Origin of the sequence: Faecalibacillus sp. (assembly GCF_047023275.1) — a bacterium.
In the GTDB taxonomy this organism is placed as follows: Bacteria; Bacillota_I; Bacilli_A; order Erysipelotrichales; family Coprobacillaceae; genus Faecalibacillus.
In genome coordinates, this window is record NZ_JBKYAR010000004.1 from 4,801 (window position 1) to 62,471 (window position 57,671).

At 28.9% G+C, this 57,671-nt stretch carries 55 protein-coding genes (1 of these 55 running past the window's edge); 14 read left to right on the forward strand and 41 right to left on the reverse strand.

Features of this window, described 5'->3' with window-relative positions; genetic code table 11:
- The 8 genes from ACLVEP_RS02200 to ACLVEP_RS02235 form a co-directional block, all read left to right on the forward strand.
- Positions 1–461, forward strand: a 461-nt coding sequence (locus ACLVEP_RS02200) for a GTP-binding protein (RefSeq protein WP_412582529.1), incomplete at its 5' end; no start/stop codon positions are given.
- A gap of 4 nt (positions 462–465) precedes the next feature.
- The gene (locus tag ACLVEP_RS02205; protein ID WP_117850801.1) at positions 466–1,410 is read left to right on the forward strand and encodes a GTP-binding protein; all 945 of its coding nucleotides are present in this window, start codon (positions 466–468) and stop codon (positions 1,408–1,410) included.
- Positions 1,411–1,484: 74 nt separating this feature from the next.
- Positions 1,485–2,618 (forward strand): tRNA guanosine(34) transglycosylase Tgt, encoded by a 1,134-nt coding sequence (tgt, locus tag ACLVEP_RS02210; protein ID WP_412582531.1) that lies wholly within the window; start codon positions 1,485–1,487, stop codon positions 2,616–2,618.
- Positions 2,619–3,644 carry a tRNA preQ1(34) S-adenosylmethionine ribosyltransferase-isomerase QueA gene (gene queA, locus ACLVEP_RS02215; RefSeq protein WP_412582533.1) on the forward strand — a complete coding sequence of 342 codons (1,026 nt, stop codon included), beginning with the start codon at positions 2,619–2,621 and terminating at the stop codon, positions 3,642–3,644.
- The gene (locus tag ACLVEP_RS02220; protein WP_412582534.1) at positions 3,644–4,285 is read left to right on the forward strand and encodes an epoxyqueuosine reductase QueH; all 642 of its coding nucleotides are present in this window, start codon (positions 3,644–3,646) and stop codon (positions 4,283–4,285) included. Before queA ends, ACLVEP_RS02220 begins: the two co-directional genes overlap by 1 nt.
- A gap of 156 nt (positions 4,286–4,441) precedes the next feature.
- The gene (locus ACLVEP_RS02225; protein ID WP_318000336.1) at positions 4,442–4,996 is read left to right on the forward strand and encodes a hypothetical protein; all 555 of its coding nucleotides are present in this window, start codon (positions 4,442–4,444) and stop codon (positions 4,994–4,996) included.
- A gap of 344 nt (positions 4,997–5,340) precedes the next feature.
- The gene (locus ACLVEP_RS02230; protein ID WP_318000337.1) at positions 5,341–5,931 is read left to right on the forward strand and encodes a hypothetical protein; all 591 of its coding nucleotides are present in this window, start codon (positions 5,341–5,343) and stop codon (positions 5,929–5,931) included.
- The gene (locus ACLVEP_RS02235; protein WP_412582535.1) at positions 5,924–6,556 is read left to right on the forward strand and encodes a LytR/AlgR family response regulator transcription factor; all 633 of its coding nucleotides are present in this window, start codon (positions 5,924–5,926) and stop codon (positions 6,554–6,556) included. Before ACLVEP_RS02230 ends, ACLVEP_RS02235 begins: the two co-directional genes overlap by 8 nt.
- A gap of 54 nt (positions 6,557–6,610) precedes the next feature.
- Here the strand turns inward: ACLVEP_RS02235 and ACLVEP_RS02240 are convergent, their stop codons facing one another.
- The 3 genes from ACLVEP_RS02240 to ACLVEP_RS02250 are packed head-to-tail and all read right to left on the reverse strand — an operon-like array spanning position 6,611 to position 8,849.
- The gene (locus ACLVEP_RS02240; RefSeq protein WP_412582537.1) at positions 6,611–7,201 is read right to left on the reverse strand and encodes a nitroreductase; all 591 of its coding nucleotides are present in this window, start codon (positions 7,199–7,201) and stop codon (positions 6,611–6,613) included.
- A 12-nt stretch (positions 7,202–7,213) separates the two neighbouring features.
- Positions 7,214–8,179, reverse strand: coding sequence for a YHYH domain-containing protein (locus ACLVEP_RS02245; protein WP_412582538.1), 966 nt, complete (start codon positions 8,177–8,179; stop codon positions 7,214–7,216).
- A gap of 19 nt (positions 8,180–8,198) precedes the next feature.
- The gene (locus tag ACLVEP_RS02250; RefSeq protein ID WP_317990952.1) at positions 8,199–8,849 is read right to left on the reverse strand and encodes a GDSL-type esterase/lipase family protein; all 651 of its coding nucleotides are present in this window, start codon (positions 8,847–8,849) and stop codon (positions 8,199–8,201) included.
- A gap of 128 nt (positions 8,850–8,977) precedes the next feature.
- Here ACLVEP_RS02250 and ACLVEP_RS02255 point away from each other — a divergent pair, with 128 nt between their 5' ends.
- On the forward strand, positions 8,978–10,297 hold the full coding sequence (locus ACLVEP_RS02255; protein WP_318001362.1) for an aspartate kinase: 1,320 nt from the start codon (positions 8,978–8,980) through the stop codon (positions 10,295–10,297).
- A 90-nt stretch (positions 10,298–10,387) separates the two neighbouring features.
- Positions 10,388–10,819, forward strand: coding sequence for an RrF2 family transcriptional regulator (locus ACLVEP_RS02260; protein WP_412582540.1), 432 nt, complete (start codon positions 10,388–10,390; stop codon positions 10,817–10,819).
- 53 nt (positions 10,820–10,872) lie between these two features.
- Here ACLVEP_RS02260 and ACLVEP_RS02265 read toward each other — a convergent pair whose 3' ends face one another.
- Positions 10,873–11,712 (reverse strand): tRNA 2-thiocytidine biosynthesis TtcA family protein, encoded by an 840-nt coding sequence (locus tag ACLVEP_RS02265; RefSeq protein ID WP_318001283.1) that lies wholly within the window; start codon positions 11,710–11,712, stop codon positions 10,873–10,875.
- A 129-nt stretch (positions 11,713–11,841) separates the two neighbouring features.
- Here ACLVEP_RS02265 and ACLVEP_RS02270 point away from each other — a divergent pair, with 129 nt between their 5' ends.
- Positions 11,842–12,378, forward strand: a complete 537-nt coding sequence (locus ACLVEP_RS02270) for a hypothetical protein (RefSeq protein WP_412582542.1) — start codon at positions 11,842–11,844, stop codon at positions 12,376–12,378.
- A 24-nt stretch (positions 12,379–12,402) separates the two neighbouring features.
- Here ACLVEP_RS02270 and ACLVEP_RS02275 read toward each other — a convergent pair whose 3' ends face one another.
- A complete protein-coding gene (locus tag ACLVEP_RS02275) occupies positions 12,403–13,704 on the reverse strand; it encodes an O-acetylhomoserine aminocarboxypropyltransferase/cysteine synthase family protein (protein WP_227359947.1) in 1,302 nt (433 codons plus the stop codon).
- Between the two features lie 125 nt (positions 13,705–13,829).
- Positions 13,830–14,762: a cysteine synthase A gene (cysK, locus tag ACLVEP_RS02280; RefSeq protein ID WP_412582544.1), complete on the reverse strand. Its 933-nt coding sequence runs from the start codon at positions 14,760–14,762 to the stop codon at positions 13,830–13,832.
- A gap of 163 nt (positions 14,763–14,925) precedes the next feature.
- Between cysK and ACLVEP_RS02285 the strand changes: the two genes are divergently transcribed.
- Positions 14,926–15,831, forward strand: coding sequence for a serine O-acetyltransferase (locus ACLVEP_RS02285; protein ID WP_032089919.1), 906 nt, complete (start codon positions 14,926–14,928; stop codon positions 15,829–15,831).
- 27 nt (positions 15,832–15,858) lie between these two features.
- Here ACLVEP_RS02285 and ACLVEP_RS02290 read toward each other — a convergent pair whose 3' ends face one another.
- From ACLVEP_RS02290 to ACLVEP_RS02425, 28 genes are all read right to left on the reverse strand, one after another.
- Positions 15,859–16,368, reverse strand: coding sequence for a GNAT family N-acetyltransferase (locus tag ACLVEP_RS02290; protein ID WP_412582546.1), 510 nt, complete (start codon positions 16,366–16,368; stop codon positions 15,859–15,861).
- A 178-nt stretch (positions 16,369–16,546) separates the two neighbouring features.
- Entirely contained in the window at positions 16,547–17,353 is an 807-nt protein-coding gene (locus tag ACLVEP_RS02295; RefSeq protein WP_412582547.1) for a hypothetical protein, read from the reverse strand.
- A gap of 241 nt (positions 17,354–17,594) precedes the next feature.
- Positions 17,595–23,174 carry an MBG domain-containing protein gene (locus ACLVEP_RS02300; RefSeq protein ID WP_412582548.1) on the reverse strand — a complete coding sequence of 1,860 codons (5,580 nt, stop codon included), beginning with the start codon at positions 23,172–23,174 and terminating at the stop codon, positions 17,595–17,597.
- Between the two features lie 327 nt (positions 23,175–23,501).
- A complete protein-coding gene (locus ACLVEP_RS02305; RefSeq protein ID WP_412582549.1) occupies positions 23,502–23,672 on the reverse strand; it encodes a hypothetical protein in 171 nt (56 codons plus the stop codon).
- A 94-nt stretch (positions 23,673–23,766) separates the two neighbouring features.
- Positions 23,767–23,910: a hypothetical protein gene (locus ACLVEP_RS02310; RefSeq protein WP_412582551.1), complete on the reverse strand. Its 144-nt coding sequence runs from the start codon at positions 23,908–23,910 to the stop codon at positions 23,767–23,769.
- Between the two features lie 474 nt (positions 23,911–24,384).
- On the reverse strand, positions 24,385–24,894 hold the full coding sequence (locus ACLVEP_RS02315) for an N-acetyltransferase family protein (protein WP_412582553.1): 510 nt from the start codon (positions 24,892–24,894) through the stop codon (positions 24,385–24,387).
- A 12-nt stretch (positions 24,895–24,906) separates the two neighbouring features.
- A complete protein-coding gene (locus tag ACLVEP_RS02320) occupies positions 24,907–26,265 on the reverse strand; it encodes a sodium-dependent transporter (RefSeq protein WP_412582555.1) in 1,359 nt (452 codons plus the stop codon).
- 84 nt (positions 26,266–26,349) lie between these two features.
- Positions 26,350–27,714 carry an aminopeptidase gene (locus ACLVEP_RS02325; protein ID WP_412582556.1) on the reverse strand — a complete coding sequence of 455 codons (1,365 nt, stop codon included), beginning with the start codon at positions 27,712–27,714 and terminating at the stop codon, positions 26,350–26,352.
- Positions 27,715–27,757: 43 nt separating this feature from the next.
- Positions 27,758–28,912, reverse strand: coding sequence for a hypothetical protein (locus ACLVEP_RS02330; RefSeq protein ID WP_412582558.1), 1,155 nt, complete (start codon positions 28,910–28,912; stop codon positions 27,758–27,760).
- 51 nt (positions 28,913–28,963) lie between these two features.
- Positions 28,964–30,649: a phospho-sugar mutase gene (locus tag ACLVEP_RS02335; RefSeq protein WP_412582560.1), complete on the reverse strand. Its 1,686-nt coding sequence runs from the start codon at positions 30,647–30,649 to the stop codon at positions 28,964–28,966.
- Between the two features lie 74 nt (positions 30,650–30,723).
- On the reverse strand, positions 30,724–31,206 hold the full coding sequence (gene ybaK, locus ACLVEP_RS02340) for a Cys-tRNA(Pro) deacylase (protein WP_412582561.1): 483 nt from the start codon (positions 31,204–31,206) through the stop codon (positions 30,724–30,726).
- 70 nt (positions 31,207–31,276) lie between these two features.
- The gene (locus tag ACLVEP_RS02345) at positions 31,277–31,546 is read right to left on the reverse strand and encodes a phosphocarrier protein HPr (RefSeq protein WP_022001400.1); all 270 of its coding nucleotides are present in this window, start codon (positions 31,544–31,546) and stop codon (positions 31,277–31,279) included.
- 176 nt (positions 31,547–31,722) lie between these two features.
- Positions 31,723–32,772: a hypothetical protein gene (locus ACLVEP_RS02350; protein WP_412582563.1), complete on the reverse strand. Its 1,050-nt coding sequence runs from the start codon at positions 32,770–32,772 to the stop codon at positions 31,723–31,725.
- Positions 32,773–32,775: 3 nt separating this feature from the next.
- Positions 32,776–34,215 carry a hypothetical protein gene (locus ACLVEP_RS02355; RefSeq protein WP_412582565.1) on the reverse strand — a complete coding sequence of 480 codons (1,440 nt, stop codon included), beginning with the start codon at positions 34,213–34,215 and terminating at the stop codon, positions 32,776–32,778.
- Between the two features lie 96 nt (positions 34,216–34,311).
- Positions 34,312–35,499 (reverse strand): ATP-grasp domain-containing protein, encoded by a 1,188-nt coding sequence (locus ACLVEP_RS02360; protein ID WP_412582566.1) that lies wholly within the window; start codon positions 35,497–35,499, stop codon positions 34,312–34,314.
- A gap of 15 nt (positions 35,500–35,514) precedes the next feature.
- Positions 35,515–36,252, reverse strand: a complete 738-nt coding sequence (locus ACLVEP_RS02365) for an esterase family protein (RefSeq protein ID WP_318001305.1) — start codon at positions 36,250–36,252, stop codon at positions 35,515–35,517.
- Positions 36,253–36,301: 49 nt separating this feature from the next.
- Entirely contained in the window at positions 36,302–37,312 is a 1,011-nt protein-coding gene (locus ACLVEP_RS02370) for an IS1595 family transposase (protein WP_412582248.1), read from the reverse strand.
- Positions 37,313–37,479: 167 nt separating this feature from the next.
- On the reverse strand, positions 37,480–38,628 hold the full coding sequence (locus ACLVEP_RS02375) for a hypothetical protein (protein WP_412582568.1): 1,149 nt from the start codon (positions 38,626–38,628) through the stop codon (positions 37,480–37,482).
- Positions 38,629–38,713: 85 nt separating this feature from the next.
- Entirely contained in the window at positions 38,714–39,202 is a 489-nt protein-coding gene (locus ACLVEP_RS02380) for a GNAT family N-acetyltransferase (protein WP_412582569.1), read from the reverse strand.
- 9 nt (positions 39,203–39,211) lie between these two features.
- Complete coding sequence (locus ACLVEP_RS02385) at positions 39,212–39,910, reverse strand: DUF554 domain-containing protein (protein ID WP_412582571.1); 699 nt, start codon at positions 39,908–39,910, stop codon at positions 39,212–39,214.
- A gap of 91 nt (positions 39,911–40,001) precedes the next feature.
- The gene (locus ACLVEP_RS02390; RefSeq protein ID WP_022000839.1) at positions 40,002–40,592 is read right to left on the reverse strand and encodes a rubredoxin-like domain-containing protein; all 591 of its coding nucleotides are present in this window, start codon (positions 40,590–40,592) and stop codon (positions 40,002–40,004) included.
- A 155-nt stretch (positions 40,593–40,747) separates the two neighbouring features.
- Complete coding sequence (locus ACLVEP_RS02395; protein ID WP_412582573.1) at positions 40,748–41,608, reverse strand: YitT family protein; 861 nt, start codon at positions 41,606–41,608, stop codon at positions 40,748–40,750.
- Positions 41,596–42,492, reverse strand: coding sequence for an AEC family transporter (locus ACLVEP_RS02400; RefSeq protein WP_412582575.1), 897 nt, complete (start codon positions 42,490–42,492; stop codon positions 41,596–41,598). Before ACLVEP_RS02400 ends, ACLVEP_RS02395 begins: the two co-directional genes overlap by 13 nt.
- Before the next feature lies 1 nt (position 42,493).
- The gene (locus ACLVEP_RS02405) at positions 42,494–43,609 is read right to left on the reverse strand and encodes a M20/M25/M40 family metallo-hydrolase (RefSeq protein ID WP_412582576.1); all 1,116 of its coding nucleotides are present in this window, start codon (positions 43,607–43,609) and stop codon (positions 42,494–42,496) included.
- 30 nt (positions 43,610–43,639) lie between these two features.
- On the reverse strand, positions 43,640–44,926 hold the full coding sequence (locus ACLVEP_RS02410; RefSeq protein ID WP_412582578.1) for a PTS sugar transporter subunit IIC: 1,287 nt from the start codon (positions 44,924–44,926) through the stop codon (positions 43,640–43,642).
- A 9-nt stretch (positions 44,927–44,935) separates the two neighbouring features.
- Entirely contained in the window at positions 44,936–46,342 is a 1,407-nt protein-coding gene (locus tag ACLVEP_RS02415) for a 6-phospho-beta-glucosidase (RefSeq protein ID WP_412582580.1), read from the reverse strand.
- A gap of 113 nt (positions 46,343–46,455) precedes the next feature.
- Positions 46,456–47,349 (reverse strand): MurR/RpiR family transcriptional regulator, encoded by an 894-nt coding sequence (locus ACLVEP_RS02420; RefSeq protein ID WP_412582582.1) that lies wholly within the window; start codon positions 47,347–47,349, stop codon positions 46,456–46,458.
- 170 nt (positions 47,350–47,519) lie between these two features.
- The gene (locus ACLVEP_RS02425; RefSeq protein ID WP_412582583.1) at positions 47,520–47,966 is read right to left on the reverse strand and encodes a hypothetical protein; all 447 of its coding nucleotides are present in this window, start codon (positions 47,964–47,966) and stop codon (positions 47,520–47,522) included.
- 515 nt (positions 47,967–48,481) lie between these two features.
- Between ACLVEP_RS02425 and ACLVEP_RS02430 the strand changes: the two genes are divergently transcribed.
- Both ACLVEP_RS02430 and ACLVEP_RS02435 read left to right on the forward strand, forming a co-directional pair.
- Positions 48,482–50,329 carry an IS1634 family transposase gene (locus tag ACLVEP_RS02430; protein WP_412582585.1) on the forward strand — a complete coding sequence of 616 codons (1,848 nt, stop codon included), beginning with the start codon at positions 48,482–48,484 and terminating at the stop codon, positions 50,327–50,329.
- Positions 50,330–50,551: 222 nt separating this feature from the next.
- Positions 50,552–51,766 carry an ISL3 family transposase gene (locus ACLVEP_RS02435; protein ID WP_412582639.1) on the forward strand — a complete coding sequence of 405 codons (1,215 nt, stop codon included), beginning with the start codon at positions 50,552–50,554 and terminating at the stop codon, positions 51,764–51,766.
- Between the two features lie 20 nt (positions 51,767–51,786).
- Here the strand turns inward: ACLVEP_RS02435 and ACLVEP_RS02440 are convergent, their stop codons facing one another.
- The 7 genes in view from ACLVEP_RS02440 to rsmB are tightly spaced (at most 3 nt apart) and all read right to left on the reverse strand, a layout consistent with a single transcriptional unit that may run on beyond the window.
- Positions 51,787–52,416: a thiamine diphosphokinase gene (locus ACLVEP_RS02440; RefSeq protein ID WP_412582586.1), complete on the reverse strand. Its 630-nt coding sequence runs from the start codon at positions 52,414–52,416 to the stop codon at positions 51,787–51,789.
- Complete coding sequence (rpe, locus tag ACLVEP_RS02445) at positions 52,413–53,063, reverse strand: ribulose-phosphate 3-epimerase (RefSeq protein WP_412582587.1); 651 nt, start codon at positions 53,061–53,063, stop codon at positions 52,413–52,415. Before rpe ends, ACLVEP_RS02440 begins: the two co-directional genes overlap by 4 nt.
- Positions 53,056–53,943, reverse strand: a complete 888-nt coding sequence (gene rsgA / locus ACLVEP_RS02450; RefSeq protein WP_412582640.1) for a ribosome small subunit-dependent GTPase A — start codon at positions 53,941–53,943, stop codon at positions 53,056–53,058. The genes rpe and rsgA overlap by 8 nt, the downstream gene beginning before the upstream one ends.
- Complete coding sequence (gene pknB / locus ACLVEP_RS02455) at positions 53,933–55,825, reverse strand: Stk1 family PASTA domain-containing Ser/Thr kinase (protein WP_412582588.1); 1,893 nt, start codon at positions 55,823–55,825, stop codon at positions 53,933–53,935. Before pknB ends, rsgA begins: the two co-directional genes overlap by 11 nt.
- A gap of 3 nt (positions 55,826–55,828) precedes the next feature.
- Positions 55,829–56,560 carry a Stp1/IreP family PP2C-type Ser/Thr phosphatase gene (locus tag ACLVEP_RS02460; protein ID WP_412582590.1) on the reverse strand — a complete coding sequence of 244 codons (732 nt, stop codon included), beginning with the start codon at positions 56,558–56,560 and terminating at the stop codon, positions 55,829–55,831.
- On the reverse strand, positions 56,560–57,582 hold the full coding sequence (gene rlmN / locus ACLVEP_RS02465; protein WP_412582591.1) for a 23S rRNA (adenine(2503)-C(2))-methyltransferase RlmN: 1,023 nt from the start codon (positions 57,580–57,582) through the stop codon (positions 56,560–56,562). The genes ACLVEP_RS02460 and rlmN overlap by 1 nt, the downstream gene beginning before the upstream one ends.
- Before the next feature lie 3 nt (positions 57,583–57,585).
- A protein-coding gene (rsmB, locus tag ACLVEP_RS02470) for a 16S rRNA (cytosine(967)-C(5))-methyltransferase RsmB (protein WP_412582593.1) crosses the window boundary here: on the reverse strand, positions 57,586–57,671 show its final stretch. 1,165 nt of this gene lie beyond the right edge of the window; the window shows 86 of its 1,251 coding nt (coding positions 1,166–1,251); its start codon lies beyond the right edge, outside the window — the gene reads right to left on this strand; the stop codon is at positions 57,586–57,588.

Below are 57,671 nucleotides of genomic sequence, written 5' to 3' on the forward strand. Positions count from 1 at the left end.
AATGTTGTGGACACGATCACCATGAACACGATCATGACCATGAATGTTGTGGACACGATCACCATGAACACGATCATGACCATGAATGTTGTGGACATGATCATCATGAACACGATCATGACCATGAATGTTGTGGACATGATCATCATCACCATGATCATGAATGTGGTTGTGGACATCATCACCATCATGCTGATGAAGTTTTCAATAGTATTGGATTTGATACTGTTAAAAAATACAATGAAGTTGAATTAAGTGATATCTTAAATAAATTATGTAATGATGATAATGTTTTAAGAGCTAAAGGTTTTGTAGATAGTGGAAATGAAGACTGGTGGTATTTTGATTTAGTACCAGGTGAATTTGAAATTCGTTTAGGTAAACCTATTTATACAGGTCAAGTTTGTGTAATTGGTAAAGACTTAGATGAAAATACAATTAAGGAGTTATTTTTAGGATAAGCGTATGAATAAAACAAGAGTTTATTTATTTACTGGATTTTTAGAAAGTGGGAAATCTTCATTTATTCAAGATACTCTTCTTGAACAAGGTTTTGGTGAAGATGAAAAAACACTTATTATTGCCTGTGAAGAAGGTGAAGTTGCTTTCGATATTCCAGCTTTAGAAAAAGAAAATGCTTCTGTTGAATTTATTGAAAATGAAGAAGATTTAAATTATGAAACTCTTCTTCATCTACATCAAAAATATCAACCAACACAAGTTATGATTGAATATAATGGTATGTGGGATAATACAAAATTCGTTGATGAAATTTGTATTGATCAATGGCAAGTTGTTCAAATCTTAACAACTATTTCTGCTGAAACATTTGATCTTTATTACAACAATATGCGAGGTCAATTTGTTTATCATATTACTGGTAGTGATTTAGTTATTGTTAATCGTTGTGATGAAAATACAAAGAAATATCCTATTAGAGGAAGTATTAAATCTTTAAATCCAATGTGTCAAATTGTTTATGAAAACAAAAATAGACAAATTGAAGATTTAACTGTTAATGATTTACCTTATAATTTAAATGATGATTATATTGAAGTAAATGATATGGATTATGGTATTTTCTGTATGCATATTATGGAAAATCCACAAATTTATGAAAATAAAACAATTAAAATCAAAGGTAAAGTTATTGGCCGTGATAAATTAATTGAAAATGGTTTTGTATTAGGTAGACAAGCCATGGTATGTTGTAGTGACGATATGCAACTTTTAGGTTTAGTATGTATTAGTAAATACGCTAAAGATTTAATTAAAGATGAATGGTTAGTCGTTGATGGAACAATTAGCTTAGAATATGATGAATCTATTCAAAGTAATATTCCTATTTTACATGTTGATCATTTAGAAGGTGCTAAACCTTTAGAAAATGAATATGTTACATTTGATTAAGAGCTTTTAGCTCTTTTTCTATTTTATTTATAAATACTTTCATGTATAATGAATAGGCAAAAAGAGGTGGAAAAATGAAAGATTTTTGGTATGAATTAAAACATGTTTGTAAACAAAGTGGTGCTAGATATGGTATTTTACATACTCCTCATGGAGATGTAGAAACACCTATGTTTATGCCAGTAGGAACATTAGCTACAGTTAAAGGAATTGCCCCTGAAATGTTAAAAGAAATGGGATCACAAGTTATCCTTTCTAATACATATCACTTATGGTTAAGACCTGGAGAAGATATTGTAGCTAAAGCTGGTGGGCTTCATAAATTTATGAACTATGATGGTCCTATGCTTACAGATAGTGGAGGATTTCAAGTTTTTTCTTTAGGAAAAACAAGAAAAATAAAAGAAGAAGGCGTTTATTTTAAAAGTATTATTGATGGTAAGTCTTTATTCTTATCTCCAGAAAAAGCTATCGATATTCAAAATAAATTAGGAGCAGATATGATTATGTCTTTAGATGAATGTGCTCCTTATCCAGCAACTTATGATTATATGAAACATAGTGTTGAAAGAACAATTCGTTGGGCTAAAAGAGGTAAAGAAGCGCATCATAATGAAAAACAAGCGTTATTTGGAATTGTTCAAGGTGGAGAATATCCTGATTTAAGAGAAAAATGTGCAAAAGCACTTGTAGAAATGGATTTTCCTGGTTATTCAATTGGTGGAACAAGCGTTGGTGAACCAAAAGATGTCATGTATAAAATGGTTGAAGATGCTGTTCAATGGTTACCTGAAGATAAACCTCGTTATTTAATGGGAGTAGGTAATCCAATTGATTTAATTGAAGCAGCTATTCGTGGTATTGATATGTATGATTGTGTTTTACCAACACGTGTTGCTAGACATGGTGCTTTAATGACACATCATGGACGTATGAATATTAATAATGAAAAGTTTAAAGAAGATTTTACACCAATTGATCCTGAATGTGATTGTTATACTTGTAGAAATTATACAAGAGCTTATTTAAGACATCTTCATAAATCAGATGAATTATTTGGGAAAACATTGTTATCTATTCATAATGTTAGATTTTTATTACAACTTTCTGAAGATATTCGTAAAGCAATTCAAGAAGATTGTTTATTAGATTTTAAAGAAGAATTTTTAGATAAATATGGTAGAGATGTTTATAAGAGGGCTTTTTAGATGAAATTAAGTGAATTTGATTTTGAACTACCTGAAGAACTCATTGCTCAACATCCTGTTGAAAAAAGAGATACTTCTAGATTAATGGTAGTAAATAGAGAAAATGGAAATATTGAACACAGACATTTTTATGACATTCTTGATTATTTAAAACCAGGCGATGTTTTAGTAAGAAATAATACAAAAGTTATTCCTGCGCGTTTATTTGGAATTAAAGAAGAAACAAATGGACATGTAGAAGTTCTTTTGTTAAAAGAATTAAAGAAAGATACTTGGGAATGTTTATGTGGAAATGCTCGTATTGTTAAAATGAATACGGTGATTACTTTTGGTGAAGGGCTATTAAAAGCAAAATGTATTGAAATCAAAGATGAAGGTATTCGTGTTTTTGAAATGATATATGATGGGATTTTCTATGAAATCTTAGATCAATTAGGAACAATGCCTTTACCTCCTTATATTAAAGAAAAACTTGAAGATAAAAATAGATATCAAACAGTTTATGCTAAAATTGAAGGAAGTGCCGCAGCTCCTACGGCTGGTTTACATTTTACAGAAGAAATCAATCAAAAAATAAAAGATAAAGGTATTGAAATCCTTGATGTTTGTTTACATGTTGGTCTTGGAACATTTAGACCTGTTAAAGAAGAAAACGTTTTAGATCATCATATGCATAGCGAATTCTATATGATCAGCGAAGAAGTCGCTGATAAATTAAACAAAGCAAAAGCAAATGGTCAAAGAATCATCGCTGTAGGAACAACATCAACACGTACTTTAGAAGCTAATATGAAAAAATATGGTAAATTTACAGCAACAAGTGAGAATACAGATATCTTTATTTATCCTGGATATAAATTCGAAGCAATTGATTGTTTAATTACAAACTTTCATTTACCTAAATCAACATTATTAATGTTAATCAGTGCCTTTGCTTCAAAAGATCTTATTTTCAAAGCTTACAAAGAAGCTGTCAAAGAAAAATATCGTTTCTTTAGCTTTGGAGATAGTATGATGATTTTATAATGAAAGTTAATTACGATTTAAAATTCAAAGAAGAATTAGAAAAAATAAAAGGAACAAAACCTTCCCTACTTCTTCATGTTTGTTGTGGACCATGTAGTGGAAATGTTTTAAAAGAAATATCTGAATTTTTCGATATTACTATTTATTATTCTAATTCTAACATATATCCAGATACCGAGTATTTTCGTCGGTTTCATGAATTAGAAGATTTTATTCAACAATTTAATCAAGATTTCAATCAAAATATTCAAGTTATTGAAAAAGAATACCAACCCAAAGAATATTTACAAGATATATCTCAATATAAAGATGAACCTGAGGGTGGAAAACGTTGTTATCTTTGTTATTCAAAAAGAATGAAAGATGCATATGATTATGCTTCAACTCATCATTTTGATTATTGGACAACAGTTTTAAGTGTTTCTCCACATAAAAACAGCCAATGGATCAATGAAATTGGAGCAAGCTTTAATCAAGAAAAAACACAATTTCTTTTTAGTGATTTTAAAAAGAACAATGGTTATTTAAAATCAGTTAAATTTGCCGCATTATATAACCTTTATAGACAAAATTATTGTGGATGTGTGTATTCTTACCAAGATATGTTAATTAGAGAAAAAAATAAAGAACTACAAAAGTAATTCTTAAAACTATATGGTGCAAATTTGCACCATTTTTTATTTTAAATAATCATTATACTTGTTTAACATTATTCAAATTTTTATAATAATAAAAAAGACACTAGAATTGACTATAAAATCATTATTTATGTGTCGAAATGGGAGAGGATATTTATTATGATTGAAACGTTAATTTCTACTATGACTTATGGATTTTTAGGAAATTGGATGTTTGGCTTAATCATGACAAGTAATGGTGAATGGACTGCCTGGCCAGCATATGCTGTTTTACTAGGTGGTAGTGCAATAGCATATACCTTAATAAGTAGCTTTAAAGAAAAAAGACAATACTTTGCATCTTTAGTAGTTCTATTAGCTTATATTTTTATTTTAGGTTTGATTGCACTTGCAGCAATGCTTCTTGTATGGATATTTTTTAAAGCAATTGCATCATTTAATAATAACTATGATAGTCGAAAACCACAAACATCAAAACAAATTAAACAAGATCGTAAAGATGCATTAGATTTAGAAGTAATCTATTCTGATGAATTATTACGTTGTTTGGATTACCAATCTCAACTAGCTTATAAAAACGATCTTGAAAACTTAATTTATGATGAAACAGCAACAAGAAAAGACATTGAAAGAGTTATGAGTCGTTGGGATTATTATCGTAGATATCCTATGATAGGAAGCGAAAAATATAAACAAGAACATAGAGATGACTAAAATTCATATAATGTATTGAAAAAAGGTAGAAAATATTTAATATAACTTTCTACCTTTTATACTCAAAACCATATTACTTCATTATCTTCTATAAGTAATGGTTTTTATCTTTGATATAAAATAGAAAACATTATTACTTTTGTTATTCAAAAAATATTTACGATTGATTATTGAACAACTACCTTAAGTGTATCCCCCCCCATATAAAAACAGTCAATGGTGCATACTACACCATTTTTTATTTATTATTATGATTTTGTCCCACAGAAAAACTATTCATCCCCAAAATATAGTCGCAATCTATTTTTTCGAATATAGTATAGATAGAAAGAGGAGGAATTTATATGAAATATAAATTTGAAATAAAAAAAGAAAATAGATCTATCATTTGGAAAATCTTGTTTTTATTAATTTATTTTTCCTTTTATGCAATTAGTATTCGATTATTCATGACCTATTTCCCATTTATAAATAAAGGGCTTATAATAATCGTTGGTATCATTGTTTATCTCATTATTATTTTACCAATGGTATTTACACCCAGATGGTATTTAAATAACGATTCTATTTTAATAATCCAACCATCGGGTTTAATAGAAACTTGGGAGTATTTCATTTTAAAAAAAGGTATACAAGAAATAAAATACTCTGTAATCGAAAATATTTCTATTACTTATGAAAAAATATCAACACAATATATTTATAATGAAGGATATAATATTCTTTTTAAAGTATGTTTAAAATCAGGTGATGAAATCATATTTGATTCATTATTAGGAATTGATAAGTCTGATTATCTTCGTGGAATAGAAATGATAAAAAAAGAAGGTATTACTTTTATAGATAAGTATCATATACTATCTGTTTTAGAAAATGATAACATTAATCTATGGGAACATTTAAAAAAAGTGGAAGAAGGTATTTTAGATGATTAAAATTCTATGGTTATTGGAAAGCAAAATAAATTCAGATTTCATAAATAAAATTTCTAATGAACTTGAATTAAAAATGCAAATATCTTCTTCGTTCGAAAATGGATTAATTTATGATGTTATCATTCTTGAAAACTTATCAATCATATCTCATTTAAGTGAAATTCAAAAAAATTCCATTCTTATTTATGTTTTAGATGAAAAAAATAATATTTTTGATCATCAAAATATATATGTTAATTACTATATTCGTCATTTATCCTTATATGAAGACTTGTATCAAGCATTTCTTAAAAGCAAAGATTTTTTATTAAAAAAGATAAATACAATTTCTTTAAAGAGTGGAAAAATAAATTATCATATAATCAAAAATAACATTCTTTACATAGAATCATTTAGAAATTATATTGTTATTCATACATCTATCTCAAATTATACCTTAAGATATACCTTAAAGAAAATTCATAAAAAATTAGGCAATGAATTTATTCAATGTCATAAATCTTATCTAGTTAATTTAAATAATGTCATTTGTATAAAAGAAAATACCATTAAGTTAAAAAACGAAGTAACACTTCCTATTGGAAATAAATATAAACAAAATCTTTATAATTTAATTTGTAAATAAAATGTATTTAAAAAGATGATAACATCAAATATAAGTTATCATCTTTATTATTTTCTAAAGCCATGTTACTTCATTACCTTTTCTAGGCAATGCTTTTCTTAAAGGCTTTCCATCATTTGTATCAGGATAACCAACAATTAAAGAACCATAGACTCTTTCATCTTCTTTCATACCTAAACTTTGTAAATAAGATAAAATTTCTTGATCTTCATTGAGCCATTTTAGTTGATTAATATAACAACTTCCTAAATCTAATTCATTAGCTTCTAGCATCATATTTTCAAGAGCAAGGGCACAATCCGCTTGATTATTTCCATAATCTTTTTTATTGGCAACAATAATCAAAACAGGTGCATTATAACAAAATACATATCCACCCTTTTTAGAAAGATTGATTGAATTTTGTAAACTTCTATACATATTCTCATTAATCTCCATTTTAGAAAAAGTCTTTTCAACCATTTTAACTAAATGATCAATTATTTGTTTATTTTGAACAACTAGAAAATGATTACTTTGACTATTTCCTCCACTTGGAGCATATCTCCCTGTTTCTATGATTTTTTCAAGTAATTCTTGACTTACGGATTGATCTAAATATTTTCTCGTACTTCTTCTTGTCATTATATTTTCAAAAGTATTCATTTTCTTCTCCTGTTATTTTCTTTTTCTTTTATAAAAAATATATCCAATAATTCCTAAAGCTATTATACCTGCTCCACCTACAGCAACAATTTTATCTTCTTGCTCTTGTTCTTTTTCTTTTTTATATTTGTTATATTCTTTTTTATATTTTTTGTCTAAAACATCATAGACTTTATAATTTTTATATTTATGATAATATTCATCACTTTGTTTTTCATTATCAAAATCTTCTTGAGCATATTTAGAAAGCTTCTTTTTTAATGAATTGATTTCTTTTTCTTCTTGATCATAAGCACTTTGATAACTCTCCTTATAAACATTCTTTTCTTTTTCTAAAGTGTAATCACTTGTTATATCTTTTGCTTTTAAGTTTCTTACATTTTCGATTGCTTTTTTATTTGCATCTTGTCTTATTTTAGAAAAATCATCACTTTCACTTTGATTATAAGCTTCTTTATATGCTGTTAAATAGACTTCACTCATTAACCCTACTGGAACGTCTAAATTATAAGTTTCTGTTGTCGTTCCATCTGTTGTTCCATTTTGCGTTCCTTGATCCTTTGATACTGTTGTTAATTCATTTTCAGCATTACTAAACCCAGTATTATACCCATTTACATAAGTTTGATCTTTTCCCGTAAGATCTTCTTTACTAGCATCAGGATTAGCTTTTTTATAATTGTATCCTGCTGTTTCTCCTTGCTTTGTATAATCTATCACTTTAGGTGCACTGGGTGTTTTTGAGGATGAACTACTTGATTTAGATGAAGATTTACTACCCGAACTTGATGAAGAACTACTTGATCCTCCACCATTGTGATAATGGTATTCCCCATCTCTAAGTCCCCATTTTGCACAATTTGTTCGACAATAATGGCCTCCATTAGCATCCGTTCTACCAGGATGGGCACTTATTGGTGTGATTGCCATAAGTAAAACAATAATAATAGATGCCATCTTTGATATTCTTTTTTTCATATTCCCTATTCCTTTTTAATTATAAAATATATTCTTTTAAACAATTTGTATAACGTAAATATCCTTCATGATTGATATGAAGTCCATCTTCATAGTAAGCTTCAACAGGTTCACCTTTTTTATTGCATAATATTGGATAAGCATTAATAAAAGTTACATATTCATAAGGAATTGTCTTTTTAAATTCCTTATAAATCATTTTTAATAAATCATTACTTCTCAATACACCAAGTGTATGTTTATAATCATGCATTGGTAAACATGGTAGTGGTGATACCACATAAATTTCGCATTCAGGTAAATTATAATGTACTGTTTCTACAAGTTCTTTGACATTAATAGCAATATCTTTAGGTGATTGCATAACTGTTTTTCCTAAATCATTAGTACCAATCATGTAAACAAGTTGTCTAGGTTTAAATTTTAAAACCCCTTCATCTATAAAATGAAGAAGCATTGTGGAAGTGATTCCTCCAATACCACAATTATATTTATTTTCTATTTCCGGAAAATATTTTTCTATATCCATAAATTGAGTAATAGAATCTCCAAAAAAGACAGTACCTCCTGCTTTAGAATTTTTATTTTGATCAATAATTTCTTTCATTCTATCAATTGTCATTTCTCTTATTTGATAGTAGTTTGTAAGAAATGTCATATTTTCTCTCATAATGTCGACCTCTTTTCTATATAATATTATTATATTTTTATTGTTTTGTTTTTTCAATATTGAAAAAATATTGAATATACTTGAAAAAAGTGATATTTTATTATCATTAATATGAGGGGAGAATTATTATGGTGAAAATCGTCAAATTTGGTGGTTCATCTCTTGCAGATGCTCATCAATTTAAAAAAGTTGGAAACATTATCAAAAGTGACCCAGATCGTCGTTTTGTTGTACCTTCAGCGCCTGGTAAACGTTTTAAAGATGATATTAAAGTTACTGACTTATTATATAAAGCATATAACGCTGAAAGCGAACAAGAATTTGAATGTACTTTTGATACAATCAAAGATCGTTATCAAAGTATTATCGATGAACTTAATTTAACAGTTGATCTTACTGAAGAATTTGAAGTTATTAAGAAAAATTTCCAAGATCAAATCAGTGAAGAATACGCAGCAAGTCGTGGGGAATATTTAAATGGTATCTTACTTGCGAATTATTTAGGATTCGAATTTGTTGATCCTGCAACATGTATCTTTATTGATGAACATGGAAATTACGATGATAAAAAAACAGATCCTGTTTTATCTAAAAAATTAAGTGAAGTAGAAAATTGTGTTATTCCTGGATTCTATGGTTCATGTAGCGAAGATCCTACAAAAATTAGAACTTTCTCTCGTGGAGGAAGTGATGTTACTGGTTCAATCGTAGCCAAATGTGGACAAGTAAAACTTTATGAAAACTGGACAGATGTTTCAGGTTTCTTAGTTGCTGATCCACGTATCGTTAAAAATCCAGAAGTAATTGGAACAATCACTTATAAAGAATTACGTGAACTTTCTTACATGGGAGCAAGTGTTTTACACGAAAATGCTGTTTTCCCTATTCGTTCTCAAGGGATTCCTATTGTAATCAAAAATACAAATAAACCTGAAGATGCTGGAACTTTAATCGTTGAAAGTACTGTGCATAAACCAGATCATATTATTACTGGTATTTCTGGTAAACAAGGTTTTGCGACAATTATGATTGAAAAAGATATGATGAATGATGAAATTGGTTTTGGTAGAAAAGTTTTACAAGTTATTGAAGAAGCTGGTCTATCTTATGAACATACACCTTCTGGTATTGATACAATGAACGTAATTGTTGAATTAAATTCATTCATTGAACATGAACAAGAAATTTTAGCTAACTTACATCGTGCCGTTGAACCTGATTCAATTGAACTTGAGTCTGACCTTGCTTTAATTGCTATCGTTGGTCGTGGTATGAAAGATGGTCGTGGAGTTGCAGCAAAAGTTTTTACAGCTTTAGCTAATAAAAAAATCAATGTTAAAATGATTGATCAAGGTTCTTCAGAATTAAATATCATTGTTGGTGTTAAAAACATTCACTTTAATGAAGCAATTCGTGCTATCTACAATACATTTATTGAACAAGAATAAAGACTTTGGTCTTTTTTCTTTTTATTTAATTCATATAATTTCTCTAGGAATTATCTAAAAAAGATGTTATAATAGACAAGAGGTGGTCATATGAAAATATCAACAAGAGGGCGTTATGCTCTAAGATTAATGATTGATTTAGCCCAAAATAAAGAACAAGGAAATATATCACTTAAAGATGTTGCTAAAAGACAAGAGATTTCTATCAAATATCTTGAACAAATAGCTACTCCTTTAATTCGTGCAGGACTTATTAAAAGCGTTAGAGGTGCCCAAGGTGGATATTCTCTTACAAGAGATATGGATAAATATACAGCAAAAGACATTTTAGTTGCTGTTGAAGGTCCAATCGCTTGTGTTGCCTGTTTAGAAACTGAACCTAATCAATGTCCTCGTTATAGTGAATGTTTAACTCTTCCTTTTTATAAAGGACTAAATAAAGTTATTACTGATTATTTAGAATCCTATACTTTAGAAGATCTTGCTGATTTACATGGATATCAAATTGAATATATTATCTAATAAACATATCATTGATATGTTTTTTTATTTAAAAATCGTGTATTTCTACACGATTAATCATCATAATGTTCTAAAAACAGATGTTTTCCTTCATCATCCTTATAAGCAATAATTGTTTTTAAGTTTACATTTTCTACACTTTTAAAAATATTTCCTTCAACAAAAGGATTTACTTTCTTTAAATCCTTAATTAATTGTTTAATTTCTAAACGTTTAGAAGCATTTTCTTCATCATGAGCATCTTGATTTTCTTCAGTAAATTTACATGCACATTGTAAAAATGTTAATTCATGTTCATCTCTCCATGCTTTAATATCATCTTCACGAATAAGATACATCGGTCTAATAAGTTCCATTCCTTCAAAATTCAAACTATGAAGTTTAGGCATCATTGTTTGAATTTGTGCTCCATAAAGCATACCCATTAAAATAGTTTCAATAACATCATCATAGTGATGTCCCAAAGCAATCTTATTACATCCTAATTCCTTTGCCTTAGCATATAAATGTCCCCTTCTCATTCTCGCACATAAATAACAAGGAGATTTTTCTATATTAAAAACAGAATCAAATATTTGTGAATCAAATATTTGAATTGGAATATTTAATTTTTTTGAATTATCTATGATCATTTGTCTATTTACTTTATTATATCCAGGATCCATCACCATAAAAACAAGTTCAAATTCAAATTTATTATGTCTTTTTAATTCTTGAAAGAGTTTAGCCATCAACATAGAATCTTTTCCACCAGAAATACATACAGCAATTTTATCTCCAGGTTTTACTAATTCATATTGATTAATTGCCTTGCAAAAAGGTCTCCATAATTTTTTCTTATATTTTTTTTGAATACTCTTCTCTACTTCTTTTAAATATTCCAAATTATCCATCTTTTTTCCTCACTTTCTCTATTTATAAAAACAAAATTCATATCTAAAGTCAAATATTTTCGAATAATTCACATAAAAAGTTCAAATTCAATTCATATTGATATATAAAATGATAGCGAGGTGATAAATATGGCTGAAAGATTTAAATTCAATGATGAAGAAGAAAATATAGATGAAAACGATGATCAACAAGATGATTTAGAAAAAGAATACTATGATAATACTGATTATTCCTATACAAAAAGCAAAAATAAAAAAAGACCTAAAACAAAAAAGGTAACAAGAAAAAAGACAAAAACGAAAGTAAAAAAGAAAAAAAATGGACGTTCTAAAGTTTCTACTTTCTTTATCACGTTACTTATTTTACTTTTAATTGCTGGTGCAGGAGTTGGTGGGTATTTTGCATATGAACATTATCAAGATCAACAAAAACAAATTAATCAATTAGAAAAACAAGTAGATCAACAAAATAAAACAAAGACGGATGAATCAACATCTACAAAAAAGGAAACCCAACAAGAAGAATCTTCTTCATCTAAAAATGAAGAAAGTACATCAAGTGATAATACAACAAATAGTGATGAAAGTGATTCATCACAAAATACAACTGATGATTCTTCATCAAATGAAAATACAAATTCAGATTCAACAACTGAAACAGAATAAAAAAACTTGGCAAATGCCAAGTTTTTAAATTTGATCTAAAGCTTCTTTTAAATCAAATAAGATATCATCAATATGTTCTGTACCAATTGATAAACGAATTGTATTAGGTTGAATTCCAACATCAGCTAATTCTTCTTCTGTTAATTGTGAATGTGTAGTTGTTGCTGGATGAATAACTAATGATTTAACATCAGCGACATTAGCAAGTAATGAGAAGACTTGTAAATTATCAATAAATTTATGAGCTTCTTCTACGCCACCTTTAATATTGAAAGTAAAGATTGACCCTCCACCATTTGGGAAATATTTTTCATATAAAGCATGATCTGGATGATCTGGTAATGAAGGATGATTTACTTTTTCTACTGCTGGATGTTGTTGTAAGAATTCAACAACCTTTTTAGTATTTTCATTATGACGATCAATTCTTAAAGATAATGTTTCTGTACCTTGTAATAATAAGAATGCATTGAATGGAGAAATTGTAGCTCCTGTATCTCTTAATAAGATTGCTCTAATATAAGTAACGAAAGCAGCTGGTCCTGCAGCTTCAGTAAATTTCACTCCATGATAACTTGGGTTAGGTTCACTGATCCATGGATAACGTCCACTCTTAGCCCAATCATAAGTACCACCATCAACGATGACACCACCTAAACTTGTACCATGACCACCAATAAATTTAGTAGCACTATGAACAACGATATCAGCACCATGTTCAATTGGTCTAAATAGATATGGTGTACCAAATGTGTTATCAACAACAACTGGTAATCCATGTTTTTTAGCGATTGCGCTAATTGCATCAATATCAGGAATATCACTATTAGGATTTCCTAAAGTTTCTAAATAAATAGCTTTTGTATTTTCTTGAATTGCATCTTCAACTTCTTGTAAATTATGAGCATCTACGAAAGTAGTTGTAATTCCATATTGAGTAAATGTATGTGCTAATAAGTTAGAAGTTCCCCCATAAATTGTTTTTTGAGCAACGATATGTTCACCTTGTCCTGCTAAAGCTTGAATAGTATAAGCGATTGCAGCTGCTCCAGAAGCAACAGCTAAACCTGCTACCCCACCTTCTAAAGCGGCAATACGATCTTCAAATACACCTTGTGTAGAGTTTGTTAAACGTCCATAGATGTTCCCTGCATCTGCTAATCCAAAACGTGCTGCAGCATGTGCACTATTTTTAAATACATAAGATGTTGTTTGGTAAATAGGTACTGCTCTTGCATCTGTTGCTGGATCTGGTTGTTCTTGTCCTACATGTAATTGTAATGTTTCAAATTTAAATTTTCTATCTTCTCTTTTAGTTACTGCCATTTTAATTTCCTCTTCTTTCTTTTGTATAAATATTATATATTGTTTTATGAATAAATGAAACTATTTACACATTCGTCCGTTACGGAAATTATGTCTTAATTCTTCAATCATTTAAATTCCCCTATCTAATCTTGAATTAAAGGTGTTGATAAATAACGATCTCCACCATCTGGTAATAAGACTACAATTGTCTTCCCTACATTTTCTTCTCTCTTGGCTAGTTCTTTAGCTGCATATAATGCTGCCCCTGATGATATCCCTACTAGAATTCCTTCTGTCTTTGCCATTTCTTTCCCTGTCGCAAATGCATCTTCATTTTCTACTGTAATGATTTCATCATAGATCTTTGTATCCAATGTCTCTGGTACAAATCCTGCCCCGATTCCTTGTATCTTATGTGCTCCTCCTTTTCCTGTTGATAGTACTGGTGAGCTTGCTGGTTCTACTGCAACTACTTTTACTTCTGGTTTCTTTTCTTTCAAGTATTTCCCTATCCCTGAAATTGTTCCTCCTGTTCCTACTCCGGCTACGAAGATATCTACTTTCCCTTCTGTTTGTTCATAGATTTCTGGACCTGTTGTTTTATAGTGTGCTGTTGGATTCGCTGGATTTTCAAACTGTCCTGGAATGAAGCTGTTTTCGATTTGTGAGGCCAATTCTTTTGCTTTGGCGATTGCTCCCTTCATTCCTTCACTTCCTGGTGTAAGAACCAATTCAGCTCCATATGCTTTCATAAGATTTCTTCTTTCTACTGACATTGTTTCTGGCATTGTAATAATGATCTTTAGATTCAATGCTGTCGCTACGGCTGATAGTCCAATCCCTGTATTTCCACTTGTTGGTTCAATCAATGTTGTATTTTCATTGATCAATCCTTTTTCTAGTGCATCTAGGATCATTTCTTTTGCAATTCTGTCTTTGACTGATCCTGCGGGATTGAAATATTCTAGTTTTGCTAGAACATCTGCTTTCAATTCATCTTTCTTGATTAAGTTGTTTACTCTTACTAGTGGTGTATTTCCTACTAGGTCTAAAAAACTGTTTTTTACTTTGCTCATATTTACTTCTCCTTATTCCTATGGATTTAGTATGATTTAACTATATACTATCATTTCTTCTTTGTCAATAAAGATTGTATACATTTTTATATTTTATTATTCAATAATTTGAACATAATCCTTTTTTTTGATACTATATTTATAATAAAAATGGAGGTTAATTATGAAGTTAGATACTGTTATTGATGATATTGTTGAAAGTTATCAAAAGCATAATGATATTTCTAAGGTTGATACAATTAGACAACCTGATAAAACAATTATCATTGATATTCTTGAACGTTTACAAGATATTATTTTTCCTGGCTTTTTTGGAAGAAAAGGACTTAAAAGTGATTATGTTAAATATTATCTAGGTGATCAAATTCAAATTATTTATAATGATTTAAAAAATCAAATATTACTTGCTTTTGATTATTGTGAAAATTGCAAGGATGCTTGTAAAGAAGAGGAAGCAAGAGATAAAACATTAGCTTTTTTAAAAACAATTCCTCAAATAAGAGAATATCTTGCAACTGATGCACAAGCAACATTTGATGGCGATCCAGCAGCTATTTCTATTTCTGAAATTGTACTTTCTTACCCAGGATATTATGCAATTATGGTCAATCGTATTGCCCATGAATTATATAAATTAAATATTCCTTTAATTCCTCGTATTATGACAGAACATGCTCACAGTTTAACAGGAATTGATATTCATCCAGGAGCAACACTTGGTAAATATTTAATGATTGATCATGGTACAGGTATTGTTATTGGTGAAACTACAGTGATTGGCGAACATGTTCAAATTTATCAAGGGGTGACATTAGGTGCACTTTCTACTCATGGAGGACAAAGCTTAAAGAATGTTAAAAGACACCCTACTATAGAAGATAATGTTACAATTTATTCTAATGCTAGTGTATTAGGCGGAGATACTGTTGTTGGTGAAGGCTCTGTTATTGGTGGTAATACTTTTATTATTAAATCTGTACCAAGTGGTACAATTGTCAATAATAAAGCAGTTATGAGATTTAAGTATTCAAAAACATCTGAAGATTTTAATCAAAATGAATTCGAATAAAAAACAGGTTGTCAATTGACAACCTTTTTATATAAGTCTTTCATAAAGACCTGCAACAACAGGTTTCCCATAATCCATTGTTTGATATCCTTGTAATAAAAAACCACATTTTTCATAAAGATAAATTGCTGGCTTATTTGTACATAATACATCTAAACGAATCGCTTTTTGATTTAAGAATTTTGCTATTTCAATAGCTTGTTTAATAAGAAATTTTCCACATCCCCGATATTGAGGATGTATACATAAACGATGCAAAATTAAGACTTCATCATCATCCGCAAATATTTGCCATGATAGCTTGTTATAGCATTCATCACATTCATGATTTAATACCATTGCCCCAATAATTTTATTATCCTTTTCTAAAACATACAATTTATGATGACGAATATCTTTGACGATTTCTTTTTTTGAAGGATAAATATCCCTTCTCCACATAATATCATAAATAGTACCTGCCATTTCATCACTGACAATCCCGTATAAATCTTGAACTCTTTTTAAATCTTTAATGATTGCACGTCTTACTTTCATTTTAAACTCCTATATAATTCCATTTATAAATACAAAAATAACAACAATTGGCAAAATAATTGTAACATAAAATTTCATCCAATGTGGAACTTTCATTCCTTGACCAATATTTGCTTCTTTTTGATAATTTTCAAATCCCCAACCATATTTTGAAGTACAGAATAATAAATAAGTGAGCCTAATGGCAACAATAACTGACTAACAAATAATCTTCTAAATCTAAAATTGTAGAACCCGCTCCTAAGGGTTGAATATGACTTAAAACATTAAATCCTAATGCACAAGGTAATGAAAGTACTGTAATTAAAATAAAATTAATGATTACAGCCTTTTTTCTTTCAATATTTAATAACTCCATTGTACAAGCAATAATATTTTCAAAAACAGCAATAACTGTAGAAAGTGATGCATTTGTAAGTTGTTCTTCTAAACGACTTGAAACAGCTCCTAATTTAATGATTAATTGTTCTTTTAATGTATTTTTCTTTTCTTCTAGTTTTCCTTCTTTTCTACCTTCTGTTCGCCCTTCACTTCTAAATCTTTCTGCCATTCTTTCCATTCCTTCACACATATCGATTTCATCGCCTTCTGGTAAGTCTTTGATTAAATCTAAACTTCCTGTAATAATTGCTGCATAAATAAAGTTATTTCTATTCATCTTTATTCTTCGGTGTAATCCTTCATAGTTTCCACAGCGAATCACCATTTCTACATCAATCGTACTTTGATGTTCGATGCCAAAAAGACAATAGATTCCATTGACATCGGTTTTGACGACAATATCCCTCCTTCTTTTTTTATCTTCTACACTTTTTGTATCATTGATAATAAATGAGGTATCAAATTCAAACCGGACAAATCTTTCAGGAGGAATGAGTTGTTTTCCATCAAATAAAACAGCATTAGAAAAAGATGCAAAATGAATGTCATTACTGAAGAAGGTACGACAAGCACTGTCAGGTGTTAAGTTATTTACTATTATCAAATTCATTACCTACTTTCTTTTTTATTTGAGGTAACTTATCTAGATCTGTTACAAGTAAATTGTATCATGGTTCTTCTTTCTTTTTGTCTCAAGTTTGTGTCAAATTTGCGAGTTTCCTAACCAAAACGACTTGACTTTTATAAAATATTTGTTCTTTTTCTACCGTTATTTTATCTTTCTTCAATGGACGTTTAGTCCAAAGAAAAAAGAAGTCTCCATTTACAGAGACTTCTTAAAAGAATTATCTATCCTCTCTTTTTCTTAAATAAATTAATCCAATTAAAGACATAACTAATAAATATACAAATCCAACAATAAATGCTTCATCCCCTGTTTTAACCTTCTTCACTTCTTTCTTGTTTTCAGCTTTTACAGTTTCTTTATTTGTTGTTTCAACTTTTACTGTTGGTGTTACTGCTTCTTTTTCTTTCGTATCTTTATAGAGAATTGCATAGTCACTGAACTTATCTGTTCCAAATGTTAAGCTGTTTGTCTTTTCATTATAGCTTGTTTCTAAGATATCTACTTTTCCATTATGACTTCTTGCGATAAAGTATTCTCTCTTAGTTTTACTATCTTTATTGATTAGTTCTTCTGGAACTTTGATTGTTACTTTCATAACTTTTGTAAGTTCATGTATACTTTCATTTGTTCCATCTATATTCTTATATAATGTGATATCTAAGTATTTTCCTACTTTATATCCTTTTGTATTTGTTTCAATAAGTTCATTTGCTTGTGCTTCTTTTACTTCTAATACGATTTCTACTTTCTTACCTTCTGCTACTTCACTTAATTCATTTGCTGTTATTTCTTTGTTTTCAATAAGGAGATCTATAACTTCATCTCTACTTATTTCTACATCTCCTGTTGTTTTAACAGTAAATGATCCTGTTCCTATCTTATCATTTTCTTTTGGTAAGATTACATAGCTATATTCAAAGGATCCTGTATGGTTATTTCCTTTAGCTTTGATTGTTAGAACATGTTTTCCTTCTTTTGTTGCTTGATTATCTAATACTTCATAATCTTCTTTATTTAATGCTTTTCCATTGACTAAAACTTGTTCTACTTCTTGTGTTTGTTTTTCTCCTGTATATTTTAAAACATTTCCTAATACAACTGTTCCTTTATCAATCGATAATGGATTAATTGTATATGTTCCATCTTTAAAAGTAATATCATAATTTGGATTTGATCCTTCTTTTTGACTTACTTTTATCTTATATGTTCCTACATCTTCTCCTTCTTGTCTTGTAAAAATGATACTTGTTAATTTATCATTACCAATAAGTTTATCATTTACATATGTAAATTCAGAGTCTTCATCTCCATATGTCTTTGATGCATCATTTGCAGTAACTGTAATCTTTTTAGCTTTAACAGTAAGATTTATTTCTTTAGATACTTTTTTATAATTCTTACTTTCTTTTTGAATTACTGTAATGTTGACTTTACCTGCTCCTTTGATAACTACATTACCTTCACTATCTACAGTAGCTACTTTTTCATCGCTACTTGCATATTCAATAGCTGATTCATTATCTTTACTTTGAGCATGAATTGTAAATGCTTCATCACCATAAATCTTTTCAACATCTTTTTGATCAACTGTTAATTCATGATTGATTTTATGAACCGTTAATGTTACTTCTTTACTATCACTATCATAGTTATAATCAACTCCTAATGTAACTTTTAATTTTGTTGTACCAGCATTATGAATTGTTACATTACCTTGATCATCTACTGTTGCTACATCCTCATTACTGCTTGTATAAGATAATTTTCCATTACCTTTATGAGATACTTCTAATTTAAATCCTTGATCACCATATTTTTTATCATTCATTTCTTTTACTTCTAATCCAGCATCTGCACCTTTTACTACAAATTCAGCTGTATTTGTACCAGTTAATTTATAATTTTCATCAGTAATACTTGCTGTAACAGTATATTTACCAGCATGACTAGGAACTTCTGTTCCATTAACTATTGTTCCATCATACCCTGTTCCTGTGTAAGTTAATGTTACTTTTGGATGATCACCATTTTCTATATCATTTAACTTAGCTGTAGCACCTGTAATCTTTTCACCATAAGTACCACCATTAGGTGTAATTGTAACAGTGATATCTTTTGGTTTAATTGTATAACTTGTTGTTACATTTTCAGGTAACATATAATTTGTATTACTTACTTTTGTTATTTCCGCTTTATAAGTACCTACATTTTTATGTTTATCTCCATCAACTGTAATTTCACATTTATCACCATTTACTAAGTTATTAACTGTAGCTGTTGGTAATTGTTCTTTACCGTTGTAAGTTAATTCTTTATTCCATTTTAAATCAATTGTTCTAGGATTGATTTTATTTGTGATTTCTTGTACATCTACATCTTTAAAGTTTTTATTTCCTTCTACTTTGTAGTAAACTGTATATTCTTTGGCATCTTTTCCTGTTGGAATTGATGTTGACCAGTTTTGGTTGTCTAAAGAATATTTTACTGTTCCTCCATTAGTAGATGCTGCATTTACTAATTCTTGTTCACTTCCATTATATGTTAGTGTTTTTGTTGTTGGTTTCGTAACAACTGGTGTTGCTTTGGTAATATTGAATTTTACTGTTGTATCAACAGTACCGTCTTCCCATCTATAATTTGTAGGATCTTTTAAAGTCAATTGAACATCATATTCACCTACATTTATACCACCTTTATTTTCTTTAACTGTGTATAGATCATTTTCTGAAATATTTGCAGTTAATGTTTGTCCTGTATATACTTTGCTTTCTACTGTTGGTTTTTTAACTTTTTCCCAGTTAACTGTAATATTATTTAATGTTGTTTTATTTCCTGATTTATCTGTTACTTCGATTTTATATGTTCCTTTTTTTGGAACTAATGTATAAGATGTTACAACTTTGTCATCTACTTTTACTGTATCTAAATTGTTATCAGTTACTGTAAATGTTTGTGTTTTCGTATATGTTTGATTACTTTCTACACCTGATACTTGTGGTGCAATCGTATCAATTACGATACCATCTGTTGAAACATATTTAATATTTCCTGCTTTGTCTGTTACCTTGGCATAAATAACATAATTACTATCTTCACTAAATGTAACAGATGTTCCTTCTTTCCAATCTACTGATTGTAATTGTTTCTTTGATAGTGATTCTTCACTACCTGATTTATCAACATAATAATAGTATTTATTAACTCCACTACCTTCATCAGTAGCTGTAATTTCTGCTTTTTGTGTTTCTTTAAAGAATAAACCGAATGTAATTGTATTTAAAATACTTTTCCATGTTTTATTGGATACCTTTATTTCTGTATCAGGTGCTGTTATATCAGCTACTCCTTCAACTGTAATATTTGTATCTTTTTGAATATTTTTAATTTTGTATTGGTTATTGTTATCTAATTGAATTGTTTCACCATTGACCTTAACAGCGAAATCTTTTGTTTTTGAATAGCCTTTATTCAAGGCAAATGTAAGAGTACTTGATTCATTATAATCAACAACTGTATTACTAACACTTAAAGTATATCCAACTTGACTAGCTGGAACTTTTACTTTGATTTCTTGTCCATTGGCTACATATACTTCTTTTTCAGGTGAAGCATAATAATTTTGACAATCCTTATATCTTACATAGTACTTACCGGTAGATAATCCTTCTACAGTATCTCCAGAAATACTATGCCATTCATTTTCACCATCTTTTCTATATTCCATTGATGAATCAACATTATTTAATTTACCATCTGTTCCACCTTTATATGTTGTTCCTGTGGCTGTTACAGATGTTGGTGCTTCTCTATGTGCTTTGACAATTTCGAATGTAACTGTATTTTGTACAGGTAATTTATAATTTGAATCACTCAATTCAGTTGCAGTTGCAGTATATGTACCTACTTCAGTTTGTTCACCAGAAACAGTCACGTTACATTTGTCATCTCCAACTGTATTAGTAACAGTTGCTGTTGGAACATGTGGTTTACCATCATATGGAATTTTAAATGTATTTGTTCCATCTAGTTTCCATGATAAAGTTGCTGTTCTTTGGGTAATAGTAATAAATTTTTGAGGAGACGATCCAGACTTATAAAGATCCGATCCCGAATTATATATACTTAAATAATATTTTCCTACGTCTGGATATTCTTTATTGACCTTAACATTTGTATCACGATCATAATATTTATATGAATATTGACAATTATCTAACATACTTTCAGGGACAAGTTCTGGTTGTTCTCCATATTCCCATGTGTATTTAACAATGCTAGGTGGAGTAGGTTCTGCTTTTAATACGGTAAATTTAAGTGATTTTGTTGTTAAACTTAAATAATGATTATTTTCAGAAACTACTCCTCTAATACAATAAGTACCAGGTTTTAGACTATTTAGCTCATCTAAACTTATTGATTTATATGCACTGTCGTCATCATCATATTTCTTATATTCATAAGAAACGCGTGCATCTGTCGGAACATAGTAATGACCATTTCCTGTATTCACTTCTACACGTGGACCAAATTTTGATTGATATCCTTGATAAGTATATTCACAATTATCTTGTTTATTCCAATTCTTATCGTAAAAATATATTTTATTTGTCCAATATTCTGCTTTCGTAATTGTGAATTCTCCAGAAACTGAAACTTGATCCATTGTTAGAGTTACTGAATAATCTCCTGGTTCTGTTGGTCTTTTTGATAATTGTTGACCATTTTGATAATATGTTAATTTGTATGAATCTCCTGATATTGGAAAACTATTGGTATTCTTACCATTGGCATTTTCAACCCAAGCAGTGGTTTCTCTGTTATACTCTCCGTTTTGTGTTTTTAATACTATTTTTGCTGTTGTAGTATCTGGATCCTGATAATCACATTCATTATTTCTTTCTTCTTCACTACAATAACCTTTTATTGTTTTTCCACTTTCATCACTGTTATCAAGTACATAGTTCCATTTGTGAACATGTTTTGCTAAATAAATATATTGACCTTCTTCGTCATATTTAAGATCAACTTTGTATAAATTATCACTATTTTTTACAAATTTGATTTTACTCAAATCATTTCTACTTACTCCTCTTGGAGATATTCTGTGTTTTTTTCCATCGTTTATTTTATAATCAATATCAATTGTAATAGGATCTCCATTATATTCTGAAAGATCAATTGTACCATTCTCACCAAGTTGAACATCTACTCCACAACTTTCATCAAACTTTACATTTTTTAGTTTAAGTACTGTCGCTTTATTGTAAATACCAATACGATTTGCTTTAATTGTGACATCATTAACATTCAAAACTCCCTCTTTAGAGTTAAGTCCAACTTTATCAGATACAATCGTTCCACCACTACCATTGATTGTCATTGTTCCTAAATTTCCAACAAATCCACATAGACAGTAAACATCACTCCCACTATAAGTGAATGTATGACCATTCATATTAATAGTTACATCTGTATTCCTGTCAGTCGTAATAAAATCAAACCTTCCATTTTTATCAGGATCATTAATAACATCGCCTAATATATTTAAAGCTATCGTTCCTATTTTAGAGCTATTATATTGTACACGAACTTTTGTACCAGCATTTTCCCATGTAGAATACTTCTTAGTATAATACGTACCTCCTGATAAATAATATGTTCCTGGTGTACTTGTATAATACGTACTTCCATCACTTGAAATATAAGTATCTGCCGCAAATACATTTACAGGTACTTGTGTAAAAATCATCATGAATGTAAGTATACTTGCTATTATTTTCTTTATTTTTATCTTCATAACTTTCTTTTCCTCCCCTTATTTAAAATTATTATGTTTAAAAGTACTTATTTATTTGCTAATAAAAAAACCTCCCTTGTCTATTCATATTTTACTATTTATGATACTTTACTTTTTCATTTGTCGTGAAATGTCGTTTTTAGGGTGTGAAATGCAAATAATAAGAAATAATTATTATATTTTTGTAAATAAAAAAGGCTATATGAATATACGTATAACCTAATTAATAATTCTTAAAACATCTTCCTCATTTGTTACATTAAATATATTTAATGTAAGAACATTTAATTTTTCTAGCGATGTATTTGTAATTTGTTTTTCTAAAGGTCATGATAAGGTTCCTAGTTTTACTTTAAGTTGTTCTTTTAAAGTGTCTGATTTTCCTTTTTCAATTCCTTGATTTTCAAATCTTTGAAATAATTGATCCATTGCCTTACACATATTGATTTCATCTCCTTCTGGTAAGTCTTCTTGCATCCATTGTTTTAAGGTCGACAATAGGTAGTCTCCAATCATTGATATAAGGTTCCATCTCTGATGGTATACTTTTCAATGTTTCTTTTAATGTTTCTGGCAACTTCCATTCTTCATCTCACGTATAGAACACAAAGCTTCCTACTGGATAGACTTCTTTTTTACTTTCAACTTGATTGATATAAGTCGTCGCATCATAGTTGAGTATGCAAAAAATCATATTTTTATCAAAAGTGTTTTGGTGTTCAATTCCAATAATCACATAATCTCCACGGATACCTGCTTTTCTTACGACATCCCGATATCTTTTGATCTCTGTTGGATCATCTACATTTCCTATAAAGGTCGACAGATCATTTTCTCTTGAAACAAGTTCTTCTGGTTTAATGACCTGTCTTCCTTGAAAAAAAGCATAATTACAGAGATCTGCAAAACATCCTTCATCTCTAAGTAGCTTTTTACAAGTACTGTCATTTGCATCCGCTTTCCTCTTTATATAATTTTTTATATTAAGGTTTTATACATCACTTTTGGTTTATATTGTTTATCATATTTATAAGGAGTAGCTTTTCTGATGTTATTGTACCATGTTATCAAAGACAATTTGTCTCAAATTTATGCATTTTCTAACCATGGAGACTTAATTCTTATCTATCATTATTTTATCTTTCCTCTTTTTCTTCTTCAATGGACGTTTAGTCAAAAAAAAAGTGCTATGAAATTATTTCACAACACTTTAAATAAGTTTTTCATATAAATGTGCTATAACAGTTTTACCATAATCCATCATTTGTTTTCCCTGCAATAAGAAACCGCATTTTTCATAAAGGCGAATAGCTGGTAAATTAGAAGATAAAACATCCAAACGCATGACCCTTTGGTTTTGTTTTTGGGCAATTTTCAAAGCTTGTTTTAGAAAATACTTACCACATCCATGATAATCTGAATGAATACAAAAACGATGCAAAATGATTGCTTCTGTATCATCAACATTTATTTGCCAATAAACATTTTGATAACAAGGGTCACTTTCATGATTTAATACCATTGCCCCTATAATCTTTTCTTCTTTTTGTAAGATATATAAAGTTTGTTGTTTGATATCTGATTGAATCATTTCTTTTGATGGGTAGAGATTTTTTCGCCAGCCAATATCAAAAGCACTCTCTTTCATGGCATCACTAACAGCATCATAAAGTTCTATAATTTCCTCTAAATCATCCATAAGAGCACATCTTACATTCATTTATGTTTCCTCCTAGATAATTCCACTAATAAAAACAAAAATAACTATAATCGGTAAAATAACTGTTACATAAAATTGCATTTTGTCAGGTACTTTTAAACCTTTTCCAATATTTGCTTCTTTTTGATAGTTTTTAAATCCCCAACCATATTTAGAAGTGCAGAATAATAAATAAACAAGTGATCCTAATGGAAGTAATAAATTACTTACGATAAAATCTTCTAAATCTAGAATGGTAGAACCTGCACCTAATGGTTGAATGTTACTTAAAACATTAAAACCTAAAGCACATGGCAATGATAAAACTGTAATGATTACAAAATTGATCATCACTGCTTTTTTACGATCAATATTTAGTAATTCCATTGTACAAGCAATGATGTTTTCAAAAACAGCAATAACCGTCGATAAAGAAGCAAATGACATAAATAAGAAGAAAAGTGAACCCCAAATTCTTCCACCTGTCATTGAAACAAAAACATTGGGTAACGTAATAAAAATCAAACTAGGACCGCTATCAGGACTAATTCCAAAAGAAAAACATGCTGGAAAAATAATCAATCCTGCCATAATAGCGACAAAAGTATCTAACAGCGCTACATTCAACGATTCTTTTAATAAAGTTTGTTCCTTATTTAAATAACTTCCAAAGATTGCCATTGAACCGATACCAATACTCAAAGTAAAGAAAGCTTGATTCATGGCAGAAACAATTACCTTAACAAGTCCTATTTCAGAAATCTTATGAAAATCAGGATATAAATAAAACTTCACACCTGCCATACCACCATCCAATAACAAACCATGAATAGCAAGAATCATAATAAGCCCTAAGAGTCCTGACATCATTACTTTAGTAATACGTTCTACCCCATTTTGTAGTCCCATCGAACATACAAACATTCCTAAAGCTACTACAACAATCATCCAAAAAACATTTGTAGAAGGACTTGCTAGAACATTTGAAAATATCTGTTGAACACCTTTTGTAGATAAACCTGCAAATTGTCCTGTTAAAAAATTATAAAAATATTTCAACATCCAACCTGAAACAGTTGTATAAAAAATCATTAAGCAGATATTTCCTACTAAAGCCATATAACCATGTAAATGCCATTTTTGTTTTGGCTTTTCTAAAGTTTCAAAGGATTTTATAGCACTTTTTTTACTTGCTCTCCCTACGGAAAATTCCATACTCAATATTGGAACACCAATTAAAAGAAGGAAAAACAAATAGAACAATACAAAGATTCCTCCACCATTTTCTCCTACTACATAAGGAAATCTCCAAACATTTCCTATTCCTATTGCGCATCCTGCAGAAAGCAGAATAAATCCAATTCTTGATTTAAATTGTTCTCTTTCTTTCATAAAAACCTACCTTTTCTAACAATACAATCATATCATATTGATGAAAAAATAGATAATAAAAAATACTTCAAAATGAAGTATTTTTTAAGCATCTTTTAAGAAAGCTTTGTAAGCTTGATATGTTTCATAAACATCTACTTTACTTACAATTTCCATTGGTGCATGCATATTTAAAACCGCAATACCAGCATCAATGACATCCATATTATAATTACCTAAGATATAAGCGATTGTTCCGCCTCCACCTTGGTCAACACGTCCTAATTCTGCTGTTTGATAATGGATATTCGCATGATCCATGACTGCTCGCACTTGTGCTACATATTCTGCAGAAGCATCGTTACTTCCACTTTTACCTCTTGAACCAGTATATTTATTAAAAACAATACCATTTCCAAGATATGCTGCATTTTTCTTATCATTAACATTTACAAATAATGGATCAACACCAGCTGAAACATCACTTGATAACATTTTTGAACGAGACATTGTAAGTCTTGTTTGTACAAAACTATCCATCCCCATTTTTAATAATAATTCTGCAACTGTATTTTCAAAGAATAATGAATGCGCTCCAGTAGCTCCTACTGAACCAATTTCTTCTTTATCTACTAAAATAGCACAACTTGTATATTCACTGACATCACTATCTAAAATAGCTGTAAGTGAAGTATAAGCACAAACACGATCATCATGACCATATCCTGCCACCATTGAACGATCTAAACCATAGTCTCTTGCTTTACCACTTGGTACAACTTCAATTTCAGCAGACACGAAATCTTCTTCTTCAATATCATATTTTTCTTTTAATAATTTTAAAACATTTGCTTTAACAGCATCTTTTTCTTCACCAAATAATGGCATATTTCCTAAAGTAACATCTAAGTTTTCTCCTTCAATTACTTTAGCTGCTTTTTTATCTAATTGATCTGCAGATAAATGAATTAATAAATCACTGATTCCTACAACTGGATCATTTTCATCTTCACCAATGACAACATCAACAACTGTTCCATCTTTTTTACAAACAACACCATATAAAGATAAAGGAATTGTTACCCATTGGTATTTTTTAATTCCACCATAATAATGTGTATCAGCTAAAGCAAAACCTTCTGATTCATATAAAGGATTTTGTTTTAAATCCATTCTTGGTGAATCAATATGAGCCCCTAAAATTCTCATACCTTCAGTAAGAGGTTTTTTACCAATAATAAATAAAGCAATATTTTTTCCTCTATTTGTTACATAAACCTTGTCCCCTGATTTTAAAGTATCAAATGATTCTAATGGTTTAAAACCTTTTTCCTTGGCTAATTTAATAGAATCTTTAACACAGGCACGTTCAGTTTTATTTTTTGAAATATAATGTTTATAACCTTCATTATAATCAAATACTTCATTTAATTGATCTTTATACTTTTCCCAAGTATTTTTAGCGTACATAATCTCCATCCTCTCTTTAATACTCAAAAATTATAACACTTATTTATTCAAAATGTTCAATTATTTTTATTTTTAATAGATGCAGATTTTGATCCGTTATCATTTGATAATGACAATCAAATTCATAATCACGGTTCACAATCTCTTTTACTTGATTTTCATCAATAAAATCATATTCTGCACTTATTTGTATAAGTTTAACAAAACCATCTTCTTTTATTAATAAACTTACATCTTTTGATTCAATCAAATCTAACAATGATAAAACAAATTCAATAAATTGAATATGATTATAAAATTCATCTTTACTAATCATAATACACATATTGACTTTAGATGACATTTGACTCAAATGCGTTGTAAGTGATAAATCAAATAAATCATTTCCTGTATAAATGACAATATTCACATTAGATACGCGTTCAATATACGAATCAATGATTTTATATACTTCATCTTGATTTTGTGTCTCTAAATATTTTTTTATAGATAACATATAATAAGTTAATGAATGTTCTAAACGATAGAGTTCTTCTTTTGTCCTTTTCATCATATCATATGTAATATTTTGATATTTACGTTCTTCTAACTGTTTTGTAACTTTTTCTTTTTCATTATTAGATTCTTCTAAAAAAGCAAAAAATGTTAATGATAAAAAGACGACAAACATACACAAGAAAATAGTCATAATTGTTTTAAATGTATAACTGCCTTCCATGATTATTCTACCCTGTAAATTTAAAATCAATAAACAAGCTGTCAAATTCATCATCACTAAAACCCAATATTTATTAATAAAATAACGATATCTCTTTTGATATCTTATAAAAAGAACAGATAATAATAAATGATAAATTTTAGCCTCTATAGCAGCTAATAATGGATAATAAGGACTTATAAACATCAAGGGTAACAATGCACTCAAAGTAATTAAGAGTTCATTAAATATACACATAAATAAATTATATATATATTCTTTTCGAGTAAAAAACAATAATAAAATATTCCAACATATAATATAAGCAATGGCTAATGGTGCATAATTCGCATCAAAATAGTCACTTATTATTTCTATAGAAAAGGTCATTAATGTATTCAAAACAAAATAGAGTTTTTGTTTTTTAACATGACATAATCGACTTAAAGAATAAGAAACAATAAGTGCTTCTACTAAATTAATTATAAACTTAATTAGCATTTTTTATAAAAAAAGCAATTCATTTTTTATGAATTGCTTTTCTTTCATTTTCTATTCACCAATAATTTCCATCATTGCTTTATGGAATACTTCTGTTTTACTAGCGGCATCATTAGCATCGCTGCCTTTGATTGAGAAATAGAATTTACATTTAGGTTCTGTACCTGATGGTCTTGCTGCAATCCATGAGCCATCTTCTAAGTAATATTTTAATACGTTAGATTTTGGTAATTGAATAGTTGTTCCATCAGAACAAGTACTATTTCCATAGTCTTCAACTTTTACAACTTTAACACCACCAATGTCTTGAGGTGCATCTTTTCTTAAATTATCCATGATTTCTTTAATACGTGCAGCTCCTGCAGCTCCTGCTTTAGATAAAGCAATTTGAGTTTCTTTAAATGTACCATGTTTAGCATATAATTCATTTAAAACATCAACTAAATCTTTACCTTGTTTTTTATAGAAGTTACCTGCTTCTGCAGCAGTTAAAACAGCTTGCACTGCATCTTTATCTCTAACAAAATCTTTAATAACACATCCATAAGATTCTTCATAACCAAATACAAATGTTTTTTCGTGAGTTTGTTCATATTTACGAATCTTATCACCAATAAATTTAAATCCAGTTAATGTTTTTTCTACATCAACACCATAACTTCTGGCTACTAATTCACCTAAATCAGAAGTTACGATTGTATTATACATAACTGCATTATCAGGTAATGTTCCTTTTTCTTTCATTTGGCTTAAAATATATTCCAAATAAACAGCTGCTGATTGGTTACCTGACATTAAAACATATTCACCATTATGTTTAGCAACAACTCCTAAACGGTCACCATCTGGATCTGTAATAACTACAACATCTGCATCTACTTCTTTAGCTTTTTTGATAGCTAATTCATAAGATGCTGGAACTTCTGGGTTTGGAGATTTTGTATTAGAAAAATCTGGATCTGGTGCACATTGAGCTAATACTGGCACAAGATCATATCCAAGTCTTGTTAGACATGTTCTAACTGCAATATTTGATGTTCCATGTTGTGGAGAGAAAACAATTTTAAAATCACTTTTATCCATTCCTGGATTAACTTCAATTGCCATAACTTCTTTATAATAAGCTTCATCTACTTCTTCACCAATCCATGTCATATATGGATAAGCTTCTTCATCAGAGAACACTTTAATATTTAATTCATCTTCTACTTCATTTACATATTGTACAACTTGATCAGCTGCTTCTGGTAATAATTGGCATCCTGTATCATCATATACTTTATATCCATTATGTTCTTTTGGATTATGACTTGCTGTAATCATGATACCACCAGCACATTTTAAATAACGCACTGCAAATGATAATTCAGGTGTTGGACGTAATGATTCAAAGATATATGATTTAATACCATATGTTGCTAATACTTTTGCTGATTCAATCGCAAATTTATAAGACATATGTCTATTATCATATCCAATAGCAACACCTCTTTCTTTACCTTCTGGTAAAGATGCAATGTATTTTGCAAATCCTACATTGGCTTTTTGAATAACATAGATATTTAATCTATTTGTCCCTGCACCTAAGATTCCTCTCATACCTGCTGTTCCAAATTCAACATCTGTATAGAAGGCATCTTCCTTTGCAGTTTCATCCATTGATAATAATTCTGCTTTTAAAGCAGGATCTAAATCTTCTTTACTAACCCATTTTTGATACTTTTCGTTATAATTCATTTTTACCACCTCTTATATATAAGTATATCAAAGCTCTTTGTCAAAAACCATAGAAAAATGTAACCGTTTTCAAATTATTTTCGTATAATATCTCCAGTTTCGACATTTAAGTATGTCAAAATATCTTGAACCTTGACAATCATTTGAAAACCACGTTTTCCTGCCGAAAAAGCAACCTCATTAACTTTTAAAATACTTTCATCCATATACGTTGGAAATTGTTTCTTCATTCCCACTGGAGAACATCCCCCTCGCATATAACCTGTTACAGGTAATAAGTCCTTTTGATGGATCATTTCTACACTTTTTCTTCCTGCTAATTTAGCAAGCTTTTTTAAATCAATTTCTTCTAAAACAGGAACACAACACACAAGATACTCATTATGGTTATCATGTAAAACAAGTGTTTTAAAAATAGCCTCTGGCGCCATATCTATAAGACTTGCCACATGTTTTCCATCTAAATGATCTTCATCATATGCATATTCCTTTATTGAATAAGGAATTTTTGCTTTATCCAACATTCTAAGCGCATTTGTTTTAAACTTCTTAGCCATGATTTACACCTCTGCATTTATTATAACATAAAAAAAGGGAATCATGTTGATTCCCTTTTCATTAATGCTATTATTCAGCAACTTTTTGTTCTTTGATTACTTTAGCGATTGAAGCAATTACATCTTCTTCGTCATCACCTTCAGCTACGATAGTAACAGTAGCTTTAGTAGGAACACCTAAAGACATAACTCCCATAATAGATTTTAAGTTTACTTCTTTATCATTATAAACTAATTTAATATTGCTAGTGAATTTGCTAGCTTGGTTTACTAAGATAGTAGCTGGTCTAGCATGTAATCCAACTGGATCAGATACTACGAAAGATAATTCTTTTGCCATTATATGACTCCTCCTTAAAAATTTCTATGACACAATTATAACATCATATTTTTAGAATTTCTAGGGATTTTCCAAAAAAATAAAGCGTTTACATATTTATCTCAAATTTAGTCGATATTTTCTACATTTTTTTAATTATCAAATTAAAAAAATAGGAAAATTTTTTCATAATTTTCCTATTTCATATCACTTTTTCTTGCTATTACCATAAATTTATGTGTTGTGATTTCATAAAACTGATTCTTTTTTATCTTTTTTAAAACATCTGCATAGAAGTTTACAAATTGTTCATATTTTTCTACCCTTTCAGGAGAAATACTCTTCATAAAAGCAAGAACTGCTGATAAAGAATGAAAGCGAATATGTCCAATATCTTCATAGCTATCAACAATATCAAAACCAATTTCTGTAAGTGTTGATTGACATGTTTCTTTATTCCATTGACCTTTTAACTTAAAAGGAATAAACATATTGATAATTTCTTTATAATTATCACTTCCTAATTGATCAACAACTAAATAACCACCTGGTTTTAAAATACGATACATTTCAAATTTATCATAATTAGATAATTCATTTACAACAACATCTAGTTTTTCATCTTTAAAAGGCATTTTCCCTTGAGAAGTAAAAGTTGTTACTTTTACACCTTTTTCTTCTAAAGTTTCTCTTGCTTTAGTAGGATTTAATTCTACAGAATAAGTAATAGGTGGTAATTTTTCAAATTGTGAAGTAAAATTTCCACCATCTACTGAAATAACAGCTAAATGATTATCTTCGTTAAGATAGCCTTCTATAATTTGATGTGGTTCATAACTTGGAATTGTTTGTTGCATCAATTCTTCACCTTGATTTGAAACAGCATATGCTATTTCATTTTTTAGTTCTTTACTTTCAGTAATATCTTTTTTAAAACGAATGTTGATATAATAATGATAAACAACTTGTGAAAGTGCATCACTAATAACTCCCACTGCAATAAATCCCATGAGTTGTAAAAACCACATTGTAGAAAATGCTTTTTCTACAGAAACAATCATATAACAAAGAAATGCTACAAAAATAATAGAAAACTGACGACGATAAACAAACTTATCTTGATATCTTAAAAAATAACGTACATTAGACATCTTTCTTGCTTGTCTACCTTCTATTTCAGCAAACACCAATCTTAAAAAGATAAGTGTTATTGCATAAAAGACTAATAAAACAATATAATATTCCATAGATTACCCCTTATAAATTAAATTTCCTTCCAAATCATAATATGCTTTATGATTTTTCTTTCTTAAATATCTACCATTATACAATTGATATTCACCTTCTAATGAAAATAATGATTCATTTTCTTCCATATCATACAAATAAGTAGTACCACTTTTATTTAATAAAGCATAAACCTTACCATCAAATTCAAAAGCTTGACTTTCACCCATAAAATAATCATGAATATCTATTTTACCTTCAGTATTAATAATTTCATACTTACTATTTGTTTCATAAGCAGCATAATATCCTTTTCCAATTGATTTAATCTTGACATAATTCTTAGATTGTTTTTCTCCTTTAGAATTCATCAAATAATACTTTTCACCATCTTTAGAAACAATAGCTATACCATATTGATCAAAATCTTGAGCATCTTTATAAATTGTCTTAATAGCTTCTTTACCATTAAAACTATAATATTGATATCCTTTATTTTGAACATATACAGGGAATATTTTACCATGCACAGCAGAAATATTTGGATTTAATTGAATCCCTTTCACTTCTTTTTCTTTACCATTTTCAACAAATTTATGTGGTCCATAAATATAGCTTGCATTTTTCGCCAAATAATTATTAATATTTTTATAATAAGATGTTGCTAGAACATCTTTTGATCCATCTAAAGATAATAATCTTACATCATCTTTATCTTTTAAAATAAGTGAAGAACCATCAAATTCTGCTGTTTCTACTTCAATATCCTTTTTAAACTTAACTTTACCTTTTAAATTTACATAAGCCAAATTCTTTTGTTTTTGATCATATAAAACAAATCCCTTTTTATAATCATTAGCAATAACATCATATTGACCTTTCAATTTAATTGCTAAACCATTTTCATCTATTTGACTACTTGAAGAAGTATCAAATAAAACTGTTTTATTTTTATAAGCAACTGTAATAAAAGATTGATTATAAATTCCTGCATAAGTAATTTGTTGTTTAGATGTTGTTACAACTTCACCTTGGCCATTTAAAACAGAATATTTTTTATTTTGATAAATGACTGGTAAATCATACATATATATTTTTACTTTTTTACTATCTTTATATAATTCTTTTCCTTCTAAATCATAGATTACATATTTATTTTTATCATTTTTAGCAACAATCATATTTTCAACAGCAGTTAATTTTGTTCCTTTTTTATATTCAATCAATTTTTTACCTGTTGTTGAAATATATTCATATTTTTTATCATGAACAACAATATATCCTTCATTTTCTACTTCTTTATAAGAACTATAAATGAATTTTGTTTTTAAATCTCCTTCTGAAGTACATAGAGCATATTTATTATTTTTTTCAACAAATAATGTTTGGGTTGCTGTTTTACTTGAACAGCCAGTTATTGTAAGCATCATGACAAGTATACATGCTAAAAAGCTTTTTTTCATAATGACTACCTCCTTGGTATGATTATTATAACATAATAATGATTTTATGAAATATTTATTAATTGTTCATGAACTAAAAAAAGGATTCAGTGAATCCTATTTTTCTAATACATATTTAATCATTTCTTGAATATCTTCTTCATTTTTTGCTCTTAATAAATAAACTTGATTACCCATTGCTGCTGCTAATGCATCAGGTACAATTTCATGTGAAATCAATTGTTCTTTAAATTTCATACGAATTTGTTGACTATGATGTTTATATTTTAAACCATCTCTTCTTCCAGCATATCCAATACAATATTGTTGTTTAGGTTCAATAAAACAACGATCATAAATCAACATATCTGCAAAAATATCATAAACATTAGCGTTATAAGCATAATTCATCATATCTGGAATATAGGCACCTGGAGCTCTCATATTAACTTCTAACCCAACAAGATCTCCTTTTTTCCCTAAACCTTCTTTATCTTTACTAAGTCTAAAGAATTCAAAATGGAAGAATTTTTGTTTAGCATCAAAAGCTTTAACAACACGACTTCCTACTTCTTTAATATCACTACCTTCAACAATTTGTCCATAGAAAGAAGTATCTCCACCTTCATTAACCGTATCCATAATAGATTCCATCATCACATGACTTGTACAAATCAAAATATTTCCTTGACTATCCGTAATACCATCAAAAGTTTCTACAAGACCATCAATATATTCTTCAGCAATAAAACTTATATTTCGATCCCAACTTGCTAAAAATTCATTAACTTGTTTTTTATTTTTTAATTTATATGTAGAAGAAGCTCCTACTCCATTATCTGGTTTTACAACAATTGGAAAACCTACTTCTTTACAAAAATCTAAAAGTTCTTGATCATCTTTAAAAACTTTATATCTAGCTGTTGGTACATTTGCTTTTTTATAAACAGCTTTCATCTTTGATTTAAATTTCATCACTTCTAATTCTTTTGGTCTCAATCCATGATGAATATTAAAATCTTCTCTTAACTGAGCTTCTAGTTCAAGCCAAAATTCATTTTGTGATTCAATATAATCAATACGACCATATTTCCCAATAAAAAATCCCATTGCACGATAAACTTCATCATAATTTTGTAGATTATTCACACGATAATATTCTACCAAGCTTTCTTTTGTTTCATTCACTAAATCATCATAAGGTGCATCGCCGATTCCTAAAACTGTTACACCTCTTTCTCTAAGTGATTTGCAAAAATTCCAATAATATGTTGGAAAATTTGGCGAGATAAAGACTAAATTCATATTTTAATTTCCCCCTTATAAAATGTGTCCTAAAAAATATGGTAATTGTTTTCTCCACCATGGCCAATCATGGTTAACATCGCTTCCCCAAAAATCACACCAAGCATTAACACCTAAACGATCAAATGTTTCTTTCATTAAGCCTGTTGATTTAACCATTTCATCTTCCCATGCACCTTGTCCACAACAAAGAATAATATGTCTTTGATTATATAGGTCAACATAAGGATGATTTCTTGACATTCCATTTAAATACTTTAAAGGACTATTATTATAAATATTTTCATCAACATATTGTCCAAAGAAAAGATCAGTATCATAATATCCACTTAAAGCAATACATCCCATAAATAAATCAGGTCTTCTAAGCATCATATTGGCTGCATGTGTTGCTCCTAAAGAACATCCTGTCGTATAAATCATTTTTCCTGTACCATTAATTTCTTTAATTCTAGGTACCATTTCATCACAAATATAATAATAAAATTGTTCTAACAAATAACTACGACGGGCTTTATCACCCATTTCATCAGAATAGCTTTCTTCATCCATACTACCAACACAAAATAATTGTACATAACCATTTTCAATTTTATCTTTGATTGTATCAACCATTCCAAAATTTTCATAATCTTGTGGATGTCCATCTTGTGCTGGAAATACAAGAAGAGGAACTCCACTATGACCATAAACAATAAAGTCCATATTTCTATCTAAACATTGACTGTATTCACTATAGTATCTTTTTTCCATAAAAACCTAACCCAAGATAAATGTTGGTAAGTATTTCTTGGAAAACTAATCAAATAGCGAAAAATTTAGAATCATATTTAAAATCACTGAATTTCAACGCACATAAACTATTGATGATTTCTTTAAATATGTGAAGAAATACCTTCTTTTGATAATATTTATTATGTTGATCTTTATATTTATAAAGTCCCATATAATTTCTTAAATATTTATCTGATATTCCTCGATATTTATAAAGGAATAAATCTATTGATGAATGTAAATCGTTTATCTTTTTAAGAGTATAACCGTCTTTTTCTTTTTTACCTGATGGTATCTTGACCCATTTAACTTTTAAATCTTTCATCAGTTTATGATATGATCTCAAGCTATCACTTACAACCTGACATGTACTTGGAATCTTGTCTTTATATATTTTATAAAGCTCTTTAGAATGGATTCTTCCTGTTTCAGATACTTGTATAACTTTATTGTTATGTTGGTCTATGGCACATACGATATTTCTTTTTTGATGGCTCATTCCTCTTTTGACTTTTTCTTTATTTTCAATGTGTTTACCAGGATGTGAAACGACATTTAATTTTTCATCCAAATAAACAGTATCACTTAAAACAGGATCATCATCAGTTAAAGTGGCAAGAATACTTAATATTTTATGTCTCCAAACAAGAGAAGTTTGTTCACTTATTCCAACTATAGCAGCAGAACGAGCAAGAGTATCGCCATTAAATAAAGATTGAATATATTCAAACCATTGATAAGGTTGTTTTTTAGTATATGAAAGCAATGAACCGGTAATAGAAGAAAATGTTTTTAAACATTCTTTACATAAATATCTTTGATTTCCCTTATTATCCTTACCATATTTAATGATATGTTTATTTTGGCAATGAGGACAAAAAGAACTATCATAGTTGTTTGATAGTTCTTCATGGATATTTGTATCATAAATATGATTGATTAAATGATTATTGAGTTTTTCCCTAATAATTTCAATTTCATCATCACTTGCGTTATTGATAATTGAATCAATAATATCATTAAACATTTTATCTTCCATAGCTTTCCACCTCTTGACTATATGATAAAACAAATCAAAAAGTTAAGCTTCCAATTATGAAAGTTAGACTGACATTATTAGGTGTCATTACCAACATTTATCTTGAGTTAGGCTTTCCATAAAAAATACCTCCTACTACTTTCATTGTAGCACAAAGTATCTCTTATTTAAAAACCAAATATTGCGAATCTTAATTTTTGATTCATCATAAATGATAAAGTTAATTTAACTGTTTCTCTTCCTAATTCAACATTTAAGCAATCATTCATTACCATTTCTAATATTTTCATCATGATATAATATTCTTTACAATAGTGTTTTTCTATTTCTTCAATAAATGAAGCTACTGGATATAATTGATATTGTTTTTCCATCAATAATAAAATATTTTCTACTTCTAAAAGAGATGGATCAAAAACAAGTTTTGTTTTTAAATCATCATAAACTGTCTTTAAATTATTAAAATACCTTTTTAATCCTTCTGGAAGATCTTCTATTTTATTTTTATACAATAAAACATCTGTAATATCTAATTCTAAATAATCTTCACTTTCAACAAATGGAATATATGATTTTTGTTCTTTTAAAAAATTACGATCAACATCTTTAGAAATCAATGCCCATTCTTCATCAAAATCTTTTTGATAAAAATCACATAACATTAATAATGGTAAAATAATTGATTTTAATTCAATGACACTTTTTAATAATTTAAAAGCAATCTCTTTGTGTTCAACTTCTAATTTTTCTAATCGTTGGCTAAATAACAATACTAACAAATATTTTAAAGTTGCATATTGATTTTTACTACACAAACTTTGATATTGTTGAATAAGTATATCTATTGTTTTTAAATCATTTGCCATTTTAGAATTTTTATTTTCTAATAATTGAAAAGTTTTATCTTTACCAAACAAATAAAAATAAACTTCTATAGCTGATAAAAAATCATAACTTTCTTCTAAATAACTATCATCCCAATTTCCTTTATGTAAATACCAAAGATCCATTTTATAAGATGCATAATTTTCATCTAAAACAGTATTTAACCAACCTATTGCTTTCATCGAATCAACAATCATACCATTTTCAGCTTTTTTTAAAATAGCTAAAGCATATGTAATTTTATGATAAATACAGCTCTTTTCTATTTCACAATTTTCAAAATAACTATAATCAAAATCCTGATAATTTTCGATATCCTTCAAAACCGTTATTTCATGATTTTTAAAAAGAACATTTTCTTTCTTCATAATACCAGCAAAATGTAATACACGTTTATATTTTTCACTATATTCTCTATATATTTGATCCATATTCATTCCCCTTTATTCTCTAATCTTATTTTATTCCTAAATAACATATTCGTCATTGGACAAATAGTACAAAAAAAGAGAAATGTTATATTTCTCCACGACAATGAATAACCATATCATTCCATTTAGCATTTCCATGAGTAGATGCTGAAACTTTTACAAATTTAAAACCACAACTTTCATAAAAAGGAATAAGATGATCTTTACATGTCAAAATAAATCCTTCAACATTATCTTTTCTTTTTTTGACATACTCTTTTACCATTTCTCTAGCATAACCATGTCCTCTATATTCAGGTAAAATGCAAACTGAAAAAATCATTTGATAACGTCCGTTTTCTTGATGTAAAAAAGCATTTTCATACATTTCATCAGGAAGAGTGCATTCATTATTTTTCAAACCACCAATATATCCAATCGCTTGATGATTTAAATAAAAGATTTCAAAACCTTCATGATAAACATTTAATCTTTCTTTTAATGATTGATAACTTGCTGCCTCTTGTATAGGAAAACAGGTTGTTTCGATTTGATAAAGTAAGTCTAAATCCTGAATTGTCGCTTGTTTTAACATGATATTCTCCTAAATCATGGCATAAAGGCCAACAAATGGCATGACTAGAATAAGTGCAGGAACAAGATTCATCGCTCTTACATCTAGTATTTTAGAAACGGTTAAACCTGTAATCATGGTAATAACACCACCACAAGCTTTAAAATCAGCAATCATTGTTGCACTTACAAATGGTAAAATTGCTTTTGCTAGAAAGAAACACGCAAGTAAAATAAGTAATTGTGGAACACATATTAAACTTTGTGCATAACCTAAAGCAGCTCCAAATAAAATAGCTGTAAAGAAATCTAAAACTGATTTAGAAATTAAAACAGAAGCATCTCCTGACATTCCTTCTGTAAGGGCTCCAAATAATCCCATTCCAGACATTGAAAACATCAAAACAACTAATAAATAAAGATGCATATATTCTTCTTGATTACCTTCTATATGAAAAGGTAATTTATCTAATAAAAACGCAAATATATCATGAACATGATCATATAAATGACATAATTCACCAATAACAAAACCTAAAATAATAGCCATAATAACCATTGGTAATGTCTTTACTTGAATGACTGACATTAATCCAATTGTTACAGAACAAATCCCAAAAACTTTTGGTAATTCTTCCATTAAATGTTTAGGTAAAACTTTTTTAATAAGTCCTCCAATAAAAGTACCTATAAAAACAGCACATACATTTGTTAAAACGCCAACTGGCATAAAATCACCACCTTGTCAACTATTATAACAAAACCATGCAAAATATGCATTAAAAAAACCGTCAACTTTCATTGACGGCTCTATTATTATATTATTTACCAAAATATCTATCTAATAAACCTTTTAAAGCTTTTCCATGTCTAGCTTCATCTCTAGCCATTTCATGAACAGTATCATGAATTGCATCTAAGTTATTCTTTTTAGCACATGTAGCAAGTTCAACTTTACCAGCTGTTGCTCCAAATTCACAATCAACACGCCAAGCTAAGTTATCTTTAGTAGTTGCTTTCATATTTGGTTCTAAGTCTTCTCCTAACATTTCAGCAAATTTAGCAGCATGTTCTGCTTCTTCATAAGCAGCTTTTTCCCAATATAATCCAATTTCAGGATAACCTTCTCTATGAGCAATTCTTGCCATACATAAATACATACCAACTTCTGAACATTCACCTTCAAAGTTTGCTTTTAATTGATCAAAGATATATTTTTTATCTTCATCACTAATATCAGGATTATTTTTTACAGTTTTAGCGTAAATACCATATTCATGTTCAGCAGCTAATTTCATTTCACCTTTTACTTCTTCAAACATGTCAGCTCCTACATGACATACTGGACATTCAGCTGGTGCTGCATCTCCTTCATAAACATATCCACATACTTTACATACAAATTTAGCCATATTTCTTTTCTCCTTTTTTTAATTCCTTATTAGGAATGATTACTACTTAAGTATAACATATAATTTCCTATTGTCAATCCATTTAGAAGCATAATTTGTATCTTTCTATTATTATATCTCTTTTTTAAAAAGAAAAAAGCAATCTTTCAATTGCCTTAATCAATCGGTGGACGATAAAAGCCACCAAAAAAATTTTCAGTTTTTATAACATTAACAATAATATGAGAATCTACCGTTTTCATTAACTCTACAATATCTAAAACCTCATAACTAGAAACAACTGTATGCAATAAATACATCTTTTCATGACTATATCCTCCAATAGCTTCAACACATGATATTCCATGTCGATAATTTTTAATATATTTATCCATCACATCTTGTGCTTTTTTTGTTGTTACTTGTAAAGTAACGCGTTCATAACGATGATAAAATGAATCTATTGTTCTAGTAGAAATAAATTGAAATAAAATAGAATATCCTGCATGGATCCAACCAAACATAAATCCAAAAATCAATAATATAATTGAATTAAAAATAAAAACATAGCTCCAAATCGATTTTCCTTTTTTATTAGAAATATATAATGCAACAAAATCTGTTCCTCCTGTTGAAGCATTCATTTTTAAAATACCTGCCGTCATCAATCCATAAAGAGTTCCACCAAAAATCACATTCAATAAAGTATCATTAAAAATAGGTGGAAAATGAATTATTTTTAAAAAGAAACTTGCTAGAAAAACTTCTAATAAAGAAAAGAATGTAAACCTTGGACTAATACTTTTATAACATAAAATAGCTACTGGTACATTTAATACAATCATTCCTAAAGAAGTAGAAAATGAGAAATGAAAATAAGTTGATGTAATCTTTTCAATCAATATCGCAACTCCTGTAAATCCACTTGATAATAAATTAGCTGGTTGAATAAAGACTTTGATGACATAAGCCTGTACAAAAGCACCTAAAATAACTGTTATCAATGTTAATAAATATTTTTTATTTAAATGAAACATAGAGCCACCACCGGTATTGTTATAATTGATAATAAAGTTGATAGAAAAACTGTTTTTGCTGCTAAAAATTCATTTTGTTGATATCTTTTCGCAAATAAAACAGCACCATTAGCTACAGGCATCGCTAAGATAATCATCGTCATTGCTTGAATCATTGTATCTTTGATAAGAAAATGAACTAACGGTGAAAAAATCATTGGAATGATTAAATCAATGAATATTGTAAATAAGTAAATCTTTCTATCGAGTAATATTTTCTTGATAGGATATTTAGAAAGTGTTGCTCCAATAATAATCATTGCTAATGGTGTTGTCATATTACCTATCAATTGAATAGGTTGTAACAATGTTTCAGGTAATGATATTGAAAAAATATATAATAACACTGCAATCATTGAAGCAATAATTCCTGGTGTAATGAGTTTTTTTATTTGAAATGATTTATTATTTGACATAATCATCATTCCTAAAGTAAACAATGATAGATTAAAAGGCATATTGATTAAAGCTGTTAATAAAAGCGATTGTTTACCAAATAATGATTGTAATAGAGGAAAACCAATGAAACCTACATTAGGGTAGATCATCATAAATAAATAGAGTGATTTATCTTTTAAAGAACTTATTTTTAAACATAAATAAGCAAAAATAGGTAATATAATAATTAAAATAATCATTGATAAAAATAAATCTTGATAAGGAATACCATTTTTATTGGCACTTACAGATGAAATAATTAAACAAGGCATTGTTATATTTAAAACAAAACGATTCATTTTATCAATAAAACTTTCATCAAAATCTTTCATTTTTCCTAAATTAAAACCTAAAACAATCATCATAAACAATTGTAAAATTTTATTAATTACTAAATAAACATTCATTTTAATTCCTAAAATATTCTAAAATAATATTCATCATGACTTTAAAACCTATCTTATAAGAATCTAAATCAATCCATTCATCATAAGTATGTGCTTTTTCTCCCATTAAAGTTCCAATCGTATTAGCACATATTCCATAAGATAAAGGAATATTTGAATCTGTACCATTAGCACATTTTTCTACATCATCTAAATAATATTCTTTAATCAATCTCACATTATGATCTGTAAATTTTTCAAATTCCTCTTGATTTAATAAACCATTTCCAGGTCTTACTCCTAAAATTTCAATTTCTACATTTGAATAATGAGAAACAATTTCTTGAAATTGTTTCTCCATGATATCTAAACAGCTTTGCATAGAAGAACGATATTCATAGAGTAATGTAGCTGTAGAAGCAATTGCATTAATTGTTGTTCCACCTTCTATTTTTCCAAAATTATAAGTTGTTTTAGCTTCTGTTGGTATTTGTTGATGACTTAATTCATACATAATTTTACTTAAAGTCTCAATAGCATTTTCTTTACCAAAATCAGCATAAGAATGTCCTCCTTGACAATGAACAGTCAAACGATAACGTTTAGAACCTACAGCACTATTCGTACACTGATTCAAATACCCATCAAAGGAAATAAAGGATTTAATACGATTTTTATACTGTTCAACAATATAACGACACCCATTAGAATTTCCTAAACCTTCTTCACACGTATTTAAAACAAATAAAACACCTGTCTTTCCATGTAAATGATGAAGGTGAATATAATGAATCACTTGCATTAAATGAACAACATTAGCTGTATCATCTCCTACTCCTGGTCCATATAAATAATGCCCTTTTTGCGTTATTTTTAACGGTTCCATATCAGCAAAAACAACATCAAGATGACCACAAAATACCACAATATCTTGACCTTCATCAAACATCTTAATCACTACATTATTCATCTTATCAATTTTTGCATCAATGCCTCTTTCTTCAAACCATTGTTTACAAAATTGAGCTCTTTTTTCTTCATGATAAGAAGGTGCCGGAATAGCTGCTAACTGTTTTAAAAGTTCTACAGAATACTTAGCTTCTTGTTCAATATAATCTTCTTCATATTTATATAACATATTTTTCCCCCTATATTAAAGAAAAGGCAATTATGCCTTTTCAATAGATTCTTTCTTAACTTCTTGTTTATCTACCATTTTAAAGAATGGATAATAAATAGCCATAGAGATAAGTAATAATACAATTTGTAATAGAGCTCCTCTAATACCACATAATAAGAAGCCTGAAATAATTGGTGGTGTTGTCCAAGGAACTTCAACCCCAATACTTACTGGAACTAATCCAATATATGTAGAAGCATAAGTGACAATTGCCATTGTAATATTAGCAATCACAAATGGAATAGCCATAATTGGATTTAAAACAATTGGCATACCAAAGATCAATGGTTCATTAATATTAAATAATGAAGGAATTAATGATAATTTACCTAAAGCTTTATATCTAGATGATTTAGCAGTAAAAACAATCACAAGTGCTAATCCTAAAGTAGCTGCAGTTCCTCCTAATTTAACAAAGTTAGCAATAAATTGATAATTGACAATATGTGTAGCAGCTTTTCCAAGTCCAATTGCTGCAGCATTTTCAGCAGATAATGATCTCCAAATAGGATTCATTACTGAAGAAACAATACTTGATCCATGTAAACCAAAGATCCATAAAATTGATTCTATTAATAAAACTAAAATTGTAGCTGGTAATGTACTACCAATGGATTGTAGTGGTTGTTGTAACATTGTAAAAATGAAATTTTGTGCACTTTTGAAACTTGTCATTTCAAAACCAATTCTTACAAAGTTAAAAATAATAAAGATAATAGCTACTGGAATTAAAGCTTCAAATGGTTTTGCCACATTTTGAGGTACTGAATCTGGTAATTTAATTGTCCATCCTTTTTGAACAACAAATCTAAAGATTTCTACTGCTAAACAAGTTGTAATAATTGCTAAAAATAATCCTGATGCACTAAAATTATCAAGTGGTAATCCTTTTAGTCCATCTTCTGTTACTAAAACAGGTGTTAACATGAAGATAGCAATAAATGATACAACAATAGACTCTCTTGTATCTACTTTATAAAAATGTGCAAGAGAACGTGCAATTCCTACAACTACATAAATAGACATGATTCCATAACTCATACGATAAGGAACCATAAATATTTGACTCCAATTTTCCCCTAAAAGTCCTGTCATAAATTCACTATAACCATTAATAGGAATACTTGTAAAAAGCAAGAATAAAGAACCAACAATAATAACTGGCATTACGCCAAAGAAACCTTCTTTAATCGCATTTAAATAACGATTTGCACTTACTTTAGATGCAAATGGCATCAGTTTTTCACCCATTTTATCAAAAAAACTATTCATCATTTTCTCCTCCTATTCAAATTTTGTTTGTCCATTGGTTTCAATTACTTTCTTATACCAATAAAACGATTTCTTTCTATATCTTTTTAAACTTCCATTTCCTTGGTCATCTTTATCAACATAAATAAAACCATATCTTTTCTTCATTTCTCCTGTTCCAGCAGAAACTAAATCAATACATCCCCATGTTGTATAACCAATAACATCAACATGATCAATTTCTATAGCTTGTTTTAAAGCCTCAATATGTTTTCCTAAAAAATCAATACGATATTGATCATCTACAGTACCATCTTCATTAAGTTGATCAACAGCCCCTAATCCATTTTCAACAACAAATAATGGTATTTGATAACGATCATATAATTCATTAAGTGCAACTCTTAATCCTAAAGGATCAATATGCCAACGCCAATTTGTAAGTTCTAAATAAGGATTACGTCCTTTAGCATTAATTGAACCATCTCTTTGATAAGAAACAATAGAAGAAAAATAATAACTAAAGCCAATAAAATCAACAGTTCCCTTTCTTAATATTTCTTCATCACACTCATCAATAATCAATTTTCCTCCCAATTGTTCTTGTTTAGCCAAACATGTATTCGTATAAAATCCTCTACACATCACATCTAAATAATAATGTGTAAACAACATATATTCTCTTTTAGCTATTTGATCTATTGGTTGACAAGTTGCTGGGTAGCTTTCTGGATATTGAACCATACAGCCAATTTTAAAATTTGGATTAATTTGGTGTCCTAGAATAACTGCTTTGGCACTTGCTACAAACATATGATGACTTGCTTGTAAAACAGTTGATGCCTTATCTTCTCCTTCTTGAAAAAGAATACCAGCTTGATGATAAGGATTTTTCTTATTCATCGTTTCATTAATTTCATTAAAAGTCATCCAATATTTTACTTTATCTTTATAACGTTTAAAAATTGTTTGACAATAATTCATAAAGAAATCAATCATTTTTCTATTTCTCCATGAACCATATTTTTGAACTAAATGTAATGGTGTTTCATAATGAGAAATCGTCACCACTGGCTCTATATGATATTTTAATAATTCATCAAAAACTTGATCATAAAATTTCAATCCAGCTTCATTCGGTTTTTCTTCATCTCCTAAAGGAAAAATACGTGTCCAATTGATAGACATTCTAAAGCATCTAAATCCCATTTCAGCAAATAATGCAATGTCTTCTTTATAATGATCATAAAACCCAGTTCCCTCATGACTTGGATAATAAGTATGAGGATGAACACTCTCGTGTATTTCTCGAGGATGATCAATATTTCCTCCCATCTCTACATCTGCAATACTTAATCCTTTTCCATCTGCAAGGTAACCACCTTCATATTGATTAGCTGCTGTTGCACCTCCCCATAGGAATTGATCTGATATCTTCATTTAAAAAGCCCTCCTTCTATGGTTATTAAAACATAGAAGAAAGGCTTTTATAATTGAATAACTTTCGTTTTTAACAATGTTTAAAAATTTAAGAATTAAATATTTTTTATTATTTAACACTGTTTAGATTCATCCATTAATATTGGATTTGAAGAATGTCTTGTACTTTCTGATTTAGATGTAAGTTGTAATTTTTTATTAAAATTATTTTCATAATCTAAAGAAAAATAAGAAGCATACAATAAATCCAATAAAAAATAAATAGATAAATTACTATTAAAATTTGCAATATTATGCGTTAAATTTTCTCTTGTAGAAATATACAATTTAGCATCACTCATTTGACTTAACGTATTTTCTCCAAAAGAAGTTAAACTTAAAAAAGGAATATTTTTCTTTTGACATGTTTTTGCCATATTGATAAGTGTCTTGGTTTCTCCAGAATAAGAAATAAAAATCACACAATCCCCTTTAGGAATACAATTTACTTCATAACGTTGATAATTTAAATTATTAGTAATATATACATTCTTTCCTATTTTCATCATTTTTTCTTTAAATGATTCTGCTATATTTAAAGCTGTTCCATATGAATAAATATGAATATTGTTATTATTATTTAATAATTGAACAGCTTTTTGAAATAAATCATGATGTAATAAAGATAACGTATCTTTAATTGTTTCTTCATATAAAGAACCCATTTTATTAGCTATTTTAAAAATAGTATCCCCTTGATCAAAAGGTAAATTAGGATCAACTGTCCCAAATTGCTGATTTAAATACTCAATTTCACTTAAATAAGCCTTCTTAAAATTATCAAAACCTTCAATTCCAATTTTCTTACATAAATTTAAGACTGTTGCTGGTGACGTATAAGTTTCTTTAGCAATACTTCTTGCTGAATAATTTTTTATTTTTTCCCCTAATTGAATAATAAAATCAGCAATCACAATTTCACTTTTAGAAAAATCAACTTTATTCGTTAGTTTATCAATTAATAACATACCATCACATCCTTTTTTGATATCATAGCATATAATAAAAAAGAAAACAAAAACACAGTTTTTCTACAAAAAAACTCTTCATGTTATTATATAAAAACACCTTCCATTAATTTATTTTATATAAGAATTATTTGCTTTTCTTATAAAGCCTTTCTAATTTTGAAATATTATCAAATCATATCTGATTTTCGCCAAAAAAGGCCTTCTGAACAAGCTATCTTTTGCATAAGTGCCTGTATTTCCTTTGATGGATTATACACTGTTAAATTTAAACTATCCCATTCAAAAACCACAAGAACATTTTCATCTGGAAGCAATATATTCAACCAACCTGAATGGTTATTCATGATTGTATTGATTGCATCCTCTACTCTTTGTAAAGATGGTCGGTCAATCCAATCATCCAATTGTATAGATACATGATAATAACACATTAATTTTATAATGATATTTACAAATTTATCTTTCAGCAAAAAATGTTTATCACTATTGAGTAAATAACATTCCACATCAAAAAATTGTCCTCTTGAACTTGGTTTTACCTGTTCAGGAAGAAAATCTATCACATAGCATGGCTTCTCTAATAATTCTTCAATTTTACTTACTGTTTGTTCCACTTTAGTTCACCCATCCTCTTTTAAATATTCTTCTTATAGTATAACACTTTATTCTAAAAACATCTTTTACACCTGCACACTTATTACTTAGTTGGTAAATATTAAGCAATCAAAAAAGATGCCTATTGAGCATCTCGGCTCTATACTAAAACTGGAGGGGAAATATATCCTGCTCCAGTTTTCTTATATTTAAATAGACATAGCTTTCATACCGTTTTACAATTTAAATGACCAAAAATAAATAGAAAAGAGGTATTCCACTATGTCCAATTTGAATTATATCAATGATTTATTTAAATCTCTAGATTTTCCTGATAATTTATCTGATTATTTTATTCCTGTCCCTTATGAGGACTCGGGTTTTTGACAGTTATGTAACTTCCATACGAATATAGATATGCTCAAAGCGCTTATTCCATATAGGTTTTTTGAGTTTTTTTACTGTCAAATTTTATCATTTTAAATGTTGTATGGTGTTGTATATGGTGGTATAATGTCTCTAGGAGATGATTTTCATGAAGCTTTACTATGACAGACGTTCTAAAAATCCAACTTATTTTATTCAACAGGGTATCAGAAACGGCAAGAAAACGACTACCCGCAACATTAAAACTATTGGAAAACACAATGACCTTCTTAAAATTACTGACGATCCTCTTGAATATGCAAAACAGGAAGTCGCTAAATTCAATGAAGAATATAAAGCCAATAAAATTTCTATAGATGTCAATATCGATTTTTCTAAAAAGCTTCCTTCTTCAATGGATACTGTTGCCCATTCAAAAAATATCAATATTGGCTATTTCTTTATCCAGTCTATCTATCATGATTTGAAGATCAAAGATTTTCTGAACAATATTGTTTCGCAAACCAGGGTCGATTATGATGCTGATCTCATAAACAGATTTCTTACCATCTCTCGAATACTTGATCCTCGTTCGAAACTGGGAATCTATGATCATCTTCATATATATTATGAACAGCCGCACTATCTCTATGAATCTTCTCTTAGATTCCTATCGCTTTTGGCCAAACACTTTGATGAATACATTTCCCATTTGTATGAGGCAAGCAATAACATCATTCCAAGAGATACATCTGTATGTTATTTTGACTGTACAAACTATTATTTTGAAATTGAAACTGCAGATGAGGATTATATCGATGAAGTTACTGGTGAAATCTTTTACATGTTGAGAAAGTACGGGATTTCCAAACAGCATCAGCCAACTCCAATCGTTCAAATGGGACTGTTCATTGATGCACAGGGAATTCCTTTATCAATGTGTATCAATCCAGGAAATCAAAACGAACAGTTGTGTGCCACTTCAACCGAAGAGAAAATGATAAGATCTTTCAAAGATAAAAAACTTATCTATTGCGCTGATGCAGGACTTGGTTCCTATGATATTAGAAAGTTCAATTCTTTTGGAAGCAGAGCCTTTATAGTCACACAGTCCATAAAGAAACTGTCGAAACCTTTACAGGAAGCAGTATTTAATGATTGTGACTATAAGCTTTTATCCAACGACTTGCCTATGACACTAAAGGAAATGCACGAATTTGATAAAAATGATGAAGACAATCTCCATCTATACAATGATATCCTGTATAAAGTGATCAGTGCAGATAAGGCTGTTGATTTAGGACTTACAGAAGAATATGTGACTTCTACAGGAAAAACAGGAACAAAAAAAGTCAAAGGTGAACTGAAACAATATGTCATCATTACTTTTTCCAGAAAAGCGATGGAATATCAAAGGCATATTCGCAACAGTCAAATAGAACGTGCTCAAAGACTTATAAAAAATAATAAGGTCGAAGATTTAAAAAAGAATCAAAACGATCCAAAAAGATTCATTAAAAAAGTAAAAAATGAAAAGAATAAATATTATATTGATGAAGAGATGATAAAAAAAGAAGAGATGTATGATGGTTTCTATGCCATCGCTACAAATCTGGATGCAGAAAACGAAGCAAAAAAAATAATTGAGATCAATTCGCAGAGATATAGGATAGAAGATTGTTTTAGAGTTTTAAAAACAAATTTCAAAGCAAGACCTATAAATCATCGAAAAAATGATCGTATCATAGCACATTTTATGACATGTTATACGGCATTGCTCATTCAAAGGATAATGGAAGTAAAATTAAATCAAAAAGGCAGACATTTTACTACCGGAGAAATCATTGAAAACTTAAAAAATATGAATGTGGTCAATAATCATGATCTGTACTATCAGGCAACTTATACAGGAAGTACACTATGTGATGCTTTGAATGAAACATTTGGATTAGAATTGGACAAGGAATATTATCAGCCCAAAGAACTAAATAAAAAAATCAAAAAAATATCAAATTAGATATTCCATACAACATTTTAAAAAGAGTGAAAATCCACTGATACCAATGGGTTCCACTCTTTTTTCCTATTTAACTGTCAAAGACGGGATTATATCAATGATTTATTTAAATCTCTAGATTTTCCTGATAATTTATCTGATTATTTTATTCCTGTCCCTTATGAGGACTCTGATTCTTGCTTTAGATATGGTCTTGATAAGCATGGTCACCATTCTAAATTTATTAGACTTAGATCTGTTCTTAAAGATAATTTCGTCTGTCCTCATTGCGGCGTTATCGAACATCATGAATCTAAAGGTTTACGTAAGATTTCCCTGTCTCATATTGCCAATGGTCATCAAAGATTCGTTATTGAGGTTGAATACAGAAGATATTTCTGTCATTCATGTCATTCTTATTTTAAGGATGATATCCCTTTTAAATTTAAAAATACTAGAATGACTTCTTCTGCTGCTCATGCCTGCCTGATTCAATTTAGAGAGAATACGGCCATGGCCGTTATTTCTCGTATGATGGGTGTTTCTAAATCTTCTGTATACAGAATATTTTTTCATCACATCAAAGTAAAAGAACGATTCTATCATCTTAAGTCTGTTATTTCTATTGATGAATTTAAAGCAACCACTGATAAAGGAACTTATGCTTTTCATATTACCGATCCTATCAACGGCAAAACTCTTGATATTATTGAAGACAGAAAAGAACGCAGTCTAAGAAACTATTTTCTTAGATTTCCCTATAAAGAAAGAAAAAAAGTAAGGATCATCATTATGGATCTTTCCAATCCTTTTCGTTGTATCATGCAGCGTCTTTTTCCCAATGCTTCTATTATCGCTGATCGTTTTCATTATGTAAAATTATTCGGTGAATGTCTAAAAAGAAGCAGACTGGATACCTGTTCTTCATTAAAAAATGAAAAGATAGCCAAATCTATTAAGAAAAATCTTCATCTTTTTGACAAATATAGAAAGGATCTTGATGATCAAACAGAATGGTATGATCGTCATTTAAAAAAACACTTTACCTGCAGAACATATGTTGAACATATATTTGAACAGGATGGTACAGATGAATTCTACCAGAGCTATATGATCTATCAGAATCTGTTGAAACTCATCCATGAAAAGCACAATGATTACAAGAAAGAATTGAATAACTGGCTGAACCATATATTTGAAACAAATAATACATATTTTATTTCGTCTGCAAAAAACATAAGAAAGAACTGGTTTGTGCCAATACTTAAGTCACTTACATACAAAGCAATCTATGTTAGAAACGATAAAACATATGAAACAAGTTTTAATAATGGTTTTATTGAAAGTATGAACAACAAGGTCAAGCTTGTAAAACGAAATGCCTATGGCTACAGATATTTTTATAATTTAAGAAAGAGGATTCTTCTTCATCTTGGGTTCTCATATGAATTTGAGTAAAAGAAAAGAGATAGCTTTCGCTATCTCTTAAGCCCCTCCACTATTGACACGGAGCCAGCATCTCTTGATTGAACTAAAATAATATTTTCATTATTTTCAATAATCGAATATTTACCTTTAACTTCATTCGATACACATAATGGATCATCTCTTTTAAGTAAATAATGATCTAATGTATATTCAGCTTGACTAATAGAAAGAATACTTTCATTCAAAGCAAACAATGAAAAATAATAATATTCTTGATTATATATATGATGAATTCCAGGTTTTAATAATTGAATACAGTTTTGTTGGTCAATAACCTTTATAGAAACATCTTGATATTTTTCAAGCAAACACATAACTGCAAAAAAATGATCTAAACGTCCTCCGGTAACACCATATAATTCAATTTCATCATAACCTTTAGAAATTGCATATTCGATAGCAGCATGCGTATCTGTAACATCTTTTCTTTCAGGTAATATTTGAATATTTAAATCTTCTAATGATTTTCTATTTTGTAAAGAATCAAAATCTCCTATTGCAAACCTCGGTGTTATTCCTTGCTTTAATAATTCCTCTACCCCATGATCAACCCCAATATAGTCTCTATCTTGAGGTAATGTCATATTAAATAAGTGTGTTGCACATAATGCTATTTTCATTTTAAAGAAGCAATCCTTTGTGTGTAATCATCACTATTAAATACATAACTTCCAGCAACTAAAACATCAACACCTGCATCTTTGCATTGTTTTCCAGTTGTAGCATTAATACCACCATCTACTTCAATTAAATAATGATCATTATTTTCTTTTCTTCTAGCAGCTAAATCTTTAATTTTATCAAGAGCAATTTCTTTAAATGATTGTCCACCAAATCCTGGTTCAACTGACATTACTAAAACAACATCTAATAAAGATAAATAATCTTGAATAGCATCAACAGGTGTATTTGGTTTAATACTTATTCCTACTTGTACATTATTTTCTTTAATATGATGAATAAGTGCTAAAGTATCTTCTTTATTTTCCATTGCTTCAATATGAAAAACAATTAAATTTGCTCCACTTTTAATAAATTCATCTACATACTTTTGAGGTTCACTAATCATTAAATGAACATCTAAAAATAAATTTGTAACTTTAGACACATCTTTTAAAATACTATATCCAAAAGAAATATTAGGTACAAAATGTCCATCCATAACATCATAATGAAGCCAATCAGCTTTTCCATTTTCAATTTTTTCAATATCATCTTTCAAACATGCAAAATCAGCTGAAAGAAGTGAAGGTGCAACTTTAACCATATCTTTTCTCCTTTTTTTCCTTTAATTCTTTTAACATTGTTAAATAATGTTCATAACGTTCTTTAGAAATTTTCCCCTCATCAACTGCTTCTTTAACTGCACAATGAGGTTCACTATCATGTAAACATCCTCTAAACTTACAATGAGAAGCATATTCATCAAAATCATGATAAGCTCTCGCTGCATCAGTAGGTTCCATCTCTAATTCAAGAGATGAAAAACCAGGGGTATCTGCTACATAGCCATCATATAAATTCATAAGTTCAACATGTCTTGTTGTATGTTTACCTCTTCCTAAAGCTTTTGATATTTGATTTGTTTCTAAATTTAAAGAAATATCTAAAGCATTTAAAAGGGTTGATTTCCCAACTCCACTTTGTCCTGTAATCACAGTCACTTGATCTTTAAAAATATCTTTAATTTCATCTATACCTTTATTTTGTTTAGAACTTGTTTCAATGACAGTATAACCAGCATCTCGATATTCTTGAATATATTGATAAATAGAATCATCACCTTCTATATCCATTTTAGAAATAACAATGATTGGTTTTATATGATAATGTTCTATCAATAATAAAAACTTATCTAATAATACTGTTGAAAAATCAGGCTCTTTTCTTGAAAAGACAAGCAATGCTTGATCAATATTTGCAATCGGTGGTCTTCTTAAAACATTTTTTCTCTCTAATATTTTGAGAAGGTAACCATCATCATGGTTACCTTTTTGAAATTCTACAAAATCGCCAACAACTGGTTTTATATCTTGTTTTCTAAATTTTCCACGGGCACGACATTGATGTACTTCATGACCATCATCAATGTAATAAAAACCAGCTAGCGCTTTTACAATACGCCCTTTATCTACGTTAGTCTTCATAATAATAGATTGTAATTGTTGTTCCTTTTTTATCAACTTTTGTTCCAGCAGCTATACTTTGTTTATAAACTGCACCAATATAACGTTCATCTCCACCAGATTCAGGGAACTGTGTTCCTTCCATAGAAACTGTAAATCCTAAGTTTTCAAGATTTGACTTCGCACTATCAGGTGTTAAACCAACAACCGAAGGAACTGTTTGACTATAGCCAGTAGAAACTGTCAAAGTAATATTTCTATTAGTGTCTGTTGGATCTACTTTGTAACCCTTCGCTAAGTTTTGATCAATAACAGTACCTGCTGGTTGATCAGATGTTTGTTCACGTTTTGTAACATTAAAACCTAAACCACTCAATTTATTATAGGCATCATCATAACTCATACCAGTATAATCATCTAAAATAACATAAGATCCTTTAGAAACTGTAAGTGTAATTGTACGATCTTTATCTGTTGGGTCTTGTTTATAACCTTTTTCTAAACTTTGTTCTAAAACTGTACCTGCTTTTTTGTCAGAAACTTCTCGATTTATATCAACTTTAAATCCAAGTTTTTCTAATTTCTTTTCAGCTTCTTCATAACTTAAACCAGTATAATCATCTAAAACAATATATTTTCCTTTTGAAACTGTAATTGTAATAACATCGCCTTCTTTAATAGAAGAACCTTTTTCAGGATCAGTTTTTGTAATTAATCCTTTTTTATAATCATCAGATAATTCCTTAAAAACAGTCTTATTAATAGTTACACCATAATCTTTTAATAATTCTTCAGCTTCACTTTGTGTAAGTCCTACTAAATCAGGCATTACATTTGGTTGTTTATTTCCACCAAAAAGTAAGAAATAACAAATAATTCCAATAATCAAAACAACCCCTGCAACAACTCCTGCAAGAACTTTAGGATTTTTTAATTTTTCTAAAATTTTATTTTGAGTTGGTTTTTTCTTTTCAGTAACTCTTTCTTCAACTTCTTCTGTTTCTTCATCAAAGAATTGACGAGGATTAGCAACAATTGTTGGATCATTTGTTTCATCACTATGATCAAAAACAAGCTTTTCTTCATCAGTTCTTGATAAACATGTTTGTAAATCCTCTAACATCTCATTTGCGCTTTTATAACGATCATTTAGGTTTTTAGCTGTTGCTTTAATAATAATATTTTCTACTGATTGAGGAATAGAAGGATTAAATTCTCTAAGTGATGGTAAATCTTCTTGCATATGTTTTAAAGCAATATTTACAGGAGATTCACCATTAAATGGTACTTGACCTCTTAATAATTCATAAAAAACAATTCCTAAAGCATAAATATCACTTTGAACTGTTGCTTTTTCTCCTCGTGCTAATTCTGGTGCTAAATAATGAAGAGAACCCATAATCACATCTGTTTGTGTAAATTGTGTAAGTGATTGAATAGAAGCAATTCCAAAATCAGCAATCTTAGCCGTACCTGTATCAGTCACCAAAATATTTTGTGGTTTTAAATCACGATGTATGATTCCCATTTGATGAGCTCTTGCAGTTCCAGAAAGCACTTGTTTCATAATATCAATAGCTTCCATAACATGTAAAGCACCACGTTTAGCAATTAACTCTTTCAACGTTCTTCCAGGAACATATTCCATGACGATATAGTATTGATCATTATCTTCACCTACATCATAAATTTCTACAATATTTTTATGTGAAAGCGCAGCTGCTGCTGAAGCTTCCCTTTGAAATCTAGCAATGTAGATTGGATCTTTCGCTAAAGATGTACGTAATATCTTAATAGCAATTGTACGATTTAAAATCGTATCATTTGCTAGATAAACATCTGCCATTCCTCCTTGACCAATAATATCAATCAATTCATAACGTTCAGCAATGATTTTATTCATTTTTTAACGTCCTCCTTCTATTAACACAGCAGCAATATTATCATGTCCACCATGTTCATTTGCTTGTTCAATTAAAAGATGTACTTTATCTCTAACATTCATATTTTTTTTAACAATATTTAAAATTTCTTCATCTTCTAAAGAATTAAATAATCCATCACTACAGATTAAAATATTCTTTCCATTCAACTTATATTTTTGAATATCTGGTACAATATTCATTTCAACACCAATTGCTTGCATTAAAATATTCTTTTGACGATGATTCTTACCTTCCTCTTTTGTAATTGCTCCTCGATCAATCAATTCATTAACCAGCGTATGATCTCTTGTCATTTGAATAATTTCATGATCATCATAAACATAAATACGACTATCACCTACATGGCAAAAAAAGGCATCATCACCATCAACTACAGAGATTGCAACCGTTGTTCCCATTCCTTTTGTATCTTCTTGCATACCAGCCATTCTTTTTACAATTTGATGTGCTTCTAAAACAGTATCCATTAACCAATTTGTCACTTCTTCATCATCCAAAAAAGGCGGATTGGCTTTAAAACATGTCAGTACATGTTCCTCTACGACATGAGATGCAATTTCTCCTGCCCTATGTCCTCCCATACCATCACAAACAACACCTAACACTTGATCTTTTAAATTAATTGCCGTTGCCGCTTGATCTTGATTTTTTTCTCTGATTTTTCCAATATCAGTCAATGCATAATATTCCATTATATCACCCCGCTACGCTTTGCTCTTAGTTGACCACATGCTCCATCTATATCTCTACCATGTTCTTTTCTAACCGTACAGTTAATATGTAATCTTAAAAGTTCATCTTTAAATTCTTCTACATGACTGCTTGGTTTAAAACCATGTTCATCGACACTATTATAAGGAATTAAATTCACATATGCATTTAATCCTCTCATATAATGTGCAAGTTGTCTTGCATGTGCAAGTGAATCGTTGACATCATCTAATAAAATATATTCAAATGTGACTCTACGATTCGTTTTTTCGATATAATCTGCAACACCTTTTCTTAAAGCATCCATATTAAATGCTTTATTAACAGGCATTAATTGGTCTCTAATTTCATCATTAGGGGCATGTAAAGAAATAGCAAGATTTGTTTGAATTCCTTCATTGCTATATCTTTCTATCATATTAACAAGTCCACATGTAGAAATTGTAATATGTCTTGCTCCAACAGCTAAACCATGAGGATGATTAATAATTCTAACGAATTTCATCACTTCATCATAGTTATCAAAAGGTTCACCTGTTCCCATAACAACAACATGTGAAACACGAATACCTGTATCTTTAGCCACTGCCATGACTTGATTCACCATTTCACCAGCTGTTAAGTTACGTTGTTTTTTTAAAAGCCCACTAGCACAGAATGCACATTGCATATTGCATCCTACTTGGCTTGTTACACATAATGATTGACCATAGTCATGTCTCATTAAAACAGCTTCTATTAAGTTACCATCAATCATTTTAAATAAGTATTTGATAGTTCCATCACTTGATACTTGTTTTTCTTGTATTTCAAATGTATCAATGATGCATTGTTTTTCTAATTTTTCTCTTAAATCTTTTGATATATTAGACATTTCTTGAAAATCAAAAGCATTTTTTTGATATAACCATTGAAAAACCTGCTTTGCTCTAAAAGGCTTTTCATTGATTGATTTAAAATATTCAGTTAATTCTTCTAAAGAATAATTATATAAATGTTCCATCTTCTATCCCTTTTTCATTTTACACATATAAAATCCATCTGTGTGATATTCATAATTCAAAATTGTACGTTGTTCAATAACTTTCATAT

Excerpts from the sequence above, each read along its gene's own strand:
- ACLVEP_RS02205 (WP_117850801.1), top strand. The coding sequence starts at position 466 with ATGAATAAAACAAGAGTTTATTTATTTACTGGATTTTTAGAAAGTGGG.
- queA (WP_412582533.1), top strand. The coding sequence starts at position 2,619 with ATGAAATTAAGTGAATTTGATTTTGAACTACCTGAAGAACTCATTGCT.
- ACLVEP_RS02230 (WP_318000337.1), top strand. The coding sequence starts at position 5,341 with ATGAAATATAAATTTGAAATAAAAAAAGAAAATAGATCTATCATTTGG.
- ACLVEP_RS02225 (WP_318000336.1), top strand. The coding sequence starts at position 4,442 with ATGATTGAAACGTTAATTTCTACTATGACTTATGGATTTTTAGGAAAT.
- ACLVEP_RS02315 (WP_412582553.1), bottom strand. The coding sequence starts at position 24,894 with ATGAATGTAAGATGTGCTCTTATGGATGATTTAGAGGAAATTATAGAA.
- ACLVEP_RS02320 (WP_412582555.1), bottom strand. The coding sequence starts at position 26,265 with ATGAAAGAAAGAGAACAATTTAAATCAAGAATTGGATTTATTCTGCTT.
- ACLVEP_RS02250 (WP_317990952.1), bottom strand. The coding sequence starts at position 8,849 with ATGAGAGAAAATATGACATTTCTTACAAACTACTATCAAATAAGAGAA.
- ACLVEP_RS02375 (WP_412582568.1), bottom strand. The coding sequence starts at position 38,628 with ATGGATCAAATATATAGAGAATATAGTGAAAAATATAAACGTGTATTA.
- ACLVEP_RS02415 (WP_412582580.1), bottom strand. The coding sequence starts at position 46,342 with ATGAAGATATCAGATCAATTCCTATGGGGAGGTGCAACAGCAGCTAAT.
- ACLVEP_RS02260 (WP_412582540.1), top strand. The coding sequence starts at position 10,388 with ATGAAAATATCAACAAGAGGGCGTTATGCTCTAAGATTAATGATTGAT.
- ACLVEP_RS02330 (WP_412582558.1), bottom strand. The coding sequence starts at position 28,912 with ATGCTAATTAAGTTTATAATTAATTTAGTAGAAGCACTTATTGTTTCT.
- ACLVEP_RS02395 (WP_412582573.1), bottom strand. The coding sequence starts at position 41,608 with ATGTTTCATTTAAATAAAAAATATTTATTAACATTGATAACAGTTATT.
- ACLVEP_RS02390 (WP_022000839.1), bottom strand. The coding sequence starts at position 40,592 with ATGGCTAAATTTGTATGTAAAGTATGTGGATATGTTTATGAAGGAGAT.
- rsgA (WP_412582640.1), bottom strand. The coding sequence starts at position 53,943 with ATGAAGACTAACGTAGATAAAGGGCGTATTGTAAAAGCGCTAGCTGGT.
- ACLVEP_RS02255 (WP_318001362.1), top strand. The coding sequence starts at position 8,978 with ATGGTGAAAATCGTCAAATTTGGTGGTTCATCTCTTGCAGATGCTCAT.
- ACLVEP_RS02285 (WP_032089919.1), top strand. The coding sequence starts at position 14,926 with ATGAAGTTAGATACTGTTATTGATGATATTGTTGAAAGTTATCAAAAG.
- tgt (WP_412582531.1), top strand. The coding sequence starts at position 1,485 with ATGAAAGATTTTTGGTATGAATTAAAACATGTTTGTAAACAAAGTGGT.
- ACLVEP_RS02220 (WP_412582534.1), top strand. The coding sequence starts at position 3,644 with ATGAAAGTTAATTACGATTTAAAATTCAAAGAAGAATTAGAAAAAATA.
- ACLVEP_RS02440 (WP_412582586.1), bottom strand. The coding sequence starts at position 52,416 with ATGAAAATAGCATTATGTGCAACACACTTATTTAATATGACATTACCT.
- ACLVEP_RS02365 (WP_318001305.1), bottom strand. The coding sequence starts at position 36,252 with ATGGAAAAAAGATACTATAGTGAATACAGTCAATGTTTAGATAGAAAT.
- ACLVEP_RS02410 (WP_412582578.1), bottom strand. The coding sequence starts at position 44,926 with ATGATGAATAGTTTTTTTGATAAAATGGGTGAAAAACTGATGCCATTT.
- ybaK (WP_412582561.1), bottom strand. The coding sequence starts at position 31,206 with ATGGCTAAGAAGTTTAAAACAAATGCGCTTAGAATGTTGGATAAAGCA.
- ACLVEP_RS02270 (WP_412582542.1), top strand. The coding sequence starts at position 11,842 with ATGGCTGAAAGATTTAAATTCAATGATGAAGAAGAAAATATAGATGAA.
- ACLVEP_RS02380 (WP_412582569.1), bottom strand. The coding sequence starts at position 39,202 with ATGTTAAAACAAGCGACAATTCAGGATTTAGACTTACTTTATCAAATC.
- ACLVEP_RS02355 (WP_412582565.1), bottom strand. The coding sequence starts at position 34,215 with ATGAAAAAAAGCTTTTTAGCATGTATACTTGTCATGATGCTTACAATA.
- ACLVEP_RS02400 (WP_412582575.1), bottom strand. The coding sequence starts at position 42,492 with ATGAATGTTTATTTAGTAATTAATAAAATTTTACAATTGTTTATGATG.
- rpe (WP_412582587.1), bottom strand. The coding sequence starts at position 53,063 with ATGGTTAAAGTTGCACCTTCACTTCTTTCAGCTGATTTTGCATGTTTG.
- ACLVEP_RS02360 (WP_412582566.1), bottom strand. The coding sequence starts at position 35,499 with ATGAATTTAGTCTTTATCTCGCCAAATTTTCCAACATATTATTGGAAT.
- ACLVEP_RS02350 (WP_412582563.1), bottom strand. The coding sequence starts at position 32,772 with ATGGAATATTATATTGTTTTATTAGTCTTTTATGCAATAACACTTATC.
- ACLVEP_RS02430 (WP_412582585.1), top strand. The coding sequence starts at position 48,482 with ATGAAGCTTTACTATGACAGACGTTCTAAAAATCCAACTTATTTTATT.
- ACLVEP_RS02385 (WP_412582571.1), bottom strand. The coding sequence starts at position 39,910 with ATGCCAGTTGGCGTTTTAACAAATGTATGTGCTGTTTTTATAGGTACT.
- ACLVEP_RS02265 (WP_318001283.1), bottom strand. The coding sequence starts at position 11,712 with ATGGATAATTTGGAATATTTAAAAGAAGTAGAGAAGAGTATTCAAAAA.
- ACLVEP_RS02420 (WP_412582582.1), bottom strand. The coding sequence starts at position 47,349 with ATGTTATTAATTGATAAACTAACGAATAAAGTTGATTTTTCTAAAAGT.
- ACLVEP_RS02275 (WP_227359947.1), bottom strand. The coding sequence starts at position 13,704 with ATGGCAGTAACTAAAAGAGAAGATAGAAAATTTAAATTTGAAACATTA.
- rlmN (WP_412582591.1), bottom strand. The coding sequence starts at position 57,582 with ATGGAACATTTATATAATTATTCTTTAGAAGAATTAACTGAATATTTT.
- cysK (WP_412582544.1), bottom strand. The coding sequence starts at position 14,762 with ATGAGCAAAGTAAAAAACAGTTTTTTAGACCTAGTAGGAAATACACCA.
- pknB (WP_412582588.1), bottom strand. The coding sequence starts at position 55,825 with ATGAATAAAATCATTGCTGAACGTTATGAATTGATTGATATTATTGGT.
- ACLVEP_RS02460 (WP_412582590.1), bottom strand. The coding sequence starts at position 56,560 with ATGGAATATTATGCATTGACTGATATTGGAAAAATCAGAGAAAAAAAT.
- ACLVEP_RS02235 (WP_412582535.1), top strand. The coding sequence starts at position 5,924 with ATGATTAAAATTCTATGGTTATTGGAAAGCAAAATAAATTCAGATTTC.
- ACLVEP_RS02325 (WP_412582556.1), bottom strand. The coding sequence starts at position 27,714 with ATGTACGCTAAAAATACTTGGGAAAAGTATAAAGATCAATTAAATGAA.
- ACLVEP_RS02245 (WP_412582538.1), bottom strand. The coding sequence starts at position 8,179 with ATGAAAAAAAGAATATCAAAGATGGCATCTATTATTATTGTTTTACTT.
- ACLVEP_RS02290 (WP_412582546.1), bottom strand. The coding sequence starts at position 16,368 with ATGAAAGTAAGACGTGCAATCATTAAAGATTTAAAAAGAGTTCAAGAT.
- ACLVEP_RS02405 (WP_412582576.1), bottom strand. The coding sequence starts at position 43,609 with ATGTTATATAAATATGAAGAAGATTATATTGAACAAGAAGCTAAGTAT.
- ACLVEP_RS02300 (WP_412582548.1), bottom strand. The coding sequence starts at position 23,174 with ATGAAGATAAAAATAAAGAAAATAATAGCAAGTATACTTACATTCATG.
- ACLVEP_RS02370 (WP_412582248.1), bottom strand. The coding sequence starts at position 37,312 with ATGGAAGATAAAATGTTTAATGATATTATTGATTCAATTATCAATAAC.
- ACLVEP_RS02345 (WP_022001400.1), bottom strand. The coding sequence starts at position 31,546 with ATGGCAAAAGAATTATCTTTCGTAGTATCTGATCCAGTTGGATTACAT.
- ACLVEP_RS02240 (WP_412582537.1), bottom strand. The coding sequence starts at position 7,201 with ATGAATACTTTTGAAAATATAATGACAAGAAGAAGTACGAGAAAATAT.
- ACLVEP_RS02335 (WP_412582560.1), bottom strand. The coding sequence starts at position 30,649 with ATGAATTATAACGAAAAGTATCAAAAATGGGTTAGTAAAGAAGATTTA.